Source organism: Streptomyces sp. NPDC048275 (assembly GCF_040652275.1).
In the GTDB taxonomy this organism is placed as follows: Bacteria; Actinomycetota; Actinomycetes; order Streptomycetales; family Streptomycetaceae; genus Streptomyces.
In genome coordinates, this window is sequence record NZ_JBEZLR010000085.1 from 1 (window position 1) to 42,325 (window position 42,325).

At 69.8% G+C, this 42,325-nt stretch carries 31 protein-coding genes; 17 read left to right on the forward strand and 14 right to left on the reverse strand.

The annotated features are described in order from the left end of the window. The first annotated feature begins 233 nt into the window (after nt 1-233). Nucleotides 234-1,256 (forward strand): hypothetical protein, encoded by a 1,023-nt coding sequence (locus tag AB0D57_RS35560; protein WP_362082916.1) that lies wholly within the window; start codon nt 234-236, stop codon nt 1,254-1,256. Nucleotides 1,257-1,452: 196 nt separating this feature from the next. After that, nucleotides 1,453-2,874, forward strand: a complete 1,422-nt coding sequence (locus AB0D57_RS35565) for an amino acid permease (protein WP_362082919.1) — start codon at nt 1,453-1,455, stop codon at nt 2,872-2,874. Between the two features lie 229 nt (nt 2,875-3,103). On the opposite strand, the gene AB0D57_RS35570 is transcribed toward AB0D57_RS35565, so the two are convergent. Further along, complete coding sequence (locus AB0D57_RS35570; RefSeq protein ID WP_362082923.1) at nt 3,104-4,018, reverse strand: MerR family transcriptional regulator; 915 nt, start codon at nt 4,016-4,018, stop codon at nt 3,104-3,106. A 96-nt stretch (nt 4,019-4,114) separates the two neighbouring features. Between AB0D57_RS35570 and AB0D57_RS35575 the strand changes: the two genes are divergently transcribed. Next, nucleotides 4,115-5,635, forward strand: coding sequence for an alpha/beta fold hydrolase (locus tag AB0D57_RS35575; RefSeq protein WP_362082926.1), 1,521 nt, complete (start codon nt 4,115-4,117; stop codon nt 5,633-5,635). 66 nt (nt 5,636-5,701) lie between these two features. Here AB0D57_RS35575 and AB0D57_RS35580 read toward each other — a convergent pair whose 3' ends face one another. Continuing rightward, nucleotides 5,702-6,946, reverse strand: coding sequence for an ROK family transcriptional regulator (locus AB0D57_RS35580; RefSeq protein ID WP_362082929.1), 1,245 nt, complete (start codon nt 6,944-6,946; stop codon nt 5,702-5,704). 220 nt (nt 6,947-7,166) lie between these two features. On the opposite strand from AB0D57_RS35580, the gene mmsA reads away from it, so the two are divergent. From mmsA to AB0D57_RS35595, 3 genes are all read left to right on the forward strand, one after another. After that, on the forward strand, nt 7,167-8,714 hold the full coding sequence (mmsA, locus tag AB0D57_RS35585) for a multiple monosaccharide ABC transporter ATP-binding protein (RefSeq protein ID WP_362082932.1): 1,548 nt from the start codon (nt 7,167-7,169) through the stop codon (nt 8,712-8,714). After that, on the forward strand, nt 8,711-10,009 hold the full coding sequence (gene mmsB, locus AB0D57_RS35590; protein ID WP_362082935.1) for a multiple monosaccharide ABC transporter permease: 1,299 nt from the start codon (nt 8,711-8,713) through the stop codon (nt 10,007-10,009). Before mmsA ends, mmsB begins: the two co-directional genes overlap by 4 nt. Nucleotides 10,010-10,089: 80 nt before the next feature. Beyond that, the gene (locus tag AB0D57_RS35595; protein WP_362082938.1) at nt 10,090-11,196 is read left to right on the forward strand and encodes a sugar-binding protein; all 1,107 of its coding nucleotides are present in this window, start codon (nt 10,090-10,092) and stop codon (nt 11,194-11,196) included. 237 nt (nt 11,197-11,433) lie between these two features. Here the strand turns inward: AB0D57_RS35595 and AB0D57_RS35600 are convergent, their stop codons facing one another. Together AB0D57_RS35600 and AB0D57_RS35605 are read right to left on the reverse strand one after the other, a co-directional pair. Continuing rightward, nucleotides 11,434-12,609, reverse strand: coding sequence for an ATP-grasp domain-containing protein (locus AB0D57_RS35600; RefSeq protein WP_362082941.1), 1,176 nt, complete (start codon nt 12,607-12,609; stop codon nt 11,434-11,436). A gap of 492 nt (nt 12,610-13,101) precedes the next feature. Beyond that, the gene (locus AB0D57_RS35605) at nt 13,102-15,825 is read right to left on the reverse strand and encodes a M4 family metallopeptidase (protein ID WP_362082944.1); all 2,724 of its coding nucleotides are present in this window, start codon (nt 15,823-15,825) and stop codon (nt 13,102-13,104) included. A gap of 253 nt (nt 15,826-16,078) precedes the next feature. Between AB0D57_RS35605 and AB0D57_RS35610 the strand changes: the two genes are divergently transcribed. The 3 genes from AB0D57_RS35610 to AB0D57_RS35620 all read left to right on the forward strand — a co-directional run bounded on the left by AB0D57_RS35610 (nt 16,079) and on the right by AB0D57_RS35620 (nt 20,158). Beyond that, nucleotides 16,079-16,672 carry a TIR domain-containing protein gene (locus tag AB0D57_RS35610; RefSeq protein WP_362082947.1) on the forward strand — a complete coding sequence of 198 codons (594 nt, stop codon included), beginning with the start codon at nt 16,079-16,081 and terminating at the stop codon, nt 16,670-16,672. Nucleotides 16,673-16,880: 208 nt separating this feature from the next. Next, complete coding sequence (locus tag AB0D57_RS35615) at nt 16,881-18,341, forward strand: TIR domain-containing protein (RefSeq protein ID WP_362083004.1); 1,461 nt, start codon at nt 16,881-16,883, stop codon at nt 18,339-18,341. Next, nucleotides 18,335-20,158, forward strand: coding sequence for an SPFH domain-containing protein (locus AB0D57_RS35620; protein WP_362082950.1), 1,824 nt, complete (start codon nt 18,335-18,337; stop codon nt 20,156-20,158). Before AB0D57_RS35615 ends, AB0D57_RS35620 begins: the two co-directional genes overlap by 7 nt. A 121-nt stretch (nt 20,159-20,279) precedes the next feature. On the opposite strand, the gene AB0D57_RS35625 is transcribed toward AB0D57_RS35620, so the two are convergent. From AB0D57_RS35625 to AB0D57_RS35635, 3 genes are all read right to left on the reverse strand, one after another. Beyond that, nucleotides 20,280-20,942, reverse strand: coding sequence for an NAD(P)-binding domain-containing protein (locus AB0D57_RS35625; protein ID WP_362082953.1), 663 nt, complete (start codon nt 20,940-20,942; stop codon nt 20,280-20,282). A gap of 174 nt (nt 20,943-21,116) precedes the next feature. Beyond that, the gene (locus AB0D57_RS35630) at nt 21,117-21,329 is read right to left on the reverse strand and encodes an EF-hand domain-containing protein (protein WP_362082956.1); all 213 of its coding nucleotides are present in this window, start codon (nt 21,327-21,329) and stop codon (nt 21,117-21,119) included. A 48-nt stretch (nt 21,330-21,377) separates the two neighbouring features. Continuing rightward, on the reverse strand, nt 21,378-22,292 hold the full coding sequence (locus tag AB0D57_RS35635) for a MerR family transcriptional regulator (RefSeq protein WP_362082959.1): 915 nt from the start codon (nt 22,290-22,292) through the stop codon (nt 21,378-21,380). A gap of 71 nt (nt 22,293-22,363) precedes the next feature. Between AB0D57_RS35635 and AB0D57_RS35640 the strand changes: the two genes are divergently transcribed. Beyond that, complete coding sequence (locus AB0D57_RS35640; RefSeq protein ID WP_362082962.1) at nt 22,364-23,038, forward strand: GNAT family N-acetyltransferase; 675 nt, start codon at nt 22,364-22,366, stop codon at nt 23,036-23,038. On the opposite strand, the gene AB0D57_RS35645 is transcribed toward AB0D57_RS35640, so the two are convergent. The 7 genes from AB0D57_RS35645 to AB0D57_RS35675 form a co-directional block, all read right to left on the reverse strand. Then, nucleotides 23,020-23,631: an ADP-ribosyltransferase gene (locus AB0D57_RS35645; RefSeq protein ID WP_362082965.1), complete on the reverse strand. Its 612-nt coding sequence runs from the start codon at nt 23,629-23,631 to the stop codon at nt 23,020-23,022. The genes AB0D57_RS35640 and AB0D57_RS35645 overlap by 19 nt on opposite strands. Before the next feature lie 101 nt (nt 23,632-23,732). Beyond that, nucleotides 23,733-24,962 carry a YncE family protein gene (locus AB0D57_RS35650; protein WP_362082968.1) on the reverse strand — a complete coding sequence of 410 codons (1,230 nt, stop codon included), beginning with the start codon at nt 24,960-24,962 and terminating at the stop codon, nt 23,733-23,735. Beyond that, nucleotides 24,962-25,750, reverse strand: a complete 789-nt coding sequence (locus tag AB0D57_RS35655; RefSeq protein ID WP_362082971.1) for a polysaccharide deacetylase family protein — start codon at nt 25,748-25,750, stop codon at nt 24,962-24,964. The genes AB0D57_RS35650 and AB0D57_RS35655 overlap by 1 nt, the downstream gene beginning before the upstream one ends. 325 nt (nt 25,751-26,075) lie before the next feature. Continuing rightward, complete coding sequence (locus AB0D57_RS35660; protein WP_362083007.1) at nt 26,076-26,684, reverse strand: ATP-binding protein; 609 nt, start codon at nt 26,682-26,684, stop codon at nt 26,076-26,078. 222 nt (nt 26,685-26,906) lie between these two features. After that, nucleotides 26,907-27,674, reverse strand: a complete 768-nt coding sequence (locus AB0D57_RS35665; RefSeq protein ID WP_362082974.1) for an enoyl-CoA hydratase-related protein — start codon at nt 27,672-27,674, stop codon at nt 26,907-26,909. A gap of 80 nt (nt 27,675-27,754) precedes the next feature. Next, nucleotides 27,755-29,008 carry an Ig-like domain-containing protein gene (locus tag AB0D57_RS35670; RefSeq protein ID WP_362082977.1) on the reverse strand — a complete coding sequence of 418 codons (1,254 nt, stop codon included), beginning with the start codon at nt 29,006-29,008 and terminating at the stop codon, nt 27,755-27,757. A 167-nt stretch (nt 29,009-29,175) separates the two neighbouring features. Then, on the reverse strand, nt 29,176-30,414 hold the full coding sequence (locus AB0D57_RS35675; RefSeq protein WP_362082980.1) for an Ig-like domain-containing protein: 1,239 nt from the start codon (nt 30,412-30,414) through the stop codon (nt 29,176-29,178). A gap of 368 nt (nt 30,415-30,782) precedes the next feature. Between AB0D57_RS35675 and glgX the strand changes: the two genes are divergently transcribed. The 7 genes from glgX (at nt 30,783) to AB0D57_RS35710 (ending at nt 42,233) form a co-directional block, all read left to right on the forward strand. After that, nucleotides 30,783-33,029 (forward strand): glycogen debranching protein GlgX, encoded by a 2,247-nt coding sequence (gene glgX / locus AB0D57_RS35680; RefSeq protein ID WP_362082983.1) that lies wholly within the window; start codon nt 30,783-30,785, stop codon nt 33,027-33,029. 211 nt (nt 33,030-33,240) lie between these two features. Further along, nucleotides 33,241-33,336 carry a putative leader peptide gene (locus AB0D57_RS35685; RefSeq protein ID WP_362082986.1) on the forward strand — a complete coding sequence of 32 codons (96 nt, stop codon included), beginning with the start codon at nt 33,241-33,243 and terminating at the stop codon, nt 33,334-33,336. Nucleotides 33,337-33,408: 72 nt separating this feature from the next. Next, nucleotides 33,409-34,815 (forward strand): sulfatase-like hydrolase/transferase, encoded by a 1,407-nt coding sequence (locus AB0D57_RS35690; protein WP_362082989.1) that lies wholly within the window; start codon nt 33,409-33,411, stop codon nt 34,813-34,815. An 82-nt stretch (nt 34,816-34,897) separates the two neighbouring features. Then, nucleotides 34,898-36,682, forward strand: a complete 1,785-nt coding sequence (locus tag AB0D57_RS35695) for an ABC transporter ATP-binding protein (protein WP_362082992.1) — start codon at nt 34,898-34,900, stop codon at nt 36,680-36,682. Then, entirely contained in the window at nt 36,679-38,583 is a 1,905-nt protein-coding gene (locus AB0D57_RS35700; RefSeq protein ID WP_362082995.1) for an ABC transporter ATP-binding protein, read from the forward strand. Before AB0D57_RS35695 ends, AB0D57_RS35700 begins: the two co-directional genes overlap by 4 nt. 27 nt (nt 38,584-38,610) lie before the next feature. Continuing rightward, the gene (locus AB0D57_RS35705; protein ID WP_362082998.1) at nt 38,611-40,419 is read left to right on the forward strand and encodes an ABC transporter ATP-binding protein; all 1,809 of its coding nucleotides are present in this window, start codon (nt 38,611-38,613) and stop codon (nt 40,417-40,419) included. Continuing rightward, nucleotides 40,416-42,233, forward strand: coding sequence for an ABC transporter ATP-binding protein (locus tag AB0D57_RS35710; protein WP_362083001.1), 1,818 nt, complete (start codon nt 40,416-40,418; stop codon nt 42,231-42,233). Before AB0D57_RS35705 ends, AB0D57_RS35710 begins: the two co-directional genes overlap by 4 nt. Nucleotides 42,234-42,325 lie beyond the last annotated feature (92 nt).

Here is a 42,325-nt window from a genome sequence, read left to right on the forward strand (position 1 = left end):
ATCCGCCAGGCCGGATGGACAAACATCGCCGCCGCCACCGACCACTATCGGTCACGAACCGACCACGCACTCCAACTACTCGATCTTGAAATCTGAGAACGCATCAGCCCTGGTACCGCACATGGTCCGTATTTCCGTACACCGAATGGTCCGGGCCTCACCAACAGACCAGCCCTAAGGTCTCCCCCACGTCGAGGAATTCACCTCGATTCGGATATCTGGCGGAGGGCCGCGTGAAGGCTGAATATCGAGTCCGAACCGCTACCGGCGACGTTTCTTTCACGTCGGGCGTCGGTTACGTCCTTCCGCACGAACACATCATCTGTGATCTGCGAGCGCGCTGGTCGGGTGGCGGATCCGCACACGAGCTCGACGCCCCGGACCATGCACTGGGACCGGCCACGATCGACGCCGTACGACGTGACTCTCAAGGCAGCCTCCGGGAAAACCTGATGCTGTCCGACTGGTATCTCGCCGCACAGGAACTGCGCGAAGCGAAGAACTCCGGTTGCGCCCTCGTGGTGGACCTCACCGTGCAGGGTCTGGGGCCGTCACCCTCGCTGTCGGTCCGCGCAGCCAACGAGGCGGGACTGCCGGTGGTCACCGCGGTCGGCCGGTACGTCGTCGCAGCCCTCACCCCCGAGCAGCGGGAACTGTCGGCCGACGCCCTGGCCGACGAGTGGATCGCCACGGTCGAGAACGGGGTGGACGGCTGCGTCGTCGGGATCATCGGCGAGATCGGCGTGAGCCGGAGCATGCACGACGCCGAGCACCGCTCCCTGCACGCGGCCGCCCTCACCCACAAGAACACCGGACTCGGGGTCAACATCCACATCGAACCGGGTTACGGACTCGGCACCGCCCACGAGGCCTTGGACGTACTGGAGTCCAGCGGCGCGGATCCCGCGAAGATCGCCATCAGCCACGTGGACTACGAAACCGACCTCAATGCGCTGATCCGGCTGGCACGCCGAGGCTGCTACCTCGAATTCGACTTGTTCGCCCGCTCCTTTCCGCCCGTGAGCGAACAGGAACGCCTGCGCACGATCCTTTCCCTTGTCGAAGCCGGACACGGCGAACGGATCCTTTTGTCGCAGGACATCTGCATGCGTCACAGCCTGCTCCGCTGGGGCGGACACGGCTATGCCCATCTCGCCCGCGAAATCCATCCCGAATTGCGTCACCACGTGGGCTCGGCCACCACAGATCTGCTCATCAGTGAGAACCCGCTGAGGTTCCTTTCCATCGCTTCCTGACGACGGGCTGCTTTCGTCTCCCGCAACTCGTCCGGCACTTCAGCGCGCGGACCGGTTTCCCTGCCCCGGCCCAGGCCGGGGCAAGCCCGGACGAGGCGTCTCGCACACCACCCTGCGTCCTCCCGTTCCGCCCCTTGCCGACCCTTGCCGGCCGGTGCGGCGGCCGTCGACGGAACGAAACGAAAGGTGCACCACCATGGCCTCACCAGTCGATCAGCACCACGGCAGAGGGAAGAACGCCGCGGAGACCGCCCCCGACGAGGGCTACCGGCGCGGACTCAGTGCCCGCCAGGTCCAGATGATGGCGATCGGCGGCGCCATCGGCGTCGGCCTCTTCTACGGCTCCAGCACAGGCATAGCCAGGATCGGCCCCAGCATCATCGCGTGTTACGCCGCCGCCGGCATCGTCATGTTCCTCATCATGCGCGCCCTCGGCGAACTCCTCACCTACCGCCCCACCTCCGGCGCCTTCGCCGACCACGCGCGGGAGTTCTTCGGCCCGTTCGCGGGCTTCGCCACCGGCTGGTCGTACTGGGCCGCGTGGGTCACCGCCTGCATGTCCGAAGTGACCGCCGCCGGCCACTACATCGCCTACTGGTGGCCGTCCGTGCCGGTATGGGTCACTGCCGCGACGGCGCTGGTGGCGCTGTTCGTCACGAACCTGGTCTCGGTCAAGCTCTTCGGCGAACTGGAATTCTGGTTCGCCTCCATCAAAGCCGTGGCGATCATCGCGATGATCGTGATCGGCATCGGCGTCCTGACCTTCGGCTTCTCCTCCATCGGCGACACCGCCTCCGTCAGCCACCTGTGGGCCGACGGCGGCTTCGCCCCCAACGGCACCTGGCAGACCATGCTCGCCATGCAGGGGGTCGTCTTCGCCTACCTGGGTATCGAGCTGGTCGGCGTCACCGCGGGCGAGGCCGAGAACCCCCAGCAGACCCTCCGCAAGGCGATCAACACACTCCCGATCCGCATCGGCGTCTTCTACATCGGCGCCCTGATCATCCTGCTGTCGCTCTACAGCTGGAAGGAATACACCCCCGGCGTCAGCCCCTTCGTCCAGGTCTTCGCCGGCGTCGGCATCCCGGCCGCCGCGGGAATCATGAACTTCGTGGTCCTGACCGCCGCCCTGTCCTCCTGCAACTCCGGCCTCTACTCCACCGGACGGATGCTGCGCGGCCTGGCCGTGAACGGCGAAGCACCGGCTGCCCTGAAGAAGCTCAACAGCCGCCGACTACCGCTTGCGGCCCTGGTCTTGTCCACCCTCGTCATGGGCATCGGCGTCATCGTCAACATCGTCTCCCCCGACAAGGCGTTCATCTACATCACCTCGGTCGGCACCTGCGCCGGCCTGTGGACCTGGTTCATGATCCTCGGCGCACACCTGCGCTACCGCTCCAAGGTCCGCGCCGGCCTCCTGCCCGCCGCCGACTTCCGCATGCCCGGCGCCCCGTACACCAACTGGATCGCCATCGCGGCCCTCGCCTTCGTGGTCGTCCTGATCGCCACCGACTCCGACACCCGCCTCGGCCTGTACGTCTGGGCCGTCTGGTTCACGCTCCTCGGCGTCAGCTACTGGATTCCCCGGCGCAGCCCCGGACTTCAACCCGAAGCCTGACCTGCCACCCGACTCCCGCCGGGAGTTCACGCACCGTCCGCTACCTTGCAGGCAACCCTCGGCAAGAAGTCCCTGAAAAGTCCCCACCTTGACTCAGGTCGAGCCTGCGCATGCCAAATCCGGTCGGCGGATGGTGCGTCCTGGTCGGCAGGCCGAAGGGCGCCCTTGCTGACCGTTGCCCGGGATGGGTAAGGCCCTGCTCTCCAGCCGCCGGGTGAAGGCACCCGGTTCAGTCCGCCGGCCGGGCGGTCTGGGTGGCCAGCGCGTCGCAGAGCCAGGCGTGGGCGGCGCCGGCGGTTGGTTCCGACGGGCCGGAGAGCTCGGCGGTGAGTTCCCAGTAGCGGTCGATACGGGGATCTGCGGCCAGCAGACGGCTGAGTCCGCGGCGGAAGGCGGGAGTGTCCCGCGTGCCGCGTGAGCGGGCATAGGCGGAGACGAAGCAGTCGAGTGCCTCGCCCTCGTACGGTGGCCGCTCCGCCCGCAGCTGCGGCGATGCCAGCCCATACGCCTCGACGAGACCGTCGTAGAGCACAGCCGGGCGGCCCCCGTCGGGCCGGTGTGCCGCGGGCTGGCCGTGACCGGTGCCGGAGCAGGGGGCGGAGACGAGGGCGTGCAGCCGGGTGAAGGCCAGCACCTGGGCCGGGGTCGGGCCTTCGGGGAGCTGCGGAACTGCGTGTTCGACGATGACGGAGACCAGCCGGGCCGGGAGCCGCGGCGGCAGCCAGCGCCGCCAGAAGCGTGCCAGTGCGGCCGTACTGGGCGGGACGGAGACGGCGCCGATCAGGCGCAGCCGCTCGGCGCGTTCCTCGGGGGCACACTCCTGGAGCAGTTGGAGGGCTGCCTCCTGCCAGCGCAGGGCAGCCAGCCGCGAGCCGATCTGCCGCAGCTGCCCCGCGACGACGTCCTCCAGCGTGTCCTCCTGGTCGAGGACCCGGCCCACTTCGGGGACCGGCAGGTCGAGGGTGCGCAAGGAGCGGATCAGGTGCAGCCGGTCGAGTGCCTCGGGGCCGTAGCGGCGGTGGCCGCCGACGCTACGGGCGGCTTCGGGCAGCAGACCGCGGTCCGAGTAGAAGCGGACGGTCTTGACGGTGACGCCCGCGTGCTCGGCGAGCTCTCCGATGCTCCAAGTGCTCTCAGGTGGCACGACTTGAACCTCCCTCAGGGGGAGTTCCTACCGTACCGACGAGCGCGGACGGCCGGTACGGGCCGCCCTGCGACCACAGCGTGCGAGGAGACATCTATGACGGCATTCATCCTGGTGGCGGGCGCCCACACCGGCAGCTGGATATGGCAGGCGGTGGCCGACCGGCTGCGGGAGTCGGGGGCGGACGCATATCCGGTGACGCTCACCGGCATGGGCGAGCGTCACCATGCGGCGGGAGCCGACACGGACCTGGAGACGCACATCCACGATCTGCTACGGCTGATCGACCAGGTGGACACGGCAGAGGTGGTGATGGTCGGTCACTGCTACGGCATCTACCCGGTACTCGGCGCCGCCGACCGGCGCCCGGAGCGGATCACCCGGATCGTCCACCTGGATGCGGGCATGCCTCAGCACGGCGACCAGGCCCTCTCCCTGGTGCCCGACCAGGCGGTCCGCGACCGGCTGCTGCACCGGGCCGGGCCGGCCGAGGACGACCGGCGGATCCCCCCGCCGCCACTTGAGGAGTGGCAGCGCTGGGGCAGCGTCTCCGGACTCCCGCCCGCCGTGCTGGCCCGGCTGGCGGGAAACGCCGTACCGCAGCCGGCGGGCACGCTCACGCAGCCGCTCCGCCTGTCGGGAGCGGTCTCCGAGCTGCCGAAGACCGGTGTCCTGTGCACCGCCAACGGTTCGAGCATCGCCATGGTCGAGGCCCTGGTGGGACTGGGGGACCCCCGCTTCCAGGCGCTCACCGACCCCCGGGTGAGCTTCTTCGAACTCGGCACCGGCCACTGGCCGATGCTCTCCTGCCCCGGCGAGGTGGCCGAGATACTGGTCCGGGCCGCCGCGGGAGAAGGGCACCGGGTGGCCGCGACGGTGAACGAACAGCCGGCGCACCTTCGTCCCTTCCTGATGGATGTACCGGAGCGGCATCGCGAGCGGGTGGGGCAGGTCGATCTCTACTTCCCCGATGACCTGACTGAAGCCGACCGCCCGCGGCCGGCGGTGGTGTTCGTCCACGGCGGCCCGGTCCACCCCGATGTGCGGCCGACTCCCCGGGACTGGCCGGGCTTCGTCGGCTACGGCCGGTACATGGCGGGTATGGGAGCCGTCGGCGTGACGCTGGACCATCGGCTGCACGATTTCGCCGACTACGGGCGGGCCGCCGAGGACATAGCCGAAGCGGTCGACCTCGTACGGGCTGATCCGCGCGTCGACGGGGATCGCGTGGCGCTGTGGTACTTCTCAGGTGGCGGCCTGTTGTCGGCGGACCGGCTCGCGGCGCCCCCGCCGTGGTTGCGGTGCGTCGCGGCGACCTATCCGGTACTCGCACCGCTGCCGAACTGGGGGCTTGTCGATTCCCGGTTCCGCCCGGCGGTCGCGGTGCGTACCGCGGGGCGGTTGCCGATCGTGTTGACCCGGGTGGAGCTGGAGCGCGCGGAGATCGCGGCGACGGTCGATGAATTCCTTGCGGCCGCCAAGAACTGCGACGCCGATGTCGAGGTGATCGACGTACCGTTCGGCCACCACGGTTTCGAGACGATCGACCATACGGAGCAGGCTCGCCACGCCGTGGAGCGCGCGGCACGATCCGTGCTGGGGCACCTGCGGCGCTGAGACATCCCTCGCGAACAGCGTCTTCGAAGGCTCCAGGCCCGGACGCCGGTCGGCGCTCCTGCCCGGTCAGTCCGACAGAAGTGCCGACAGCTGTGGGGAGTAGGTCGCGTGCAGAACCAGTGCGGCGCTGCCCACGACGGCGGCGTCCACGCCGAGTGGGGAGGCCGCGACCTCCACTACGCGGATGTGACGGGCCAGCGGTCTTTCGGCCAGCGCCGAGGCGACGACGTCCACGTAGCGCGACTCCACGTGCTGAATACCGTGACCGCCCAGGATGATGAGGTCCACATCGATGAAGTTGGCGATGCTGACCGCGACCGAGGCGACATGTCCTGCGGCCTCGTCGATGACCGCCGTCGCGACGGGGTCACCGGCTCCCGCCGCGAGCTGGATCGCGGCATGGTCGACGGAGGCCGGATCCATGTCGAATGATTGCGACAGCACACTGTTGTCGCCTTGCCGGGCGGCGAGTCGTCGGTGCACCTCGGCGACGATCGCGGACGGGTTGACCAGCCTCTCCAGGCAGCCCCGGCTGCCGCAGTAGCACTCCGGCCCGTCCGGCAGCACGGAGGAGTGGCCGAACTCGCCCGCGTTGAACGAACCGCCTCTGTACACCTGGTGGTTGAGGATCAGACCGCCTCCGATGCCGGTGCCGAAGAACACGTAGGCGAAGTTCGCGACCCCTTTGCCGACGCCGGACCAGCGCTCGCCTATGGCGGCGGCGGTGGCGTCGTTGTCCAGCGTCACCGGCAGACGGGTGACCTCGCTCAGCATGCTTTGCAGGGGCACTCGCGTCCAGTGGGCGAGTTGAGGCGGTGCGACGATCACGCCGGGCTTCTGGTCGATCGGTCCCGGAGTGGCAAGTCCCAGCCCCAGCACCTTGCTGCGTGACACCTTCGCTTCGTCGAGCACATCGGCGACCAGCTCGGCCATGGCCGACACCACGTGCGACGGGTCGGTGCCGGGAGGTGTGGGACGCCGTTTGACGACGAGCGGCCGCCCCAGCAGGTCGACCACGGCGCAGGTGAGTTCGATCGGGTCGAACACGAGCCCGACGGCGCTGCCCGCGTCCGCGTTGATCCGCAGAGTGGTGCGGGGTTTGCCGCCGCTGGCGACCCGGCTGGCTCCGTCCTCCCGCACGATCCCCTCGTCCAGCAGCCGGCGCACGATGCCGGAGACCGTCTGCGGGGTGAGCCCGGTCTGCTGGGCGATCTCGACCCGGCTGACTCCGTCGGCGAGCTGGATCTGGTCGAGGACAACCGCCCGGTTGTATCGCCCGACCTTGGGAAGGTTTGTTCCTGCTTGCCGCACGCGCGAGATCCTCTCTGTTCCAGCTCAACGACGATGCTGCCGCGGGGCGTTGACTTAGTAAAACAAATGGATTTAAAGTCCGGTCCCGCAGACGTAACACGCAGGGCATGGAGGCACAAGGCAGTGCCATCGGAGGCAAGTTGATGTCCACGAAATGTCGCATCCAGCAACGCTCGGCCCGGTGTGATCGTCGCGGCCGTCGCGGCGTGGGGCTCCGCTCATGAGCCACGCCCCGATGCTGCTGGAGATGCGGTCGATCACCAAGACGTTCCCGGGCGTGAAGGCACTCGCGGACGTCAACCTGGTGGTGAAGGAGGGGGAGATCCACGCGATCTGCGGCGAGAACGGCGCCGGCAAGTCCACCCTCATGAAAGTGCTGAGCGGCGTGCACCCGCACGGGAGTTACACGGGCGACATCGTCTACCGGGGCAACGAGGTCCGCTTCCACGACATCCGGGCCAGTGAGCAGGCCGGCATCGTCATCATCCACCAGGAACTGGCGCTGGTCCCCGGCATGTCGATCACCGAGAACATCTTTCTCGGCAACGAGCCACGCAGGCGCGGCGCGATCGACTGGAAGACCGCGCAGCGCCGGGCGCTGGAGCTGATGGAACGAGTCGGGCTCCAGGAGGACCCGGACACGTTGATCAAGGACATCGGCGTCGGCAAGCAACAACTCGTCGAGATAGCCAAGGCATTCGCCAAGGACGTGAAGCTGCTCATCCTCGACGAGCCGACCGCGGCCCTGAACGAAACCGACTCGCAGCATCTGCTGGACCTGCTGCGCGGCTTCCGGGAGCGGGGGATCACCTCGATCATGATCTCCCACAAGCTCAACGAGATCGAGGCCGTCGCCGACACCATCACGATCCTGCGGGACGGCCGGACGATCGAGAGCCTCGACGTCCAGGGCGACGGTGTCAACGAGGACCGCATCGTGCGCGGCATGGTCGGCCGCGAGCTCGGCAGCCGGTTCCCCGATCACACGCCCGACATCGGCGAGGTGTTCTTCGAGGTCCGCGACTGGACGGTGAGGCACCCGAGTTCGGACGAACGGCTCGTGTGCAAGGGCTCCCACTTCACTGTCCGGCGCGGTGAGATCGTCGGCTTCGCCGGACTCATGGGCGCCGGGCGCACCGAGCTCGCGATGAGCCTGTTCGGCCGCTCCTACGGCCACTACGTCTCCGGCCAGGTCTTCAAGGACGGCAGGGAGATCCAGCTGAAGTCGGTGGCGGACGCCATTGCGCACGGTCTCGCCTACGTCAGCGAGGATCGCAAGTCGATCGGCCTCAACCTGCTGGACGACATCAAGACCTCGATGGTCGCCGCCAAGCTGTCGAAGATCGCTCGGCGCCGGGTCATCGATCCGGTGCGTGAACACCGGATCGCCGAGGAGTACCGCCAGAACCTCAGGATCAAGACCCCCGGCGTCGACGAAGGCGTCGTGAAGCTCTCCGGCGGCAATCAGCAGAAGGTGGTCCTCGCGAAGTGGATGTTCACCGATCCTGACCTGCTGATCCTCGACGAGCCGACACGCGGTATCGATGTGGGCGCCAAGTACGAGATCTACGGAATCATCCAGCGGCTGGTCGGCCAGGGCAAAGGCGTCATCGTCATCTCCTCGGAGCTGCCCGAGCTCATCGGACTGTGCGACCGCATCTACACCGTGTTCGAAGGTGCCATCACCGGCGAGGTGACGCGCCGCGACGCGAACCCGGAACTCCTTATGAAGAAGATGACCTCTCTCACGAAGACAGCGACCCCATGAGCCGCATCACAGAGCTGCAGAAGAACCTCTTCGGAGGTACGACCTCCAACGCCCGCCAGTTCGGCATGATTTCCACGCTCGTGGCGATCGTCCTGCTGTTCCAGATCTGGACCGGAGGTCTGACCCTGACCTCCGGCAACCTCATCGCCGTGGTCAGTCAGTACTCCTACATCCTGATCCTCTCCATCGGCATGCTGATGGTGATCGTCGCCGGCCACATCGATCTCTCGGTGGGCTCGGTCGCGGCGTTCACCGGCATCGTGGTCGCCAAGGCGATGCAGGAGTACTCGATCCCGTGGCCCCTGGGCATCGTGCTCGGCCTGCTCGTCGGCGCGGCGATCGGCGCCTGGCAGGGCTTCTGGGTCGCCTACGTAGGGGTGCCGGCCTTCATCGTCACCCTGGCGGGGATGCTGTTGTTCCGCGGCGGCAACCAGTACATCGGCAACGCCGACACCGTGCCGGTGCCCACCGGCTTCCGTGACATCGGCGCCGGCTTCCTGCCGGAGGTGGGGCCGGACACCGGATACAACAACCTGACCCTCCTGCTCGGCCTCGCCGCCTGCCTGGGTGTGGCGTGGCGGGAGTGGAAGGCACGGCAGACCCGGCGCGAGATGAACGCCGACGCCGCGCCGTTGTGGGTGACGGGGATACGGCTGGCCGTGATGCTGACCGTCATCGTCTTCGCGACGCTGCGCTTCGCCGGCGGCCGCATCGGTACCAGCCTGCCCATCTCCGGCATCATCCTGATCGTCCTGGTACTCGCGTACTCGTATTACACGCGCAACACCATCGGCGGTCGGCACATCTACGCCGTCGGGGGCAACGCCCGCGCGGCCGAGCTGTCCGGTGTGAAGCTCAGGCAGGTGAACTTCCTCGTCATGATGAACATGTCCGTCCTCGCCGCACTGGCCGGCATGATCTTCGTCGCGCGCTCCGCCGCTTCCGGCCCGCAGGACGGTCTGAGCTGGGAGCTCGACGCCATCGCGGCCGTCTTCATCGGCGGCGCGGCGGTCTCCGGCGGCCTCGGAACCATCAGCGGCTCCATCGTCGGTGGTCTCGTCATGGCCCTGCTCAACAACGGTTTGCAGCTGGAGGGCGTCGGCTCCGACATGGTCCAGATGATCAAGGGCCTGGTCCTCCTTCTCGCCGTCGCGTTCGACGTCTACAGCAAGAAGCAGGGGCGCTTCTCGATCATCGGAACGCTGATGCGCCCGTTCCAACGAGACGAGGCGGCCACGCCGGTCGATCCGCCGAAGCCGGCCTCCGATCCCGACAAGGCTCAGGTCGCAGGCTGAACGGAGGGTCTTCACCGATCGCGCCGCATTCCACGGCGTCCAACTCACCCCGCACCACCGTAAGAAGGGCTCATCCCACCATGCGCACAAGCATCATCAGAGGCATCGCCGCAGCCGGCGCCGTCGCCCTGCTCACCCTGGGCACGGCGTGCTCCAACGAACGCGAGGGCTCCGACTCGGGCAGCAGCGACACCAAGGGTTTCGCCAAGGACTCCCTCGTGGGGGTCGCGCTGCCCGCGAAGACCTCGGAGAACTGGGTGCTCGCCGGTGATCTGTTCACCGACGGCCTCAAGGAGGCCGGCTTCAAGGCCGACGTGCAGTACGCCGGCGCCTCGACCACCGTCGCGGACCAGCAGGCGCAGATCTCCTCCATGGTCACCAAGGGCGCGAAGGTGATCGTCATCGGCGCGACCGACGCCTCGCAGCTCTCCACCCAGGTGGCGCAGGCAAAGGAGGCGGGCGCGACCGTCATCGCCTACGACCGGCTCATCACCAATACGCCCGACGTCGACTACTACATCGCGTTCGACAACTTCAAGGTCGGCCAGTTGCAGGGGGAGGCCCTCCTCAACGGCATGAAGGCGAAGAAGCCGAAGGGCCCGTGGACGATCGAGTTGTTCTCCGGTTCGCCGGACGACAACAACTCCAAGGTCTTCTTCGACGGTGCGATGGAGGTGCTCAAGCCTCTCATAGACAAGGGTGACATCGTTGTCGGCTCGGGTCAGAAGAACATCAAGCAGACCGCGATCCAAGGCTGGAAGGCGGAGGTCGCCCAGCAGCGGATGGACGGCCTGCTGACCTCGACGTACAACGGTGCCACGAAGCTCGACGGTGTCCTTTCTCCGAACGACACCCTCGCCCGCGCGGTCATCACGTCGGTGAAGAGCGCCGGCAAGCCGGTCCCGGTCGTCACCGGCCAGGACTCCGAGGTCGAGTCGGTGAAGTCCATCATGGCCGGCGAGCAGTACTCGACCATCAACAAGGACACCCGCAAGCTCGTCGCCGAGACCGTCAACATGGTCAAGTCCCTGCAGAAGGGTGACAAGCCGGAGATCAACGACACCAAGTCGTACAACAACGGCAGCAAGGTCGTCCCGGCGTACCTGCTCCCGCCGGTCATCGTGACCAAGGAGAACGCGGTCGAGGCCTACGCCAACGACCCGAAGTTGGCGCCGCTCACCAAGTAGGTCCCGAGCGCTGCTGTCCCGGCCCAGGACGTCACCGGGCGCGGGACAGCAGCGGTCGACCGCTGCCACAGCAACCACCGTGCGGCAGGGCCGGCGGACTGGCTCGGTTCAGCCTGCGGGGACGTCCGCGTCCGCCGCGCGGCGGGCGCGTTGCTGGTCGTGGCGGCAAAGCTCTCCGGCGATCCGGCAGCGGCGACAAAGCTTCGGCAAGAGGCGGAGAGCACCAGCGACCCGGCCCTACCGTCCCGTCCGCTGCCCGAGTTCGTCCAGGATCGCGGGGATCGTGTCCGGGTCCACTGCCGTCACCACCACGACGACCTCCCCCTCGGGGGAAGGCCACTCGGCGGCGATCCGAACGGCCGGGTGGTCCATGAGACGGGACAGCAGCGCTGGAAGGTCACTGTCGGCGGGGACCGGCAGCAGGTGCATCGCCGCGGTGGTCACGAAGGGGGCGGGGCGCGGCAGTTCACCGTCCGCGAGGGTCTCGACGAGCGAGCGGTACGGCTGTGCCGCCCCGTTGGTGGCGAGCGGCACGAGATGGGAGTTGATCAGGTCGCCGCCGAGCCGTGCGCCGATCTCCAGGACGACGGGGCCCTCGGGCGAGTAGCGCAGATCCACATGGAAGCCGCCGGTCTCGATGCCCACGGCGCGCACCGCGCGCTCGGCCGCCTCGTGCACTCGGGCGAGCTGTTCCGGAGTGAGCGCGGAAGGGACGATCGTGGTGATCGTACGGAGTTCCGCGGGCGCCAGGTACTTGTCGGACACGGCGAGGATCACCACTTCGTCCCGGTGTACGAGCCCGGAGACCGAGTGCTCGCTGCCGTCGACGAGTTCCTCGACCAGGAAGGCGTCGGAGTCCTCGTAGTTGAGGGACGTCAGCTTCATCAGCTCGTCCGGCTCCGTGTGCGCGTCGATCACGGCCGAACCGCGGCCCCCCGAGGAGTGGGCGAGCTTGAAGATCAGGGGAAGGCCCAGCTCTCCCAACGCGGCCTTCAGCTCGTCGGCCGTGGCCCCGCTGCGCCAGCGGGGGTTGAGACCGAGCGGTTCGAGCGCCCGGCGCTGCGCGGCCTTGTCGAGGCACACGGCGGCCGCGGCGACCGAGGGTCCGCGCAGGCCGAGCGCCTCGGCCACCTTGGCCGCGACGTCCACGTACCGGTCGCCCCAGCACAGCACCGCTGCGGGCTCGTGCCCGCCGTCCCGTGCCTGCCGAAGGGCCCGGGCCGCCACGTCCTCCACGGGCTCCGCCCGGGTGAAGGCGGCGATCCGGTCGTCGGGCAGCCCGGTGTGGCCGAGGCCGGTGTCGGAGTGGACGTACACGGCGTGGCCCAGCTCGGCCGCGGCGTCGATCTCGGGCCGCCATTCCAGGGGGGAGCGGCGCAGGCCGAGATGGAGGACAGAACGGTCGAGGGACATAGGGGGACCTTACTGGGGTCGGTGCACGTGCGGGAGTGGAGACGGTGCGGGGGCCACGCTGGGGATCTGTGCGTTCGCTTCTTTCAGACGCGACGCCCGCCGGCGCTCAGGGGTTGTCGTGGATGCCAGTCAGTCGGCAATGACCTCATGGCGGTGGATGTCCTGCGCGTAAGACCGACCGGCAATTGGAGGGCGGCGTCGCGGGGTCTGGCACGCACATCTGCCGCGTTGTCGTCGGTCGCGATGGCTCCGCCATCACTCCCTCCTCCGCCTTGCAGCTGCACGCACCAGACCCCGCTCCTTCCCCCACCCTCCAATTGCCGGTCGGTCTAAGCCAAGGCGGCACCGTCGCAGCCGGCGAGATTCGCCAGTGCGGCCTCCACGCGGAGGCTCTCGTACGGAGCCGCCCGGTCGGATGAGCAGGTCCGGCGGGGCGTCCGGCGACCGGACCGCGCCCCTCGAAGAGCGAGGGGCGCGGTCCGGGGCGGGCGGTTACGCGCAGGTGCCGGCGAACGTCTCGCGGGTCACCACGTCGGTCGCGGCCGCCGTGGTGTCCAGCCAGGCGATGCGCTGCCCGTCGCCGAGGGACGGGGCGAGCTGGGCGCCGGAGGAGCAGGAGACGCGGCTGAAGGCGTTCAGGCCGGCCAGCGCGTCCGCGGTCGTGGAGACCGTGACCTTGAGCTTGTCCGGCCCGGTCCAGCTGCCGAGCGCGCCCCAGATGTCGTACGTGGAGTACGCGAGGTAGTCGTCGGTCACGGAGAACTGGGCGACGTACAGGCTCGTCGGGAACTTCAGGTTCTTCATCTGGGTCACGTCGGAGACCGGGGTCGAGCCGATCGTGGTGCTCGGGATCAGGAAGCTGCCGGTGACGCGGTAGTAGACGCGGTCCGAGGTGAGCTGGATGTCGGAGAGGGAGTTGAACAGGAAGCCGGTGATCCGCTTGTTCTGCGTGGTGCCGGAGGCGATGTCGTAGAGGTAGAGGTACGTCCCGTCGCCGCCGGCCCAGGCGAGCGTGCCGTTCTTCATGGCGAGGTGGGACGCCTTGGTGCCGGAGTCCGGCGTGAGGTTCACCGTCGTACCGTCGGCCCCGCGGAGCATGACGTCCTGCTCGCCGTCGGCCGTGGTGCTGATGTACGCGAGCGCGCCGTCCTCGGTGACCGGCTCGGTCTCGTCGGCGTCCACGGTGTCCGCCAGCTTCTTGATCGCGCCCTGGCCCTTGTCGCCGGCCCGGTAGACGCCGATGCCGTCGGCGCTGATGCGGGTGAAGACGATCCGGTCGTCGTCGAGCGAGGGGTCCAGCAAGTAGGCGTCTTCCTCGGCGAGTTCGTGGCCGGACCCACCGTGCTGCTTGCTGAAGCGGCCGACAGTGATGCCGAAGGCGGCGGAGCCCTGGTCCCAGGCGATCGCGTCACCGCGGCCGATGGCGTACACGTCGCCGTTGATCTGCGCGGCCTGCTCGTCCACCGAGCCGCTGTACACCTCGTAGGCGGGCAGCACGTCACCGGCGAGGGTGGTGCCGTCGTGGGTGCCGCCCTTGGACTCCCAGCCCTTCTCGATGCCGTGGTCGTCGAAGGCCTTGCCGATGGCGGCCAGGTCGGCCTTGGAGACCTTGAGGGACTTGGCGGCGAGGGTGACGGCGTTGCGCATGTCGGTGAAGCCGGACAGCGGGGTGAGGTAGTTCTGTGCGGCCCGGTAGACGATCTGGTCGGCGAGCTCGGTGTCGATGTTCTTGCGCATGTCCCACAGGGCGCCACCGACGATGGTGGAGTTGTAGTGCACGCCGCCGTTGTCGATGTCGAGCGTGATCGGCTCGTAGTCGGTCTGGGCGTTGCGGCCGTCGTTGAGGTCGCGCAGCGCGCAGTCCTCAAGGGTCCCCGTGCCGTTGCAGAGGTACTCGCCGACGAGGCCGGAGGTCGGGTCGTCCATGGCGATGCCCTTGTCGGCGGTCTCCATGGCGTTGCCCATGTAGTCGGATATCGCCTCGTTCAGGGCACCCGACTGGTTCAGGTAGACGAGCCCGGCGCTGTGTTCGGTGACACCGTGGGTCATCTCGTGGCCGACCACGTCGAGGCTCACCGACAGGGGCACGCCGCCCATGTGGCCGTACACCATCTTGGTGCCGTCCCAGAAGGCGTTGGCGTAGTCCTTGCCGTTGCTGGCGACGTTCACGACGGAGTAGATCGTGCCGCCCTTGCCGTCGATGCCGTCGCGGCCGATCTCGTTCTTGTAGAACTCGTAGACCTTGGCGGCGTTGACGTGCGCGTCGACCGCGCCGGAGGTGGTGTGGGCACCGTCGAAGCGGCCGGTCGAGGACGTGACCACAGGTACATCCTCGGTGACCGGGCCGTACGCGACGAGGCTGTAGCTCTTGCGCAGCGCGTCGTAGGTGCGTATCTGGCCGCCGGTCGTGGCGTACATGTCGCGGGTGGAGTCGACCAGCGCGTACGAGCCGTCCGTCTGCCGGTCCGCGTCCAGCTGCACCTCGCTGCCGTCGACGCGGACGCCGGTCGCCGTGGCGGGCGCGGCGTCGGCAGCGTCGATGTTGTTGTAGGAGAGGGCGATACCGCCCACGCGGGCGTCGACGTAGGACTCCTGCCGGACCGGGCTGCCGTCCTTCCTGGCTCCTGTGACGGTGAAGTGCCAGGTGAGGCGGCCGCCCTGGGAGTCGGGCAGCACGGTCAGGCCGTGCGCGGTGGTCCGGGCGCCCTCGACCGCGGAGAGGGTGCGGTCCAACACGAACAGGCGCTTCTGTGCGGTCGCCTCGGTCACCTTCGGGGTCGTGGAGACCGTGAGGTCGGTGTAGAGGGTGCCGGTGGCGGAGGTGACCTGCTGGCCGTCACCGTCACCGTCACCGGAAGCCTCGGTCTGGACCGCGTATTCGGCGCCGAACACCGGGACGCCGTCGTGCTGTTGCTGGAAACGGACCGCCGACTGGCCGCCGTCCTTGGTGGTCTTGAGCGTCTTCAGATCCGAGGTGGGCACCTTGTAGGTGTCCTGATGATCCTTCAGTTGTGCGCGAGCGGCTTGGGCGGGTGTGCCCTGCCGGGCCTTCGTGTCCAGTCCCTGCGTCATCGCGGGCGCGACCGGAATTGGCAATTCCGACTCCTGGCCGGCCACGGCGTCGTCCGCCCAGGCCGGGCCGGTCAGCAGCGCGGAGCCGGTGGCCGCGGCCACGACTCCCGCGGCCAGGGCACGACGCAACCGTCTGTTCCTCACAGAGTTCCTCCCCATCACACACGGAAGCGTGGGGCCACCGGCCCCACGCAGTCGGCGCCTTGATCGTTCGGGAAGGTCGATGCCCAGCACAGGGGATGAACGTGGCGTGAAGCCGCCCAGGCGTAAACGCGCCACCGTGCGGTGGACCACGAGGGAGGACAAGGCACTCCGGTGCTCACTGGCAGCGACCACCGACCGCTCACAGAACATCAACCCACCCTTATTTGCGATCAATTGCCCTAGACTGCCGGCCATGGTCATGGACCGGATCAACCTGGCTGTCGCGCTCGTCGGCCTGATCGCCACGGTGGCATCCACGTACTTCGGCTACCTCGGGGTGCGGCACGTGATCCGTCGTCGCCGCACCGACGACCCCGTGGCGGAACCGGCGGACCATCAGCCCGCCGGACAGGACACGTACGACGTGTTCGTGTCGTACGCGGACGCGGAGGCCGATGCGGCGCGGCGGCTCGCGGAGGGGCTGCGCGCGGCGGACACGTCGGTGTTCCTGGTGCGTTGGGTCGAGCCGGGGCTGATCCCGCTGCTGGAGACCGAGCGGGCGCTGACGGGCGCGGCGTTGGGTGTGCTGCTGTTCGGCCGCGGGGCGATGGCCGAACCGCGGATCAGGGACGAGTACGCGGCGATCCTCGAGCGCGCGTACGAGGGCGACTTCCGGTTCGTACCGGCGCAGATCGAGCGGGCCGAGCAGGTCGGCCTCCCCCGGTTCGCCGCCATCCGCCGGCCGGTGGACCTGAGCGAGCCCGGCACCGCGCGGTACGACGAGGAAATCGCCCGCCTGGCCGCGATCGCGCACAGGCGGCCGCCGGACGACGGGCGCCCGAGGTGATGGTGACCCGGCCTTGGCGACTGCCGGTGGTGCCTGCCCGAGCAGCGGTCCTGGCCGCCGGAGCCCCCTCCTGATCGGCCGTGCACACGAAGGAGTGCCGATTGCGTGAAGGCAGGGCGGAGCAGGGCATTCCGCCCTTACCTTGGTCGCCCCGCAGCCGACGGCTCGGTCCTGCCGCGCGCCCAGGAGGTCCCAGCGGTTGAACGATGTGTCCCCCTCCCGCAGCGATGCGTCCCGCTCCCACAGCGATGTGTTCCTCTCCTACGCCGCCGACGACGCGGCGTGGACCACGACGCTGGCCGAACACCTCAAGGGCCATGGGCTGAAGCCGTTCTTCGACCAGTGGTGCATCGAGTCGGGCCAGGTGGTGATCCACCAGGTGGAGCGCGCCCTGCTCGCCTCCACCAACGGGATCGCCGTGATCAGCCCGGCGTCCCTGCGCGACGTACGCGCCATGGACGAGTACGCGGTGCTGGCCACCGCCGCGGCCGACAACGGCTTTCGATTCATACCGGTGCTGCTCGGACACGTGGCCGTGCCGCCGTTCGCCGCTCACCGCGTCTGGCGGGACTTCAGCGACGCGACCGGCACGGAGTTCACGGACAAGGTCGCCGAACTCGCGGCCGTCATCGCGGGCCGCCCCGCCCCCACCGGCGGCACACCGGCCCCGGAGAACGTCACCGCCACCCACCGTTCCCCGCTCCGGCCGGTCACCGCGCCGGAGGAACCCGCGTTCGTCGTGTGCTACGCCCCGGCCGACGCCGAGTACGGCCGGCAGCTGACCGAACAGCTGCGCGCGGCCCGGCTGCCGGTCTGGTCGACGAGCGATCTGCGGCCCGGAGACGCCCACTTCTGGACGATCAGGCAGCAGCTCCGGTACGCCGTGGCGATCGTCGTGGTGATGACCCCCGAGGCGCAGGACTCCGACGACGTCACCCGGATGATCCTGGAGGGCCAGGTCCACGGACGGCCCTTCGTCCCCCTCCTCCTGGACGGCGAGGTCAACTATCACCTGGCCGCCAACTGGCACGTGGACGCCCGCGACGGAGACCTGCTCGACGAGGCGGAGCTCGAGCTGCTGCGTCTGCTGCACCAGGACGTGGCCCAGGGACGCCCGGCCGGTCTCCCCGAGGCACGCCGGACGCCGGGCGGCGGCCCGACGGTTCCCGTGGGGCGACTGTCGGCCCCGGCCGGACTCGAGCGACTGCGCGCCCGCCTCGCCGAGGACGAGTACGAGCACGCCGACCTGCTGACCACCCGGCTCGTCCTGGAGGCGGCCGGCCGGCTCACCGAGGGCTGGCTGAGCGCACGGCATGCCGCCAAGGTGCCGCTGGAGCTGCTGGCGGGCATCGACGCACTGTGGGCCGGCCGCTCCCGGGGACGGCAGGGATTCGACCGGCAACTCGCGACGGTACCCGCCTCGGGACGGCGCGGCCCGCGCTTCCCCGAGGTGGGCGCCGCGCTGGGCTGGCGTGACACCGCCGAGGCCGCCGTGCCCCGGCTCTACCGCGACTTCGCACAGCGGGCCGGACCTGGCAGACGATCCGGGTTCTTCCCCACGCTGCGTGACCCGGGCCACGAGAACGACCCGGACTGGTACGACCGTTGGAGTTCCACCGTGCTGGCGGTCCATGCACGGTTGCGCGAGGGAAAGGCCCGCCCATGGTGATCGTGTTACTGCTCTTGATCCTGCTCGGAGCCGCCTGGTTCGGCTGGAAGGGGCGTGTGGTGGTGCCCGCCGACCGTGTCGGCATCGTCACCCGCCAGTACGGACCCACGCACCCCGATACCGCGTTCAAGCAGATCAACCCGGCCACCGCCCGAGGGGTGTACGCCCGCACCCTGCTCCCCGGCGGCTTCCACTGGCTCACGCCGGTTCTGCACACGGTGGAGTACGTGCCCAGGGTGCACGTTCCGGCGGGCATGGTCGGTCTGGTCTCGGCCACCGAGGGCCGCACCCGGACCGGCGGTCGTACGCTGGGCCGCCACGTCGAGTGCAACAGCTTCCAGGACGGCCAGGCATTCCTGCTCGGCGGCGGCGAGCAGGGCGTCCAGGTGACGACTCTGACCGGTGGCCAGTCGTACTACGTCAACACCCGGCTGTTCAGCGTCGAGATGGTGCCGCGCACCTACGTGCCGCCGGGCACGGTCGGCCTGGTCCAGGCGAGGGAGGGCGCCGTGCGGCCTCCGGACCAGCGGTTCGGACGCCATGTCGAGTGCAACAGCTTCCAGGACGGCCAGGCGTTTCTGTCCGGCGGCGGCGAGCAGGGCAAACAGCTGGCGATCCTGGGCGGCGGAACCTACTACGACATCAACCCGGAGCTGTTCGACGTCGTCACGGTCGACAACGTCGACAGCGCAGCCGCCTCGCGCGAGGGACTGACGGAGGCCCACCTCCGGGAGATCGCCATCAACGAGGGCTACACCGGAGTGGTCGTCACGCTGGACGGAGCGGAACCCCTCGACGACGCCGCCGGTGCGGTGGCCTCGCGGGTGGCGAAACACAGCAGCTTCCGCCTGCCCTGGGTTTTTCTGGCGAGCGGAGGGCAGCGGGGCATTCAGGAGGAAACGCTGGGCCAGGGAACCACGTACGCGCTCAACCCCTGGTTCGTCCGCGTGATGCTGATCCCGACCCGGGTGCTGATCCTCACCTGGCACAACAAGGAGGACTCCGAGGCCGACAACTACGACGCGGACCTCGGGCAGATCGTCGTCAACGTCCAGGGCTTCGACCTGGCGGTGACGCTCTCGCAGAACCTGCAGATTCCGCCTCATGTGGCATCGCAGCTGGTCAGCCAGTTCGGCAATGAGCGCACCTCCGGACTCGGCGGCCTGGTGGACGACCGGGCCCCTATGAAGCGGTTCGTCCGGGACGTCCTGGGCGCCACCGTCGCCGGGTACTTCGCCGAGATCGCCATGACGAGTTCGGTTCTGGATTTCCTCGCCAGTTACCAGGACGTCCGCAAGGAACTCACCGACCGGCTCCTGCACTCCCTGGAGGGCTGGCAGTTGGGGATGCTGGGCACCGTCCTCGGACGGTTCACGCCCACGGATCCGGTCCTGCACGAACGCCTCAAGGAGAAGTTCTTCGAGGAGATGCGCGGCGAAAGCCTCGGGGTGAGCCTGGAGAACGCCAGGCTGGAGGACCTCATCGACGAGTACCGGGCACGGCAGGAATCCCGGCGTGTCGCCCTCGAACTCAAGGCGGAGGTGGAGCTGATGGGGCCGGACAACGTGTCGATGATCCGCATCGTGAGGGAATTCGCCAAGTTCGACGTCCCGGAGTACATCGGCGGCGGCGACATCTCGGCGCTCGTCCAGGCACTGCCGATGTCCACCATGCAGGACCTGCTCACCCGGCTGCGCGACCTGCGCCGCGACCAGCAGATCACCTCGGGGCCGACGCGTCCGGAACTGACGAAGGACGAGGCCGACACGATCGACGGCGACATCGATCCCGACCCCAGTACGGCCGCGCAGACATAAGAGAACCCACGCCGACCTGCGGAAAGGGTCCCACCCATACGCTTCGCCGCATGGGTGGGACAGTCACTGCGGTCAGCAGCGACGGCACGTATGCCTTCACCGAGCCGAATCGGGAGAGCGGCTATCCGCGGAAGTCCGGCGTCCGCTCCGGGGACGCCTCCGCCAGTGCCTTGGTCACCGCCTCGAGACCCCGCTGGAGGCCGTACACCGGGGTGCCGGGCTGCTGGCGCCAGGAGTCGTCGAGGCCGCCCGCGTCGACGGTGTCGAAGCCGAGTTCGTCGATGAGGTCACGGACGACCCGCTTGGCGGCCTCGTCGTCGCCTGCCACCGGGAGGGCCATCCGGTCGGGGGCGCCCGCCGGACGGTGCCGGTCGAGGATGTCCTGGGCGTAGGTGCCGTTGAAGGCCTTGATGACGGTGTGGCCGATCTGCTGGGCCGTCCAGCGGCTCTCCGTGAGGCCCTCGTCCTCGATCGCGGCGATCCTGCCGTCACGCTGCTGCGGGTAGTAGTTGCCGGTGTCGATGACGGCGACCCCCTCCGCCGCTCCGTCCAGCAGCCCGGACGGCAGGCCGGGGACCGCCTTCAGGGGGACCGTGACCACGACGACCTCGGCGTCGCGCGCCGCGTCCGTGACCACGACAGGAGTCGCCCCGGTTTCCTCGGCGAGCGCGGTGAGGGTGTGCGGACCGCGCGAGTTCGCGACGGAGACGTCATGGCCGAGGGCGGTGAGCCGCCGGGTGAGGTTGCCGCCGATGTTGCCCGCGCCGATGATGCCGATCTTCATGAGAAAGGCCCTTCCGGGGTTGACGCTGCTGATGACCAGCGTCAACCTCAGGGCGGACCGGGCTATTCCGGGCATACGGCAATCAGGTGACCGCCCTCCGAGCCACGACGGCCGGACGGCTCCCACGCCGATGAGGCGCCCACCGGATCACCGGTGGGCGCCCCATCGCGAGCGTCACTTGTTCAGGTGGGTCCAGAACTCGTCGAAGGACAGAACCTTGTCGCCGTTGAGGTCGCGGCTGGCGATCACGGCCTCCGCGACCGACTCGGTGACGTTCCAGTCCCCGCCCTGGGCGAGAGCGGACTTGAACTCGGCGGCCGTGATGAACCCGTCCCCGTCCACGTCGATCCGCTCGAACGCCTTGCGTGCTTCCTCGATGTCCGCCACCGGATCCGCCCCTTCGTATGCACTACTGCCATGTGTACGAGGGTCAGATTAACGGGCGAGTCGAGCGCGGAGCGCGGCGACCACCCACGCGAACTCCTCACGGTGCGCGGGCAGGGTCCCCTGGCCCTTCACGACGCACAGCAACTCGCGGTAACGGGCGACCCGGTCGTTGGCTGCCGACTCCAGGCGTTCGAGTACGTCGGCCGGGTCGGCGTCGCCCAGCAGGTCCCGCAGGATCTCGACGGCCTCCGACGACTCGGGGGCGATCCCCTGCTCACGGGCCTGCGCCGCCAAGTGGATCAGGCGACGGGCGAACCACATCGACGCCCCGGTGGGGGTGTCGTGACCGCGGTCGGCCGCATTGAACTCGGCCACCTTCCGCATCTGCGCCCGGAACTCCGGGTCCTGGATCAGCTCGGCCAGATCCACCCAGGCATCCACCTGCTCGGGCGTCGGCTCCTCCGGCAGATCCATGGCGGTGGACCGCATCCGCTCGCGGATCGCCGGGTCCGCCGTGTCGAGCCCGTGGAACATCTCCTCCACGAACTCCTCCATGATCCGCTTACGCTCGGCGGCCGAAAGCCGTGCCAGCTTGTTCATGAGCGTCATCTCCTCTGCGGTCGAACCGCGTCGTGCCACGGTCGACAGCACCGCCCGGGTCAGCTTCAGCGACCGGATCTGCGCGTCCAGCGCGGCCACATGGGCGGCGGCCACCTCCGCGACCGTCGTCTCGCCGGCCAGCACCTTGCGTACGGCGTCCAGGCCGAGGCCCAGTTCGCGCAGGGTGCGAATCAGTTCCAGGCGGGCCACGGACGCGCCGTCGTACAGCCGGTAGCCGCCCGAGGAACGGGCCACCGGCGGCAGGGCACCCTCGTCCGACCAGTAACGGATGGTGCGGACGGTCAGCCCGGTGGCCCGGGCCAGCTCGCCGATGGTGAAGAGGCCGGTGCCGTCGTCGATCATGTCTGCGAGTGTGGGCCTTCCAGCGGGTGGAGACTCAAGCGTTCAGCTGTGAACCGGGGGGAGCGGGCCTCATGGGGGACACACTGCGGGACATTCTCGTCGCGGCGGCGCGCGGTGTCTTCCCTCCGCCAAACGGCGCGACCACGGTCGTACGGCAGCACTCCCACCGCGACGCCGGCGTCCTCGCCTTCACCGCGCACTCGGTCGTCTTCACGGACGAGGACGAGGGGTGGGTGCGCGAGACGCTGGCGCGGATCGACTGCGACGCGCTGGCCGCGACCATGAACCCGCGCTTCCTCGCCGCGTTCATGGACCGTACGGGGCGTTCGAACGACACGATCGACCTGCTCGCCGTCGCCGCGCCCCTCGCGGGGCGGCCTCCGCTCGCGCTGACGGAGATCGACGACCCGGACCATCACCGGGTGGCGCGGGCCCTTGACCACCGCGACGACGTGCGGGTCTGGGCCACCGACGGCGGGTTGCTCGTTCTCGGGCGCGGCCTCGCGGGGCGTCTGGAGGCCGCGGTGGAGGTGGACGAGGGCGTACGGCACCGGGGGCTGGGGCGTGCACTGGCCTCGGCGGCGCGGCAGCTGGCCACCGAGCCGGTCTGGGCCCAGCTGGCCCCGGGGAACGCCCGCAGTCTGCGGGCGTTCCAGGCGGCGGGATATCTGCCGGTCGGGGCGGAGGCGCTGCTGACCGCCGCGCGGCCGGGGCCGGCCACCGGGGGTCAGTGCCAGGGCTTGTAGTGCGGGTTGCTCTCGCAGTCGTCCATGATCTCGGTCTTGGTCTTCTTGTCGACCGGGCAGACGCCGATGATGTACTGGCGCGCGACACCGCCAGGGAAGGCGACCTCGACCTGGTCGGCCCACTTGTGGGTGTCGCCGATGGTCTTGTTGACGTCGACGCCGCCTGGCGCGTCGATGTAGTAGTTGTAGCCGGACTTGTACCAGGTCTTGTACAGGTCGTGGTCGTACGTCGTCGACACATACGGCGAGGGCTGGTTGACCAGGACGTACTGCTCGACGTCGTACTGCCCGTTGATGACGTCCTTGGGATAGAAGCCCTGCTCGAAGACGGTGGCGGGGCCCCGACTGTCGCTGCGGTAGAGCGTGCCGCAGGTCTTGCGCCAGACGACCGGGTCCGGGGTGATGCGGTCGACGTCCACGCGGCGGTCGGCGGCGGCCTCGACCGGGTCGGCGAACTGGGGACAGGTGGACGCGGCGGCCCGGGCGAACGGGGCGGCGGGGGTTTCGGGAAGGGTCGCGGCGGAGGTGGCGAGGACGGCCGAGAGGGAGACGGCCGTGGCGGCGGCCCGTCGGCGCAGGCGAGTTGTGATCATGCGGAGCACGATCTCGGTTCCGCGGCGACCGGCCGGGGATCTTCACTCGTACGGCGGCGTGTCACCGCGTCCAGGTCAACGGCCTCCCCAGGGGCCTCGGGTCAGCGGAAGATTCCGGTGTGGCCGAGCGAGTAGCGGCCCGGCTGCGGGTACACGGCCAGTCCGTGCGGGCCGCTGCCGACCGGGATGCGGGCGAGCTGGGCGCCGGTGCGGGTGTTGATGGCGTACACCTCGGCGTCGTAGCGCCCCGCCAGCCACAGCACCTTGCCGTCGGCCGATACGCCGCCCATGTCGGGGCTGCCGCCATTCGGCAGACGCCACTTCTTGGTCAGCTTGTTCCGAGTGAAGTCGAAGACGGAGACGGAGCCCTCGCCCCGGTTGGAGATGTACATCTCGCGCGAGTCGCGGCCGACGTACAGGCCGTGGCAGCCCCGGCCGGTGCGCAGCAAGGTCGGCTTGGTGAACCTGGCGCCGTCCAGGACCCACATGCCGCCCGCCATCATGTCGGCGATGTAGAACCTCTTGCCGTCCGGGGAGATCTTCACGTCCTGCGGCATGGAGCCGTCGAGGGGCAGCTTCTTGTGCCCGATCACCTTCATCTTCTCCGTGTCGACCTTCAGCACCTCCCCGCTGAACTCGCACGACACGATGAAGTAGCGGCCGTCGAGGGAGAAGTCCGCGTGGTTGACGCCGTAGCAGCTGACGGGCACGGTCTTGACGCGCTTCATGGTGTGCGCGTCCCGGAAGACCAGTTCGCGGTCGCGGGAGGCCATGACGATCGCGTACTTGCCGTTGGGCGTGAAGTACAGGTTGTACGGGTCGTGCACGCCGACGGGCCTGCCCGCCCTGCCGGTCCTCGGATCGATGGGGGTGAGGGTGTTGCCCTTGTTGTTGTTGACCCAGAGCGTCTTCATGTCCCAGGAGGGGACGACGTGTTGGGGCTGGGCGCCGACCGGGATCGTCTTGATGACCTTGTACGTCTTCGGGTCGATGACGGAGACGGTGTCGGACTCGGTGTTGGGGACGTAGACGCGGGAGGGGAAGTCCTTGACGACCCGGGACAGCCGGTTCGGGCGGTCGGCGGCGTAGACGTCCTTCGGGTCGAGCACGGGCGGCATGCCGGGCAGCCCCCGCGGCGGCTTCGGCTCGGCCTGCTGCTTCGGCTTGACCGACACGGCCGGCTTGACCGAATCGGCCGGCTTGGCGGCTCCTTCGGTGGTGCCGAAGGCCTCCTTCTCGCGGTCCTTGGACTCGCTGCCGCAGCCCGCGAGGAGGGTGAGTACGGCGCCCGCGATCAGGGCGCGCTTCATGACGTTGCGGTTGCGGTGCATCAGCTCAGCAGCTCCGTGGTGGTGACCGCGCGCAGACCGCGGCGGCCGAGTTCTTCCAGGACGGCGGGGAGCGCGGCGACCGTGTCCGCGTACCCGAAGTGCAGGCTCACCACGGATCCGTTGCGGATCTCGCCGATGACCTTGCGGGTGACGGCGGGGGCGCCCGGCGAGGTGAAGTCGAGCGAGTCGACGTCGTACGACAGGACGTGCGGGTAGCCCGCGCGGCGGGCCAGTCGTTTCACGAGCGGGGAGGCGCGCGTGGTGCGGGAGGGGCGGAACCAGGTTCCGATGGACCCGGTCAGCCGACGCAGCCGCTCGGCGCAGTCCCGGATCTCCGCGTCCGCGTCCGCCTCGGACATCGCGTTGATGTCGAGGTGGCGCAGGGTGTGGTTGCCGAGGTCGTGGCCACCGTCGAGGATGCGGCGGGCGACGTCCGGGTGCTCGTCGAGCCAGCTGCCCACCGCGAGCACGGTGACCCGGGCCCCGCCCCGCTCGGCCTCCCCCAGCAGTGACCTGGCGACGGCCGGGGCACCCTGACCGTGAAAGGTGAGGGCGACCCGGGGACGGTCGCGGGGGCCATGGGTGATCTGGGCGGGCTGCCGCGCGAAGAGGCGGGGTGCGGGCGCGGCGAGCGGGGCGACGCCGGGTGAGCCGGCGACTGGGGAGGCCGGGGCCGGGTGCGTGAGCGCGCCGGTCGCGGAACATCCGGCGGCGAGTGTCCCGGCGGCGAGCGCGACACCCGAACGCAGCGCCGTACGCCGGGACGGCACCGCACGCCGATCCGGCATCGCACGCGCGACGCTTCTGCCGGTGGACGGCTGAGGGGGGCGAGCTGGCGTGGTCACCCGCCCCATTTAAGGATGCATTGAGAGGAAAACTGGCGATTGGCCCGGTTGGCGAGGCTGCGGGTCGCGGCGGATCTCTTCAGCGGCGGGCGGTACCGACTTGGGGGCGGTGATCGACGTCTGCCATAGTCAGCGGTGCGACTTCCACCCATTGACCCGGGCCATGGTTGTCGTTGGCGCCGTGGTTCACACCCCAATTCGTTCCACGGCGCTCAGGGGACCCCGGCCGCACTGCGGCCGGGGTTTCGTGTTCCGGGGAGCGGGCGGTTCAGCGGTCGGCGACGCGCATCTCGAACCAGGTCGTCTTGCCGCGCGGCAGAAGGTCGACGCCCCAGCGGTCGGAGAGCTTGTCGACGAGGAAGAGGCCCCGCCCGCTCAGGTCCATCTCCTGGACCGGCATCAGACAGGGAAGCCCGCGGGAGGGGTCGCGGACCTCGACGCGGATCCAGCCCCGGCGGCGGCGCATCCGGAGCCCGAAGACGCGGGCACCCGTGTGCCGTACGGCATTGCCGACGAGCTCGGACACCAGTAACACGGCGTCCTCGGTCATCTTCGGGGAGAGTCCCCAGTGGCGCAGGACGACGACCTGGGCGAGCCGCCGCGCGGTGGCCGCGGACTCGGGACGGGACGGCAGCGGTACCTCCGCCTGCGTCGGGTTGCCGAACAACTCCAGCGCCTTGAGCGCCTGTTCGTCCTCGACCGCAGGCGACCAGCGCGCCGCGGTCGCACTTACGTGCCGCCGCGGCTGTTCGATACCCTCCAGCCCCGCCATGCCCCCATCATGGCCGCCCAGAGCGCCCTTCGGGGGCGTTCCGGAGGAATACGCCCCCCGGAACCTCCCATTCCGCGCCATTTGATCGGCATATGCCACCGGCAGTTCGGGGCCGCATACAGGCCATCTGACCTGCCACAACTCACCACTTGGGGGCAATCGCCACCCACCCCCGACAAGGCAGCCTTAAGGTTGCCTTAAGGCTCGCATAAACAAGCCCTTCGGGGGATGCGGGGTAAGACATCGCGTCAACTGCAAGTGGATCAGCGGAACTTGAAGAGTGAGTTTCGCAGCACCGACCGAGCTATGCCACCGGCTCCGGTTCCGTCAGAGGAACTTGGCCTTCCCCGGCCCCTCCTCCACAAAGCTCCGCATCCCGCGCTCGCGGTCCTCGGTGGCGAACAGGCCCGCGAACCAGTTCCGTTCCACCGCCAGGCCCGTCTCGAGGTCGGTCTCCAGGCCCGTGTCGATCGACTCCTTGGCGGCACGCAGCGCGATCGCGGGTCCCTGCGCGAGCCTGGCCGCCCAGGCGTGCGCCTCGGCGTACACCTCGTCGGCCGGGACGACGCGGTCCACCAACCCGAGGGACAGCGCCTCGTCGGCCTTCACCATCCGGCCCGTGAAGATGAGGTCCTTGGCCTTGGAGGGGCCGATGAGGCGGGAGAGACGCTGGGTGCCGCCGGCGCCGGGAATCAGCCCGAGCAGGATCTCCGGCTGGCCCAGCTTCGCGTTCTCGGCGGCGATGCGGAAGTCGGCGCACAGCGTCAACTCGCAGCCCCCGCCCAGCGCGTATCCGGTGACGGCGGCGACGACCGGCTTGGGGATGCGGGCCACGGCGGTGAAGGAGTCCTGCAGCGCCCGGGACCGTACGACCATCGCCGCGTGGTCCATGGCCTGCATCTCCTTGATGTCCGCGCCCGCCGCGAACACCTTCTCCCCGCCGTACAGCACCACCGCGCGCACGTCCTCGCGCCGGGTGGCCTCCTCGGCGAGTTCCTTGAGCCGGTTCTGTGTGGCGATGTCCAGCGCGTTCATGGGAGGGCGGTCGAGACGGATGGTGCCGACGCCTTCAGCCACTTCGAGATGCACAGTCATGGGAGCAGGTTAGTCGGCGTTAACGACAACGGGCCCGGTGTGCTCAGTCACAACACACCGGGCCCGTACGCTCGGACCGCTTACGCCTTCCACTTCTCCCAGGACATGTTCCAGCCGTTGAGCCCGTTGTCCGGGTCGACGACCCTGTCGTTGGAGTTCTTCACGACCACCACGTCACCGGCCATCGACTGGTTGAAGAACCAGGCCGCGGCCACCTTGCCGTCGTAGCCGCCGCGGACGTCCTTCAGGCCGATGCAGCCGTGGCTGGCGTTGTAGTTGCCGAAGGCGTCGCCGCCCCAGTAGTTGCCGTGGATGAAGGTTCCCGAGGTGGTCAGGCGCTGGGCGTGCGGCACGTCCTTGATGTCGTACTCGCCGGCGTAGCCGACCGTCTCACCGTTCATACGGGTCACTTCGAGGCGATCGGTGATGACCATCCGGCCGTTCCAGGTGTCGTAGCCGGGCTTGCCGGTGGTCACCGGGATGGTCTTGATGGTCTTGCCGTCGCGCTTGACCGTCATCGTCTTGGTCTTGACGTCGACGGTCGAGACCTGACTGCGGCCGATCGTGAAGGACACGGTCTTGGCCTGGTTGCCGTAGACACCGGGCCGTCCCTCGACACCGTCGAGGTTGAGCTCCACCGTCACCTTCGTACCGGCCTTCCAGTACTCCTCAGGACGGAAGTCGAGGCGGTCGTTGCCGAACCAGTGGCCCTCGACGTCGACCACGGGCTCGGTCTTGATCTTGATCGCCTTCTCGACGTCCTCGGGATGCGTGATGCCCCGCGTGAAGTTGATCGAGAAGGGCATTCCGACGCCGACCTTGGAACCGTCCTCGGGCGTGAACATGCCGACGAAGGTGTTCTTCGGGGTCAGCGTGGTGAACGCCGACTCCTCGGCCGCCGTACGGCCGTCGGAGTCCTTGGCCACCGCGTGGACCTTGTACTTGGTCGCGGAGGCGAGGTGGGTCGAGGGCGTCCAGGTGGCGCCCCCGCCGGTTATCTCGCCGTCGACCGCGTTGCCCTTGGCGTCCTCGACCTTGACCTCGGTCAGCTTCCCCTTGGCCGCGGTCACCTTGAGGGCCCCGCTGGTGGCCACTCCGTCGGTGCCGTCCTTCGGAGCTATGGTCACCACGGCCTGCGAGACCTTGGTGTCCGCCTTGGTGGAGTCGCCGCCGCTCTTGCCCTTGCCGTCCCCCGAGTCTGAGTCCCCTCCCCCGCCGCACGCGGTCACGGCGAGCAGCAGCACACCCAGCAGCACTGCCAGGATCCCCTTGCTGCTTCCGCCGCCGTGTGTCCGCGCGCCAACCGACGCCCCCGATATCGGTCGCCCGTTCAAGTCTGTTCTCCCCTCGCACGGCCTGATCAGGCCCGCACCCCTGCGCGTCCGACGCGCGTATCGCGTCAATTAATCACATGGTCAGGAGCGATGACTCCCCGGGATTGTCACCGTTCAGTCCCAACTTCAGCCATGTGGGGGGCGGGCCACCTCCGTGCTTTGCCGGGCTAGTTCGCCGCGCCACCCGCTTTCCACTGCGTCCAGTCCATGTTCCATCCTCCGAGCCCGTTGTCGGGAGCGACCTGCTTGTCCATGCTGTTGACGACCTCGACGACGTCACCGATGAGACTGCGGTCGAAGAACCAGCCCGCGGGGGTGTCGGAGCTGCCGCCCTTCACGTCCATCAGGCCCACGCAGCCATGGCTGATGTTGCGGTTGCCGAAGGCGCCGGGCGCCCAGTAGCTGCCGTGCAGGAAGGTCCCGGACTTGGTGAGGCGCATCGCGTGCGGGACGTCCGGGATGTCGTACTCGCTCTTGCCGTTGGGCTTCTTGAAGCCGACCGTGGCGCCGTTCATCCGGGTCAGCTCGAGCATCTCGGTGACGACCATCTTCCCGTTGTACGTGGTGGTCTTGGGGGCGCCCGCGGTGATCGGCACGGTGTCGAGAAGGGCGCCGTCGCGTCGTACCTCCATGGTGTGCGTGGCGGCGTCGACCAGCGAGACCTGGCTGCGGCCGACGGTGAAGGACAAGGTCTTGTCCTGCAACCCGTAGACACCCTTCGCCGCTTCGACATCCCGCAGCCGCAGCCTGACCGTGACCTTGGTCCCCGGCTTCCAGTACTTCCGCGGCCGGAAGTCGACCCGGCCCTTGCCGAACCAGTGCGGGCGGATCTCCACCGCGGGGCTGGACGTCACCTGGATCGCGCGCTCGACGGCGGCGCGGTTCTCGATCTCCCGGTTGAACTCCAGCGAGACGATCATTCCGGTGCCGACGGTGGAGCGGTTCTCCGGCACGACGTACCCGATGAACCGTTGCTCAGGGACGTACGTGGTGAAGGTCGTGTGCCGCGCCGAGCGCCGTCCGTACCCGTCGAGCGCCACCACGTCCACGATGTACTTGGCGGCCAGGGCGAGGCGGGGGTCGTCGGACTGCCAGGTCAGGCCGTCGCCGGAGAGGTGCCCGGACACGACGGACTCCTGCGCGTCCAAGTCCTTGACGACCCGAACGGACTCCAGCCGTCCGCTGGGCACCCGCACCCGGACCGCCTGGTCGGGGCGTACGCCCTTGCTGTTGTCGTCGGGAGACACCCGGATGACGTCCTCGGCGGCGGGGGGTTTGCCGAGCACGTCGTCCAGCCCGTCGGAGGTGCAGCCGGCGGCAGAGGCCAGCAGGGCGGCCCATGTCAGTACGGCGGCCAGCGCGACCCCTGCGCGCCGGGGTCGGTGTCCCAATGTCGTCGGCTTCACGCGAACCTCTGTCTTTCCGGTGTCTTGCCGGTGGCCTTCCGGTTTCTTTCCGGCCGGGGGTCCGGGGGTTGCCCCCCGGGAGATGCCCTACGAGGGGCCCAACGACTGTGCACCTCCGGGGAAACGTGAGTGCGAGCCAAGGTGTGGGCAGAACAGTGGGGAGGACGACGCGAATGGGGAGCCGCGCCCGTGAGCCGCAGGGGCGTGCCGGTGTCGAGAAGGCGAGCGCGCGGAGGCCCGAAGGGCTGAGCACGGTCGGCCTCTCGACACCGGCTGGAGAGCCACGGAGGCGAACGGGCCCAAAAGAGGGGCATGGGACGCCGCACGCTCCTTTTCGGGTCGTCGACCGAGCCGCGGGAGGCTGACAGGTGTCGAGCGCAGCCGAGCAGGAGGCAGTGTCGAAGGGGCTCGCCCCGGACGGCGGGCTGCCCGCTCCCCTAGTGAACGGCGCGCGGCGTCCGGCGCCCGCCGTGCCCGTGTGGCCCGGAGCTCCGACCCCGCTCGGGGCGCGTTTTCGCGTCGGTCCCGACGGCGTCGCGGGCACCAACTTCGCACTGTGGGCGGGCGGGGCGGAGGCCGTCGAGCTGTGCCTCTTCGACGAGGACGGCGTCGAGGTACGCGCCCCGCTCACCGAGCTGACCCACGAGATCTGGCACGGCTTCCTCCCCGGCGTACTGCCGGGCCGCCGCTACGGCTACCGGGTGCACGGCCGCTGGGACCCGTGGACCGGCGCCCGCTGGAACCCGGCGAAGCTGCTCCTCGACCCGTACGCGCGTGCCGTGGACGGGGACTTCAGCCTGCCGCCCGAGGTGTACGGACATGTGCGCGACTGGCCCCAGCAGCAGGTCGCGGACACCGTGCGGGACGACCGGGACTCGGCGCCGTACGTCCCCAAGGGCGTCGTCGTCCACGATGACGACGACTGGGCGGACGACCACCGCCCGAAGACCCCGTGGGCGGACTCGGTGATCTACGAGCTGCATGTCCGGGGGTTCACCCGCCTGCACCCGGGGATCCCCGAGGAACTGCGAGGCACGTACGCCGGATTGGCGCACCCGGCCGCGATCGAACACCTGGTCGGGCTGGGCGTGACAGCGGTGGAGCTGCTTCCCGTGCACCAGTTCGCACACGAGGACCATCTGCTGCGACGCGGCATGAAGAACTACTGGGGCTACAACTCGATCGGTTACTTCGCGCCACACGCCGCCTACGCCGCCGCCGGGACGACCGGACAGCAGGTAGGCGAGTTCAAGCGGATGGTACGGGCGCTGCACGCCGCCGGCATCGAGGTGATCCTCGACGTGGTCTACAACCACACGGCGGAGGCGGGCGAGCTGGGCCCGATGCTGTCGCTGCGCGGCATCGACAACCGGGGGTACTACCGGCTCCAGTCGGACGCCCGCCGGTACGCGGACTACACGGGGTGCGGGAACACGCTGCACGTGGTACAGCCGCACGTCCTGCGGCTGATCACGGATTCACTGCGGTACTGGGTGACGGAGATGGGGGTGGACGGCTTCCGCTTCGACCTGGCCTCGGCACTGGCCCGCTCCCTGCACGACGTCGACATGCTGTCGCCGTTCCTGGCCGTCATCGCCCAGGACCCGGTACTGCGGCGGGTGAAACTGATCGCGGAGCCCTGGGACGTGGGGTCGGGCGGATATCAGGTCGGGGCCTTCCCGCCGCTGTGGACGGAGTGGAACGACCGCTACCGCAACGCCGTGCGGGACTTCTGGCGCGGCGCGCTGCCGGACGTACGGGATCTGGGATACCGGCTCTCGGGATCGAGTGATCTGTACGCCTGGGGCGGGCGTCGGCCGTACGCGTCCGTGAACTTCGTGACCGCCCACGACGGCTTCACCCTCCGGGACCTCGTGTCGTACGAGCGCAAGCACAACGAGGCCAACGGGGAGGGCAATCGCGACGGGACCGACGACAACCGGTCGTGGAACTGCGGGGCGGAGGGGGAGACGGGCGAGGAGCGCGTACGAGCCCTGCGGCGGCGCCAGTTGAGGAACCTGCTGACGACTCTGCTGCTGTCGACGGGCGTGCCGATGCTGGTCGCCGGGGACGAGTTCGGGCGGACGCAGCGGGGCAGCAACAACGCGTACTGCCAGGACAACGAGATCAGTTGGGTCGACTGGAGCCTGCTGGAGGATCCGGGCTGGCGGGCGTTGTTCGATCTGACCTCGCGGCTGATCGCGCTGCGGCACGAGCATCCCGTGCTGCGGCGGCGGGCGTTCTTCTCCGGGCGGGCGCACTCCGTGGACGGGCTGCGGGATCTGGCGTGGTTCACGCCCCGGGGCACGGAGATGACGGAACGGGACTGGTACGCGCCGGCCGGGACGCTGGGGATGTACCTGTCCGGGCGGGACATTCCCGGGCGGGACGCGCGCGGGGGGACGGTCGTCGACGACAGCTTCCTCGCGGTGTTGCACGCCGGGGACCGGCCGGTGAGTTTTGTCCTGCCGGGGCCGCCGTGGGCTTCGCGGTACGAGGTCGTGGTCGACACGTCGATGGAGGAGCAGGCGGAGGCGCCCGGGGTGGAGCATCGGGCGGGGGGGACGGTCACGGTGCCGGCTCGGGCGGTGTTGTTGCTGCGGGTGGTGGGGTGAGCATGCGGCGCAGCCGCTGATGAACGCGGTTCGCCCCCGCCGCCCCTACCCGGCCCGTCCCATCCCTGGGGGGCGCCCCAGACCCCCGTATCGCCCGAAGAGCTCGTCCTCGAACGCCGGACGGGCTGAGTGGTGCCGGCCCGAGCTGCATGGTCCAGCGTATGGACGCCTTCTTGACGTCCCCGCCGTCCCGCTGGCAACGTCGCACACCATGAGGCCTTCCGCTGATCACCCGTGCGCGTACGTCGCGCTCGTGGAGCGGCGCCACGTCGATCTGTGCCGGCAGTCCAGCGCCATCTGTCACTGACCCCGCAGTTCCTCCCCCTCTCCCTATTTTTTTGCGTCCCGTAGCCGGACGCCCTCTCCCCGAGGATCACGCATGCCCGACATGTCCCGTCGCGCGTTCGCCGGTCTGGTCGGCGGCGGTGCCGTGACCGCCGTCGCCAGTACGGCCACCACCGCCGAGGCGGCTCCCGCCGAAAGGCCCTTCAAGGCCCGTCCCGCCGTTTCCGGCAAGCGCCCCAACCTCCTGGTCATCCTCGCCGACGACCTCGGCTGGGCCGACCTCTCCTCGTACGGGGCGCCGCACATCAAATCACCCCACCTGGACCGGCTCGCCCGCCAGGGCGTGCGCTTCACCGACGCCTACTCCGGCTCGGCCACCTGCTCGCCGACCCGGTTCAGCCTCTACACCGGGCGCTATCCGGGCCGTACTCCCGGCGGGCTCGCCGAGCCGATCGCCAACAGAACGCAGGGTCTTGTCCCGGGCCACCCCACCCTCGCCTCCCTGCTGAAGAAGGCGGGCTACGACACCGCGCTGATCGGCAAGTGGCACTGCGGCTGGCTGCCCGACTACAGCCCCACCAAGTCGGGCTGGGACGAGTTCTTCGGCAACCACGGGGGCGTTCTGGAGTATTTCTCCAAGCTCGGCCAGCTCGGCGACTACGACCTCTACGAGGGGGACGCGACCTACCAGGACCTGCGCTACTACACCGAGGTCCTGACCGAGCGGGCAGTGGAGTACGTCGGCCGCGAACACCGCAAGCCGTGGCTGCTGAACCTCAACTTCACCACCCCGCACTGGCCCTGGCTCGCGGAGGACGACGCCGAGACGGGCGCCGAGATCGCGGCGAAGATCCGGGCCGCGAAGAGCCAGGCGGAGATCAGCAGCGCGCTCAACCACTACGACGGCGGCTCGGTCGAGAAGTACACGCAGATGGTGCAGAGCCTCGACGCGGCCGTGGGCGAGGTCCTGGCCGCGTTGCGCCGCTCGGGGCAGGAGGAGAACACGCTCGTGCTGTTCGCCAGTGACAACGGCGGGGAGCGCTACTCCTACAACTGGCCCCTCAGTGGACAGAAGTTCGTGCTGCTGGAAGGCGGCATCCGGGTGCCGGCGATCGTCCGCTGGCCGGACCGGATCGACGGCAACCAGGTCAGCCACGAGCCGAACTTCTCCCCCGACTGGACGGCCACGCTACTGGAGTTGGGCGGCGCCGAGCCCGACCCGGCGTATCCCCTGGACGGCACGAGCCTCGTGGGCTATCTGCTGCGGGGTGAAGTCGTCCCGGAGCGCGACCTGTTCTGGCGAGTCCGGGCCAACCGGGCGCTGCGGCGCGGCGACTGGAAGTACTACCGGGACGCCGCGGGCAAGGACCACCTCTACCACCTCGCCGAGGACACCCGCGAGCAGGCCGACCTCGCGACCGACCGGCCGGAACTGCTCGCGGAGCTCAAGGCGGCGTGGGAGAGGACCGCGACGGAACTGCTGCCGTATCCGGCGGCGTAGCCGGACCCTCCCGGCTGGAACGATTCAGGTCCGGCCAAAACTCGGTGGGCGCTGTCAGTGACGAACCGTAGGCTCGCCACTGATGTCCACTCCAGATGCCACGACCGCCGACCACCCTTCCCCTTCGACCGTGCGCAGTCTGCTGCGCCTGTGGCCGTACGTGCGACCGGTGCGGACGCGGCTGTTCGGCGCGGCCCTCGTCGCGGTCGTCGCGTCCTGTACGGGGCTGGTGATCCCGCTCGTCCTGAAGTGGATGGTGGACGGTCCGGTGGCCGACCACGACACGGCGGGCATCTGGCTCGGCGCGCTGTATCTGCTGCTGCTCGGGTTCGCCGAGGCCCTGCTGTTCGGGCTGCGGCGGTGGCTGGTGGCGCGCCCGCTGGCGGGGGTCGAGGCCGGGATGCGAGCTGATCTGTACCGGCATCTGCAACGGCTCCCGGTCTCCTTCCACGACCGCTGGGCGTCGGGTCAGTTGCTGTCCCGGGGCACCACGGACCTGATGCTGTTGCGCCAGTTCCTCGCGTTTCCGCTGACGTTCCTGCTGGTCAACAGCGTGACGATTCTCGTGGGCGTCATGATCATGCTGGCCCAGGACTGGACGCTCGGGCTGGTGCTGCTGGCTCCCGCCCTGCCTGTGGTGATCGTCTGCTGGCTCTTCGAGCGGCGCTACTCGCTGGTGGCGCGGCGGGCCCAGGACCAGGTGGGCGACCTGACGACGGTCGTCGAGGAGAGCGTGCTCGGCATCCGCATCATCAAGGGCTTCGGGCGCCACCGCAGCCAGACCCGCGCCTTCCGCGAGCTGTCCCGCACCCTGCGCGGCACGGAGTTGGCCAAGGCCCGCCTCCTCGCCTCCATCTGGGCCGTCATCGTCACCCTCCCCGAGCTCGCCATCGGCGCCGCCCTGGTCCTCGGCACCGTCCAGGTCGCCGACGGCCACCTCTCCGCGGGCACTCTCGTCGCCTTCCTGTCCACGGCCCTCGCCCTGCGCTGGCCCGTCGACTCGATCGGCTTCCTCCTCGCGATGAGCCAGGAGGCGGCGACGGCGACGGCGCGGTACTTCGAGGTGATGGACGAGGAACCGGAATCCTCCGGCACCTCCACGGGCACCGCCCACACGCGCGACGGCGGACTCCGGTTCCACGGCGTCCGGTTCCGCTACCCCGACGCCCCCGCGGACGCACCGCCCGTCCTGGACCGCATCGACCTCCACATCCGCTCCGGTGAGTCGATGGCCCTGGTCGGTGCGACCGGCACCGGGAAAACCACTCTCACCGCCCTCGTCCCGCGTCTGCACGAGGTGACGTCCGGCCGGATCACGCTGGACGGCGAGGACATCACGGCGATGCCGCGTGAGGAGCTTCGCGCGCGCGTGGCCGTGGCCTTCGAAGAACCCACCCTGTTCTCGGCCAGTGTCGGGGAGAACGTCCTCATGGGTGCCGCGGACACCGCGGGGGCAGCGGAGCTGGACCGCGCCCTCGCCGTCGCGCAGGCCGACTTCGCGCACGCGCTCCCCCAGGGGACGGCGACGCAGGTCGGCGAGCAGGGCCTGAGCCTGTCCGGCGGACAGCGGCAGCGCCTCGCCCTCGCGCGAGCGGTGGTCGGCCGGCCCCGGTTCCTCGTTCTCGACGACCCCTTGTCGGCCCTGGACGTCCACACGGAAGCCGCGGTCGAGGCCGCCCTGCGCCGCGTACTGGATCGGACGACCGCCCTGATCGTGGCGCACCGCCCGTCCACGGTCCTGCTCGCCGACCGTGTGGCCCTGCTCTCCGGCGGCCGCATCGCCGCGGTCGGCACCCACCAGGAACTGCTGCGCACGAACACCGAGTACGCCCATCTGATGTCGGGCGACGAGGAGGACGACCGATGACGGCGCCCACGACGACCTCGCCGAGCAAGGAACCGGACAGGGGCCGCGACAAAGGCCGCACCAAGGGCCGTGACCAGGGCGATCCGGCGCAGCGGTCCTCGGCGGGCTACCGGGACCCCTTCGACCGCGACGCCCTGCCCACTCCCCCGGGCGCCACGGCCACGCTGCTGCGCTCGCTGCTCGCCCCGCTCCGGGCCCGGGTGGCCCTGACGACCGTTCTGCTGCTGCTCCAGCAGGCGGCGGTCCAGGCCGGCCCGCTGCTCGTCGCGTACGCCATCGACCGCGCCGTACCGGCGTTCCGGCACGACGACCACGGGCCGCTGATCGCGGTGGCGGTCGGCTACCTGGCGTGCTCGCTCGCCGCCGGCGGACTCCAGTACGCCTTCATCGGCGCGTCCGCCCGTGTCAACCAGGACGTGCTGCTCGACCTGCGCGGCCGGATCTTCCGCCATGCGCAGGCGCTCAGCATCGACTTCCATGAGCGCTACACCTCGGGCCGGCTGATCTCCCGCTCCACCACGGACGTCGAGTCGCTGCGCGAACTGCTCAGCGAGGGCCTCCAGGAACTCGTCACGGTGATCCTGTCCTTCGTCTACATCTCGGCGATGCTGCTCTGGCTGGACCTGGGCCTCGGCGCGGTCGCGGTGGCCTCCTTCGTACCGCTCTACCTCCTCGTACGTCTCTATCGACGCCGCGCGGGCCGCATCTACCAGGCGCGCTCGACCGCGATCGCCGCCGTCATCGTGAAGTTCGCGGAGACGATGAACGGCATCCGGCCGGTGCGCGCGTTCCGCCGCGAGGAAGCCAACGACGCCGAGTTCCGGGTACTGAACAAACGCCACGAACGGATGAACGGCGACGCCCTTTTGGAGATGGCCCGCTATGTCGTCGGTTCCCGCCTGGTCGCCAACGCGGCGGTCTCGGCGATCGTGCTGTGGGGCGCGTACCGGGTGGCCTCCGACTCGCTGGCGCTGGGGGTGCTGGCCGCAGCGGTCCTGTATCTGCGCCGCCTGTACGACCCCATCGACCGCCTGGGCATGTTTCTCAACTCGTACCAGTCCGCGGCCGCCTCGCTGGAGAAGATCGCGGGCCTGCTGGCCCAGACACCGTCCGTACCGGAGCCGGCCGTCCCGCGGCAGTTGCCCTCCCTCAAGACCGAACACCCGGGCCGCGAGGTCGTCTTCGACGACGTCCGCTTCGCCTACCGCACCGGCGGCGAGGTCCTGCCCACCTTCTCGCTCACGCTCCCCGCGGGGCAGACGGTGGCCGTCGTCGGCTCGACGGGCGCGGGCAAGTCGACACTCGCCAAGCTCCTGGCCCGCTTCTACGACCCCTCCGACGGCCGGGTCCTGCTCGACGGCGTCGATCTGCGCGAGCTCTCGGTGCCCGAGCTGCGGCGCGGGGTGGTGATGGTGACCCAGGAGGCATTCCTGTTCTCCGGCACGGTCGCCGAGAACATCGCCATCGGCCGTTCGGACGCGACCCGTGAACAGATCGAACAGGCGGCGAAGGCGATCGGCGCCCACGACTTCATCAGCTCGCTGCCCGAGGGCTACGACACGGACGTACGCAAGCGCGGCGGACGCATCTCGGCCGGACAGCGCCAACTCGTCGCCTTCGCACGGGCGTTGCTGGCCGACCCGGCCGTCCTCATCCTCGACGAGGCGACCAGTTCGCTGGACATCCCCGGGGAGCGGGCCGTGCAGCGCGCCATGGCGACCGTCCTGCGCGGCCGGACGGCGGTGGTCATCGCGCACCGCCTGTCCACGGTGGAGATCGCCGACCGGGTGCTGGTGATGGAGGACGGGCGCGTCGTCGAGGACGGCAGCCCGGCCGAACTCGTCGCCTCCACCGGCAGGTTCGCGGATCTGCATCAAGCCTGGAGGGACAGCCTCGTATAGCGGGGTCCGAAGGAAGAAGAGGGACGGATGATCGACGCGTACGAGGATCCGGGCACGCCCGACTGTCGCGGCGGCGGCCGGTACCTGTGGTGGCTGATCCGCAGACAGCCGGGGCGGGCCGCCGCCGGGGCGCTGCTCGGCACCGTCTGGATGGTCCTGATGGCGGTCGCGCCGTATCTGCTCGCCCGCGCGATCGACGACGGCCTGGAGCCCGGTGACCAGGCCGCGCTGGCCGGCTGGACCGCCGCCCTGCTGGGCCTCGGGGCGTTCAACGCCTGGGTGAGCATCATGCGGCACCGCACGATGACCCGGCTGCGGATGGACGCCAACTTTCGCACGGTCAAGGTCGTGGTCGGGCAGGCCACCCGGCTGGGGGCCACGCTGTCGCGCCAGGTCGAGGCCGGGGAGGTCGTCACGATCGGCGTCGGCGACGTCCAGACGATCAGCCAGTCGCTGACGGTCGTCGGCCCGGGCTTCGGCGCGGTGATCGCCTACGGAGTCGTCGCCGTACTGCTCCTTTCGGTCTCGCTGCCGCTGGCCGTGGTGGTGCTGCTCGGGCTGCCGCTGATCGCCCTGGTCGTGGGGCCGCTGCTGGGGCGGCTGCAGGGCACGGAGACGGGATACCGCGAGCGGCAGGCCGTACTGACCGCGCGGATCAGCGACCTCGCGGGCGGCCTGCGCGTCCTCAACGGCCTGGGCGGCAAGGGGCTGTACGCCGACACCTTCCGCCGCGACTCGCAGGAGCTGCGGGCGCAGGGCTACCGGGTCGGGGCGGTGACCAGCTGGGTTCAGGCGCTCGCGATCGGGCTGCCGACCCTGTTCCTCTCCGTCGTGACCTGGCTCGCGGCCCGGCTGGCCGCTCAAGGGTCCATCTCTGTCGGTGAGTTGGTGTCCGTGTACGGCTATGTGGCGGCCATGGTGATGCCGGTGGCCTTCTTCGTCGAGTGCGGCTACCAGCTCAGCCGGGGTCTGGTGTCCGCCCGTCGCGTCGTACGTTTTCTGTCCCTGGAGCCGATGGCCTCCGACAGCTCCGCCGCGGACGCTCCGCCGTCCCCGTCCGTACTGCGCGACCCGGAGTCCGGCGTCGACGTGGCGCCCGGGAAGCTGACCGCGCTGGTCGGCGCCCGCCCGGCGGACTCGGCGACCGTCGTCGACCGGCTCGGCCGGTACACGGAGTCGGCGGCGACCTGGGGCGGCTTACGCCTCGACACGATCGACCTCACACAGGTCCGCTGCCGGATCCTGGTCGCGGACAACGAGGCCGACCTGTTCGCGGGCACACTGCGCGATCTGGTCTCCGGCCGCCGGGACCACGACGACGAAGCCATCACCCGGGCCGTCCACACCGCGGTGGCCGACGACATCGTCCTCGGACTGCCGGACGGGCTCGACTCGACCCTCGACGCGCAGGGCCGCAGCCTCTCCGGCGGCCAACGGCAGCGCGTCCGGCTGGTGCGGGCGCTGCTCGCCGACCCCGAAGTACTGCTCGCGGTCGAGCCCACCTCGGCGCTCGACGCCCACACCGAGGCCACCGTCGCGGCCCGGCTGCGCGCCGCGCGATCCGGCCGTACGACCGTCGTCACCACCACCTCGCCACTGCTGCTCGACCAGGTGGACACCGTGTACTACCTGGTCGACGGGCAGGTCGCGGCGAGCGGCGGCCACCGCGAACTCCTCGACGATGAGACGGGATACCGCGCGCTGGTGGCCCGCGACGCGGACGCGGACGCGGATGCGGGCTCGGACGCGGATGCGGATGCGGATGCGGCCGGTTCGGGCGCGGATGCCGTCGGCTCGGGCGCGGGCGTCCTCGACTCGCGGGAGTCGGTCCGATGAGCGCGCACCTGCCCGTCGCCGAACGGGCCGAGGTGCGGCGGGCCGCGCTGCGGCTGATCCGCGCGGACGGACGCGCGTTCGGCGCCGTGCTCGCGCTGAACGCGCTGGCTGCCGCTGCCGGTCTGGTCGGACCGTGGCTGCTCGGCCGGATCATCGACGACGTCCGGGCGGGCGGCGGTGTGGAGGTGGTGGACCGCCCGGCCCTCGTCATCCTGGTGTGCGCGCTGGCGCAGCTGCTGCTGGCGCGCACCGCGCGGTATGTGGGGCACCGCTTCGGGGAGCGGACGCTGGCGCGGGTGCGGGAGGAGTTCGTCGAGCGGGCGCTCTCGCTGCCCGCCTCGGTGGTGGAGCGGGCCGGCTCGGGCGACCTGACGGCCCGGGGCACCGCCGATGTCGCCCTGGTGGGCACCACCCTGCGCGACGCCGGGCCCAAGTTGCTCATCTCCTCGGTGCAGGCGCTGTTCATCCTGGGCGCGGTCTTCGTCCTCAGTCCGCTGCTCGGCGGTTGCGGGGTGCTCGGCCTGGCCGGCATCTGGTTCGCCACGAGCTGGTATCTGCGCCGGGCGCGCGCCGCCTATCTCGCCGAGGGCGCGGCCACCTCGGAGGTCGCCGAGATCCTCGCCGCCACCGCCTCCGGCGCCCGCACGGTCGAGGCCTTCGGACTGCAACGGCGCCGCGTCACCGCCAGCCGGAGCGCCCTGGAGACATCTCGCCGGACCCGTCTTCACACCCTGTACCTGCGCACCGTGTTCTTCCCGATCGTGGAGGTGTCGTACGCCGTCCCCGTGGCCGGCGTCCTGCTGCTGGGCGGCGCCCTGCACGCGCACGGGGCGATGAGCCTGGGTGCGGTGATCGCCGCCGCCCTGTATCTGCGCCAGCTCGGCGAACCGCTCGACCAGATCCTGGTCCAGATCGAGCAGTTGCAGAGCAGCGGCGCCTCCTTCGCCCGCGTGGAGGGACTGGGCCGGGCACCGCGGGCGACCGGGTCCGGCTCCCCCTCCCCCGTGGACGACCGGATCGACGTGACCGACGTCCGCTATTCCTACGACCGCGGGGGCGAGGTGCTGCGCGGCGTCGACCTGGTCGTGCGGCCCGGGGAGCGGCTGGCCGTCGTGGGTCCCTCCGGCGCCGGGAAGACCACCTTGAGCAGACTCCTCGCGGGCATCGACGCGCCGCGCTCGGGCAAGGTGACGGTCGGGCGGGTGCCGATCGCCGACCTCGATCCCGAGCAGCTGCGGCGGCAGGTCGTCCTTGTCACCCAGGAGCACCACGTGTTCCTCGGCACCGTCCGCGACAACCTGCTGATCGCCGAACCGGCCGCCGGTGACGCCGCGTTGTGGTCGGCGCTCGCCGCGGTCGGCGCCGACGACTGGGTGCGGGAGCTGCCCGCAGGCCTGGACACCGAGCTGGGCCCCGGCCACCGCGCGGACGGCTCGCGGGCCCAGCAACTGGCCCTGGCCCGGGTCGTTCTGGCCGACCCGCACACGCTCATCCTGGACGAGGCAACGGCGCTGCTCGACCCGACGACCGCACGCCACACCGAGCGCGCGCTCGCCGCCGTACTGGAAGGACGCACGGTCATCGCCATCGCGCACCGTCTGCACACCGCCCACGACGCGGACCGGGTGGCCGTGATGGAGGACGGCCTGCTGACCGAACTCGGCACCCACGACGCCCTGGTGGCGGCCGACGGCTCCTATGCGGCGCTGTGGCACTCGTGGCACGGCGAGCGCCACGACGAGGGTCGGGACGGGGGTCGGGACGGGGGTCGGGACGGGGGTCGCGACGAGGGCCGCGCCGGGGGCGCCCCTTAGGGCCTGTCCGGCGGATCAGGTTGCAGGGAAGCACCGGCACCTCGTAGGTGCCGGTGAGCGGGGCTTGGTGCGTGCAGCTGCAAGGCGGAGGA

Coding starts and splice junctions, on each gene's coding strand:
- AB0D57_RS35705 (WP_362082998.1), top strand. CDS start 38,611: ATGATCGACGCGTACGAGGATCCGGGCACGCCCGACTGTCGCGGCGGC.
- AB0D57_RS35640 (WP_362082962.1), top strand. CDS start 22,364: ATGGGGGACACACTGCGGGACATTCTCGTCGCGGCGGCGCGCGGTGTC.
- AB0D57_RS35600 (WP_362082941.1), bottom strand. CDS start 12,609: ATGTCCCTCGACCGTTCTGTCCTCCATCTCGGCCTGCGCCGCTCCCCC.
- AB0D57_RS35645 (WP_362082965.1), bottom strand. CDS start 23,631: ATGATCACAACTCGCCTGCGCCGACGGGCCGCCGCCACGGCCGTCTCC.
- AB0D57_RS35665 (WP_362082974.1), bottom strand. CDS start 27,674: ATGACTGTGCATCTCGAAGTGGCTGAAGGCGTCGGCACCATCCGTCTC.
- mmsA (WP_362082932.1), top strand. CDS start 7,167: ATGAGCCACGCCCCGATGCTGCTGGAGATGCGGTCGATCACCAAGACG.
- AB0D57_RS35690 (WP_362082989.1), top strand. CDS start 33,409: ATGCCCGACATGTCCCGTCGCGCGTTCGCCGGTCTGGTCGGCGGCGGT.
- AB0D57_RS35620 (WP_362082950.1), top strand. CDS start 18,335: ATGGTGATCGTGTTACTGCTCTTGATCCTGCTCGGAGCCGCCTGGTTC.
- AB0D57_RS35650 (WP_362082968.1), bottom strand. CDS start 24,962: ATGCACCGCAACCGCAACGTCATGAAGCGCGCCCTGATCGCGGGCGCC.
- AB0D57_RS35625 (WP_362082953.1), bottom strand. CDS start 20,942: ATGAAGATCGGCATCATCGGCGCGGGCAACATCGGCGGCAACCTCACC.
- mmsB (WP_362082935.1), top strand. CDS start 8,711: ATGAGCCGCATCACAGAGCTGCAGAAGAACCTCTTCGGAGGTACGACC.
- AB0D57_RS35575 (WP_362082926.1), top strand. CDS start 4,115: ATGACGGCATTCATCCTGGTGGCGGGCGCCCACACCGGCAGCTGGATA.
- AB0D57_RS35695 (WP_362082992.1), top strand. CDS start 34,898: ATGTCCACTCCAGATGCCACGACCGCCGACCACCCTTCCCCTTCGACC.
- AB0D57_RS35635 (WP_362082959.1), bottom strand. CDS start 22,292: ATGATCGACGACGGCACCGGCCTCTTCACCATCGGCGAGCTGGCCCGG.
- AB0D57_RS35710 (WP_362083001.1), top strand. CDS start 40,416: ATGAGCGCGCACCTGCCCGTCGCCGAACGGGCCGAGGTGCGGCGGGCC.
- AB0D57_RS35700 (WP_362082995.1), top strand. CDS start 36,679: ATGACGGCGCCCACGACGACCTCGCCGAGCAAGGAACCGGACAGGGGC.
- AB0D57_RS35595 (WP_362082938.1), top strand. CDS start 10,090: ATGCGCACAAGCATCATCAGAGGCATCGCCGCAGCCGGCGCCGTCGCC.
- AB0D57_RS35685 (WP_362082986.1), top strand. CDS start 33,241: ATGAGGCCTTCCGCTGATCACCCGTGCGCGTACGTCGCGCTCGTGGAG.
- AB0D57_RS35610 (WP_362082947.1), top strand. CDS start 16,079: ATGGTCATGGACCGGATCAACCTGGCTGTCGCGCTCGTCGGCCTGATC.
- AB0D57_RS35565 (WP_362082919.1), top strand. CDS start 1,453: ATGGCCTCACCAGTCGATCAGCACCACGGCAGAGGGAAGAACGCCGCG.
- AB0D57_RS35655 (WP_362082971.1), bottom strand. CDS start 25,750: ATGCCGGATCGGCGTGCGGTGCCGTCCCGGCGTACGGCGCTGCGTTCG.